This window comes from Desulfogranum japonicum DSM 18378, assembly GCF_000429945.1.
GTDB lineage: Bacteria > Desulfobacterota > Desulfobulbia > Desulfobulbales > Desulfobulbaceae > Desulfogranum > Desulfogranum japonicum.
This window is the reverse complement of record NZ_KE386995.1, coordinates 1,238-58,908: the sequence shown is the minus strand read 5'-3', so window position 1 is coordinate 58,908 and position 57,671 is coordinate 1,238. Positions and strand designations below refer to the sequence as shown.

General features: G+C 45.9%; 45 protein-coding genes (1 of these 45 cut by a window edge). 15 read left to right on the top strand and 30 right to left on the bottom strand.

Going from position 1 to position 57,671, the window contains the following annotated elements:
* The 7 genes from G493_RS0124925 to G493_RS0124895 all read right to left on the bottom strand — a co-directional run.
* Positions 1-15 carry the beginning of an AAA family ATPase gene (locus tag G493_RS0124925; protein ID WP_028582527.1) on the bottom strand. Its footprint begins 972 nt before the window's first position, so 15 of the gene's 987 nt are visible here — the first part of the coding sequence; its start codon is at positions 13-15; its stop codon lies beyond the left edge, outside the window.
* Positions 12-1,301, bottom strand: coding sequence for a DUF4350 domain-containing protein (locus tag G493_RS0124920; RefSeq protein WP_028582526.1), 1,290 nt, complete (start codon positions 1,299-1,301; stop codon positions 12-14). The genes G493_RS0124925 and G493_RS0124920 overlap by 4 nt, the downstream gene beginning before the upstream one ends.
* Positions 1,298-2,065, bottom strand: coding sequence for a hypothetical protein (locus tag G493_RS0124915; protein WP_028582525.1), 768 nt, complete (start codon positions 2,063-2,065; stop codon positions 1,298-1,300). Before G493_RS0124915 ends, G493_RS0124920 begins: the two co-directional genes overlap by 4 nt.
* Positions 2,062-2,814: a hypothetical protein gene (locus G493_RS0124910; protein WP_028582524.1), complete on the bottom strand. Its 753-nt coding sequence runs from the start codon at positions 2,812-2,814 to the stop codon at positions 2,062-2,064. Before G493_RS0124910 ends, G493_RS0124915 begins: the two co-directional genes overlap by 4 nt.
* The gene (locus G493_RS0124905) at positions 2,811-3,785 is read right to left on the bottom strand and encodes a stage II sporulation protein M (RefSeq protein WP_028582523.1); all 975 of its coding nucleotides are present in this window, start codon (positions 3,783-3,785) and stop codon (positions 2,811-2,813) included. The genes G493_RS0124910 and G493_RS0124905 overlap by 4 nt, the downstream gene beginning before the upstream one ends.
* A complete protein-coding gene (locus G493_RS31235) occupies positions 3,782-4,480 on the bottom strand; it encodes an RDD family protein (RefSeq protein ID WP_035275912.1) in 699 nt (232 codons plus the stop codon). The genes G493_RS0124905 and G493_RS31235 overlap by 4 nt, the downstream gene beginning before the upstream one ends.
* A 211-nt stretch (positions 4,481-4,691) precedes the next feature.
* Complete coding sequence (locus G493_RS0124895; protein WP_028582522.1) at positions 4,692-5,933, bottom strand: BPSS1780 family membrane protein; 1,242 nt, start codon at positions 5,931-5,933, stop codon at positions 4,692-4,694.
* A gap of 778 nt (positions 5,934-6,711) precedes the next feature.
* On the opposite strand from G493_RS0124895, the gene G493_RS31230 reads away from it, so the two are divergent.
* Positions 6,712-7,500, top strand: a complete 789-nt coding sequence (locus tag G493_RS31230; RefSeq protein ID WP_084813767.1) for an alpha/beta fold hydrolase — start codon at positions 6,712-6,714, stop codon at positions 7,498-7,500.
* 50 nt (positions 7,501-7,550) lie between these two features.
* Positions 7,551-11,417, top strand: a complete 3,867-nt coding sequence (locus tag G493_RS31225) for an MFS transporter (RefSeq protein WP_051309918.1) — start codon at positions 7,551-7,553, stop codon at positions 11,415-11,417.
* An 82-nt stretch (positions 11,418-11,499) separates the two neighbouring features.
* Here G493_RS31225 and G493_RS0124875 read toward each other — a convergent pair whose 3' ends face one another.
* Both G493_RS0124875 and G493_RS0124865 read right to left on the bottom strand, forming a co-directional pair.
* The gene (locus G493_RS0124875; RefSeq protein ID WP_028582520.1) at positions 11,500-12,483 is read right to left on the bottom strand and encodes a class II fructose-bisphosphate aldolase; all 984 of its coding nucleotides are present in this window, start codon (positions 12,481-12,483) and stop codon (positions 11,500-11,502) included.
* 282 nt (positions 12,484-12,765) lie between these two features.
* Positions 12,766-13,500 carry a dienelactone hydrolase family protein gene (locus G493_RS0124865; RefSeq protein ID WP_028582519.1) on the bottom strand — a complete coding sequence of 245 codons (735 nt, stop codon included), beginning with the start codon at positions 13,498-13,500 and terminating at the stop codon, positions 12,766-12,768.
* Positions 13,501-13,977: 477 nt separating this feature from the next.
* Here G493_RS0124865 and G493_RS0124860 point away from each other — a divergent pair, with 477 nt between their 5' ends.
* Entirely contained in the window at positions 13,978-15,234 is a 1,257-nt protein-coding gene (locus G493_RS0124860; protein WP_028582518.1) for a serine hydroxymethyltransferase, read from the top strand.
* Positions 15,235-16,003: 769 nt separating this feature from the next.
* Here the strand turns inward: G493_RS0124860 and G493_RS0124850 are convergent.
* From G493_RS0124850 to G493_RS0124790, 13 genes are all read right to left on the bottom strand, one after another.
* Entirely contained in the window at positions 16,004-17,425 is a 1,422-nt protein-coding gene (locus tag G493_RS0124850; RefSeq protein ID WP_232363835.1) for an NADH-quinone oxidoreductase subunit N, read from the bottom strand.
* A gap of 78 nt (positions 17,426-17,503) precedes the next feature.
* Complete coding sequence (locus G493_RS31220; protein ID WP_035275910.1) at positions 17,504-19,024, bottom strand: NADH-quinone oxidoreductase subunit M; 1,521 nt, start codon at positions 19,022-19,024, stop codon at positions 17,504-17,506.
* A 13-nt stretch (positions 19,025-19,037) separates the two neighbouring features.
* Entirely contained in the window at positions 19,038-20,828 is a 1,791-nt protein-coding gene (locus tag G493_RS0124840; RefSeq protein ID WP_028582515.1) for a Na(+)/H(+) antiporter subunit D, read from the bottom strand.
* A complete protein-coding gene (locus tag G493_RS0124835; protein ID WP_028582514.1) occupies positions 20,825-21,103 on the bottom strand; it encodes a hypothetical protein in 279 nt (92 codons plus the stop codon). Before G493_RS0124835 ends, G493_RS0124840 begins: the two co-directional genes overlap by 4 nt.
* Entirely contained in the window at positions 21,100-22,593 is a 1,494-nt protein-coding gene (locus G493_RS0124830) for a monovalent cation/H+ antiporter subunit D family protein (RefSeq protein WP_028582513.1), read from the bottom strand. Before G493_RS0124830 ends, G493_RS0124835 begins: the two co-directional genes overlap by 4 nt.
* Positions 22,594-22,608: 15 nt before the next feature.
* Positions 22,609-22,941, bottom strand: coding sequence for an NADH-quinone oxidoreductase subunit NuoK (nuoK, locus tag G493_RS0124825; RefSeq protein ID WP_051309936.1), 333 nt, complete (start codon positions 22,939-22,941; stop codon positions 22,609-22,611).
* 9 nt (positions 22,942-22,950) lie between these two features.
* Positions 22,951-23,511: an NADH-quinone oxidoreductase subunit J family protein gene (locus G493_RS0124820; protein ID WP_028582511.1), complete on the bottom strand. Its 561-nt coding sequence runs from the start codon at positions 23,509-23,511 to the stop codon at positions 22,951-22,953.
* Positions 23,511-23,951 carry a 4Fe-4S dicluster domain-containing protein gene (locus tag G493_RS0124815; RefSeq protein ID WP_028582510.1) on the bottom strand — a complete coding sequence of 147 codons (441 nt, stop codon included), beginning with the start codon at positions 23,949-23,951 and terminating at the stop codon, positions 23,511-23,513. Before G493_RS0124815 ends, G493_RS0124820 begins: the two co-directional genes overlap by 1 nt.
* 2 nt (positions 23,952-23,953) lie before the next feature.
* The gene (gene nuoH / locus G493_RS0124810; RefSeq protein ID WP_028582509.1) at positions 23,954-24,946 is read right to left on the bottom strand and encodes an NADH-quinone oxidoreductase subunit NuoH; all 993 of its coding nucleotides are present in this window, start codon (positions 24,944-24,946) and stop codon (positions 23,954-23,956) included.
* A 20-nt stretch (positions 24,947-24,966) separates the two neighbouring features.
* Positions 24,967-26,088: an NADH-quinone oxidoreductase subunit D gene (locus tag G493_RS0124805; protein WP_028582508.1), complete on the bottom strand. Its 1,122-nt coding sequence runs from the start codon at positions 26,086-26,088 to the stop codon at positions 24,967-24,969.
* Positions 26,085-26,606: an NADH-quinone oxidoreductase subunit C gene (locus tag G493_RS0124800; RefSeq protein ID WP_035275909.1), complete on the bottom strand. Its 522-nt coding sequence runs from the start codon at positions 26,604-26,606 to the stop codon at positions 26,085-26,087. Before G493_RS0124800 ends, G493_RS0124805 begins: the two co-directional genes overlap by 4 nt.
* 21 nt (positions 26,607-26,627) lie before the next feature.
* Positions 26,628-27,116, bottom strand: coding sequence for an NADH-quinone oxidoreductase subunit B (locus tag G493_RS0124795; protein ID WP_028582506.1), 489 nt, complete (start codon positions 27,114-27,116; stop codon positions 26,628-26,630).
* Positions 27,086-27,493: an NADH-quinone oxidoreductase subunit A gene (locus G493_RS0124790; RefSeq protein ID WP_028582505.1), complete on the bottom strand. Its 408-nt coding sequence runs from the start codon at positions 27,491-27,493 to the stop codon at positions 27,086-27,088. Before G493_RS0124790 ends, G493_RS0124795 begins: the two co-directional genes overlap by 31 nt.
* A gap of 257 nt (positions 27,494-27,750) precedes the next feature.
* Here G493_RS0124790 and G493_RS0124785 point away from each other — a divergent pair, with 257 nt between their 5' ends.
* Complete coding sequence (locus G493_RS0124785) at positions 27,751-28,725, top strand: LysR family transcriptional regulator (protein ID WP_028582504.1); 975 nt, start codon at positions 27,751-27,753, stop codon at positions 28,723-28,725.
* Positions 28,726-29,495: 770 nt separating this feature from the next.
* Here the strand turns inward: G493_RS0124785 and G493_RS0124780 are convergent.
* The 6 genes from G493_RS0124780 to lon form a co-directional block, all read right to left on the bottom strand.
* On the bottom strand, positions 29,496-30,704 hold the full coding sequence (locus G493_RS0124780; RefSeq protein WP_035275908.1) for a pyridoxal phosphate-dependent aminotransferase: 1,209 nt from the start codon (positions 30,702-30,704) through the stop codon (positions 29,496-29,498).
* A 98-nt stretch (positions 30,705-30,802) separates the two neighbouring features.
* Entirely contained in the window at positions 30,803-32,581 is a 1,779-nt protein-coding gene (locus G493_RS0124775) for a hypothetical protein (RefSeq protein ID WP_028582502.1), read from the bottom strand.
* Positions 32,582-32,792: 211 nt separating this feature from the next.
* Entirely contained in the window at positions 32,793-34,421 is a 1,629-nt protein-coding gene (locus G493_RS0124770; protein WP_028582501.1) for an NAD+ synthase, read from the bottom strand.
* A 182-nt stretch (positions 34,422-34,603) separates the two neighbouring features.
* The gene (locus G493_RS0124765) at positions 34,604-34,804 is read right to left on the bottom strand and encodes a cold-shock protein (RefSeq protein WP_028582500.1); all 201 of its coding nucleotides are present in this window, start codon (positions 34,802-34,804) and stop codon (positions 34,604-34,606) included.
* 174 nt (positions 34,805-34,978) lie between these two features.
* Positions 34,979-35,989: an endolytic transglycosylase MltG gene (gene mltG / locus G493_RS0124760; RefSeq protein ID WP_028582499.1), complete on the bottom strand. Its 1,011-nt coding sequence runs from the start codon at positions 35,987-35,989 to the stop codon at positions 34,979-34,981.
* A 269-nt stretch (positions 35,990-36,258) separates the two neighbouring features.
* Positions 36,259-38,688 (bottom strand): endopeptidase La, encoded by a 2,430-nt coding sequence (lon, locus tag G493_RS0124755; RefSeq protein WP_028582498.1) that lies wholly within the window; start codon positions 38,686-38,688, stop codon positions 36,259-36,261.
* 509 nt (positions 38,689-39,197) lie between these two features.
* Between lon and G493_RS0124750 the strand changes: the two genes are divergently transcribed.
* Together G493_RS0124750 and G493_RS0124740 are read left to right on the top strand one after the other, a co-directional pair.
* Entirely contained in the window at positions 39,198-40,001 is an 804-nt protein-coding gene (locus G493_RS0124750) for an LbetaH domain-containing protein (RefSeq protein WP_028582497.1), read from the top strand.
* A 221-nt stretch (positions 40,002-40,222) separates the two neighbouring features.
* A complete protein-coding gene (locus tag G493_RS0124740) occupies positions 40,223-41,362 on the top strand; it encodes a hypothetical protein (protein WP_153306670.1) in 1,140 nt (379 codons plus the stop codon).
* Positions 41,363-41,949: 587 nt separating this feature from the next.
* Here the strand turns inward: G493_RS0124740 and G493_RS0124730 are convergent.
* Entirely contained in the window at positions 41,950-42,435 is a 486-nt protein-coding gene (locus G493_RS0124730) for a universal stress protein (RefSeq protein WP_035275907.1), read from the bottom strand.
* Positions 42,436-43,027: 592 nt separating this feature from the next.
* On the opposite strand from G493_RS0124730, the gene G493_RS0124725 reads away from it, so the two are divergent.
* The 5 genes from G493_RS0124725 (at position 43,028) to G493_RS0124705 (ending at position 48,519) form a co-directional block, all read left to right on the top strand.
* Positions 43,028-44,092 carry a radical SAM/SPASM domain-containing protein gene (locus G493_RS0124725; protein ID WP_028582493.1) on the top strand — a complete coding sequence of 355 codons (1,065 nt, stop codon included), beginning with the start codon at positions 43,028-43,030 and terminating at the stop codon, positions 44,090-44,092.
* Positions 44,093-44,339: 247 nt separating this feature from the next.
* Positions 44,340-45,365, top strand: a complete 1,026-nt coding sequence (gene hemE, locus G493_RS0124720) for a uroporphyrinogen decarboxylase (RefSeq protein WP_028582492.1) — start codon at positions 44,340-44,342, stop codon at positions 45,363-45,365.
* A 20-nt stretch (positions 45,366-45,385) separates the two neighbouring features.
* Positions 45,386-45,970 (top strand): HDIG domain-containing metalloprotein, encoded by a 585-nt coding sequence (locus G493_RS0124715; protein ID WP_028582491.1) that lies wholly within the window; start codon positions 45,386-45,388, stop codon positions 45,968-45,970.
* Between the two features lie 69 nt (positions 45,971-46,039).
* Positions 46,040-47,119, top strand: coding sequence for an OmpA family protein (locus G493_RS0124710; protein ID WP_028582490.1), 1,080 nt, complete (start codon positions 46,040-46,042; stop codon positions 47,117-47,119).
* A gap of 11 nt (positions 47,120-47,130) precedes the next feature.
* Positions 47,131-48,519, top strand: a complete 1,389-nt coding sequence (locus G493_RS0124705; protein WP_028582489.1) for an MBL fold metallo-hydrolase — start codon at positions 47,131-47,133, stop codon at positions 48,517-48,519.
* A 426-nt stretch (positions 48,520-48,945) separates the two neighbouring features.
* On the opposite strand, the gene G493_RS32765 is transcribed toward G493_RS0124705, so the two are convergent.
* Complete coding sequence (locus G493_RS32765; protein ID WP_051309915.1) at positions 48,946-49,506, bottom strand: prolipoprotein diacylglyceryl transferase; 561 nt, start codon at positions 49,504-49,506, stop codon at positions 48,946-48,948.
* 389 nt (positions 49,507-49,895) lie between these two features.
* Here G493_RS32765 and G493_RS0124695 point away from each other — a divergent pair, with 389 nt between their 5' ends.
* The 4 genes from G493_RS0124695 to G493_RS0124675 all read left to right on the top strand — a co-directional run bounded on the left by G493_RS0124695 (position 49,896) and on the right by G493_RS0124675 (position 57,556).
* The gene (locus G493_RS0124695) at positions 49,896-51,224 is read left to right on the top strand and encodes a TolC family protein (protein ID WP_028582488.1); all 1,329 of its coding nucleotides are present in this window, start codon (positions 49,896-49,898) and stop codon (positions 51,222-51,224) included.
* Between the two features lie 15 nt (positions 51,225-51,239).
* The gene (locus G493_RS0124690) at positions 51,240-52,259 is read left to right on the top strand and encodes an efflux RND transporter periplasmic adaptor subunit (RefSeq protein WP_028582487.1); all 1,020 of its coding nucleotides are present in this window, start codon (positions 51,240-51,242) and stop codon (positions 52,257-52,259) included.
* On the top strand, positions 52,256-55,477 hold the full coding sequence (locus G493_RS0124685; RefSeq protein ID WP_028582486.1) for an efflux RND transporter permease subunit: 3,222 nt from the start codon (positions 52,256-52,258) through the stop codon (positions 55,475-55,477). The genes G493_RS0124690 and G493_RS0124685 overlap by 4 nt, the downstream gene beginning before the upstream one ends.
* Positions 55,478-56,431: 954 nt before the next feature.
* Entirely contained in the window at positions 56,432-57,556 is a 1,125-nt protein-coding gene (locus tag G493_RS0124675; protein WP_028582485.1) for a hypothetical protein, read from the top strand.
* The last annotated feature ends 115 nt before the right edge of the window (positions 57,557-57,671 follow it).

Here is a 57,671-nt window from a genome sequence, read left to right as displayed (position 1 = left end):
CTGACTCTGTGTCATACTTTTCGTTCTCCCTGCAACAAAATAACAAGCTTCTGCTGGGCCTGTGACGCTGCAACAAGCTCCTGTTCGCTTTGAATATCAGTATAAAGAGCCAACTCGATTTCCGCCTGGCCCATTGTTGTCTTCTGCATAATCCAACTGTATAATTTTTCCCGCTGATGTTTGCTGTCACCGTTAAGACCTGCTCTCCTGGTAATGCCAGCCAGCAGTTCCGCTCTATTTTCCTGTAACATTTCTGCTGCGTGGTCTGCCTTCCACAGAAATTGCCCTACTGCTTCAATATGTTGTAAAACACTTCGCTGCTCATTCGTTACAAGTTCTCTGGGCAGACCAACACGCTGTTGTACACTCCACAAAACAACCAACAGAAGAAGAGCTGCACAGATAATGGTACGTGGAATTTTTCTCCATACAATGACCATGAAATTATCGCTGCTGTTTGCATATAACAGCCAGATTTTTCCTTGTTTTTCGGTTAGTACTGAAAGAAGAAAAGCATTATCAAAGGCATCAAGGGAGGAATTTGTAAACAAAGCTGTCTCGGCCATCACCGTGATTTTACCTGCCCCGACCGAATATTGAAGCAGCCAGGATCCGTCACGATTCTTTGTGGTAACAACAGTCTCTTCATCTCCATGTGCAACCAGACGCCGTTCGTAAGAAGATCCTATTTTGAAACTGGCATTTCCCGCAATGTCTTGCAAACGCCTGGTACTCCGCAATGAAAGTTCTATTGGATATTCTTTCAGACTGGTTACCAAGACGTTTTCCACATCATGATCATAGGTAATCTCCGGGGTATCCTCTTCATCTTCATCTTCATCTTCATCTTCTGAACAATCACAATCATTTTCATCTTCAATGATATCAACGCCCACCATTTGTAATAACGTATTTACCTGTCCTTCTGCACTACTGGAAAAATCGGGTACAAAAATCAAATGCCCACCGGCCTCGACCCAGTGATAAATCTGATCGGCAATGGTTCCACTGATTCCCCGTGGCAATGTACGAACAAGAATAACATCACCGGCCGGAGGAAGTTTGGTCAATAAATCGCGTCCTGCATAACTTTCCACATCACAGCCTGAGGCCCCCAAATATCTTTCTGCGGCAAGAAAGGGATTAATACGGGCAGCCATCGAAAGGCCAGTCTCTTCTTTGAATTTCTTCTTTTCAAAGTTATGAAAAAACCAATACAATGCTCCACAGCAAAATAATGATACCAGCACACCGGTCCATAGGGCTGGATGCGAGAGAAAACGAGCACGCGAAGACTTCATATTTTCAGGTCTCCGTAGTATTGCTTCCAGCCAGTCAGCAAAGTATGGTAGATCTCGGGTTCAAACACCTGATGACCATAGGCTGTACGGATCCAATGTTCTGTAAGGGTTTGAAAATATGCTGCTTCAGCATCAGGACGCCCCAAAGACACCATGGCTTCACATTCTTTTTCAGTCATAGAGCCTTCGAGTACCATATTCTGCCTGTGTACCATCCAGGAAAGACTGCTGCGGTAGAGCAACCCGATAGCTTGCCGAAACTCTTTTTTTTCCAACATCTTTCTGCAAACGGCTACAATATCATCCGGTAAGCTTTCAGGTCGAACATCCAGTCCAAAAAGCATCTCCGGAGTTGAAACCACTCTCCTTTGGCTTCCATGCCATCTATCCAGCGGTATGAGATGACGATATCGATACCCCAGATAGCCTAGTCCAAGGCCGAAAAGTATGCAGACCAATAGTTTAAACAACCGAGCCAATGAAAAATGATATTCACTGATTCCAGTAAATAGCTTGCGTACTTTTTCACCAAGCCACTCGAAGAACCTGTCCCAGCTCGAATCTTTCTCCAGCTTCTTTTCCTTTTCTATGGGAACCCAGCGTGTGACTTCTTTGGTCGTTCCAAAATCATCATCGGCAAAGACATCCTCTACAAGGACAGCAGCCTCTTGAGGAGTATGGACATTTGCTGCACAGAATCCTGAAAGAGTAGCAATAAATACAAAAGAACAGACAAAGGTAAGGAGATATGGACACAGCTTCATACCGCCTCCTTGTGGAGTCGATCATTGAGAGCCTTGAATCCGATTTCTATATCCCAGGCTTCAAGCTCTACTCTTCTGGAAATATACAGCATAAATCCCATGCAGACATAAAAAGGAGCAACAAGAAGAGTCGCAACAACAAAAAGAACAACAAGAAACCAACTTACCAGCACATACGCGGCTTCCCCCGTGGTGAACCATCTTATCTCCTCAGGAATAAGAGTCACACCGAGTATAAACAACGAACAGGCTATTAAAAGCTCCAGTGCAAAACAGCATAGGGTGAGCACCAGACTTCCGTCCTGATTCTGACAGAGTTGCTGTAAGCGCTGTTTACGAGGCTTTCCTCTCAACTGCTCCAATTGCAGTACTGCATAATTAAAAGATCGCATGGGATTAAAACGACCGAAAAGAATGGCTGCTATCTGAAGAATGGAAACACCCTGACGCCATCGTTTGAGCGTGGTAAAAAAAGAAGGGGGAGTCCCGAACAGTGCAGGGCCGATCCAGCTAATCATCACTGGTTCGCTGATGGGGTGGAGAATCCAAAAACATACAAAAGCATTGGTTAAAATTTTTCCAGGCAGAAGCCAACCCAAGATAAAAGAGAGGATCAGTAAAGGGAGTGCAGCAGCAAGCCATAAGCCTACAAGCTGGAGAAACCATCTTTTAGCCATAAGAACCCCCAGGTCCATGGCCTGATAGGGGGTACGAGGGCGAATCTGAATCACAATCTCATGGAGTTTCATTTCACTCTCCGCCCTGCCAAAGCTAGATAACACGATACAACGATCCAGTTACAGGCGGAAACCCAATATTTCACCACAACAGGCATACCACTGGATGACCAGAATGCTTCTACAATTGCTGCAACAATCAACAAAATCATTGCCCCCATGACAAGGGTTAAACTTCTGGGAGCAATTCGCTTTAAGGAATCGAGACGCCGATACTCACCGGGAAAAAGCAGACCAGCCCCCACCATCAGGCCGGCTGCACCACTTATAATAATGGCAGTCAACTCAAAAGCACCATGGCCACTTACAAAGGGCCAGAACAGAGATGCGAACGGTGCATGGGATAGATGGCCAGCTGTTCCCCCTATCATTATCCCATTAAACACCAAAAAGAATACAGTCCCTACACCATATATTATGCCCCCGGCAAACGTACGAAACCCTATGGAAACATTGTTAAAAATATAATAGCCGAACATGGTGAAATCATCTTCAGCGTCACGTTGCTTTCCGTGCGGTCCCTGATGATTTGCCGGGTCATACATTTCTTCTATGGATGCCACCTGAGACTCGCCCATAATGCTGTAGGTAGCCTCAGGATAGATGTAGCACATTGTTCCGGCCATTGCCCCGGGAACAAGAAACAACAATAACGCAATCCAAAAATAACCTACGGAATTGCGAAACGTTGAAGGAAAAGAGATCCAGAAAAAATGCACCAGACGACCAACGCCAGCACCTCTTTTTTTATACAGCTGCCGGTGTCCACGTAAAACCAGGAGATGCAGGCGATCAACCAGTGCCGGACTGTAATGCCTTGCAGCTGCAAGACCATACTGGCTGCACATCTGACGATACAATGCCGGAAAGCTATTTTTTTCCGCAGCAGTAATCTCCGATTTTGGTGACTCAAGCTTCGTCAACAATTCGGCAAATTCAGTCCAATTCTGTTTGTACAATAGTTCAAAATACGATTGATTCACCGGCCAGCCCTCCCGCGGGTAAACCAGTTGCCATAGCTATATAGCTCATCAACCGGCTTAGACGTTTGGAGAAGTTCGGGAAGAAGACGTGCCAACTCCACGGTTCGGGCTCTTGAAAGCTGCCCACTCCGTTCACAAAAATTAAGAATAAGACGTTGCTCATCTACACGCAAAGGCAGTGGTGTGGGTTTGGAAGAACGTTCAGGGATGACAAAAGATGCCTGTTCTTTCTGCCGGTACATCACCAAGGTGCCGGCGGCAAGATCACCAAGACGCTGAAAACGGGAACTGGCAACAATACAAATAACACCGAAAAAATTACATAAAGGCAAAAAATCAACGCAACGCATCAAATTGCGGATAAGCGCTCCAGTCCAACCCACCGGGGTCCCGTTCTCCATAACAACCTGTAACCCCATAACCTTCTTACCTGGTGTTGCCCCTTGCACAGCTTCAAAAATCACAGGGTAAAACCATTCAATCAAAAATATACCAATAAACCACATTCCCCGGCCAACGCCTCCGAAAAAGCCAAGAACTACTCCGGCAAGAATATATGCTCCCACCCGAATCAACAGGTCAATTCCCCAGGCGCAGGCACGTACAACAGGGCCTGCGAGTACAAGCTCCAGTTCGACACCTTCAGGTGTCTGATAGAAATATAAGGTATCAGTGGAATGTGTAGGCGAAACCATAGTGTATTCAGCTCAAGTGCAGTTACCGGCCCCTGTCGGATGCTCATGCTCTTTGGAAGAGTTTTCCAAAAGACTTACTTGAAAATTGCTCTGTATGTTCAGGTTTGATCATATTCAGAAAGTTCAACACAGCATATAGATGATATTGCGAGCATTGATTTCCTGAAAACAACAATAAGTATGGGAAAAAAGAGCTTTCTCCGACAGACTCCTAGTCACGATAAAAAATATCTTTATATGATGTATAAACAGATAGAATCACGATCGCCGTACATGGTAAGCCGAATAGAACCCATAATAGCATCATGATACCGATAAGCACAATATTGGGCCCCATGGCCGATGACTGCAGACCCGTCGCAATGAGTCCAATGACTAAAGATATCACAAATCCACCGAGAAAAACCGCTATGATCCCGCATATCCCGTAAACCAGAAATGGAAGCCAGTTTTTCATTGTTGCCCGAAAACTTGCTGCCAGACTACTTCCGGCTGAACAACCAGCCAGCCCAACCAGGCAGGTACTAAACCAGTAAGCTGCAAAAAAGAAGCACATTGCAATAAAAAATATAACCATGCAAATGATGAAGCCCGTAATACTCACATCTGTCATTTGTGGCTCAACACCTGCCAGGATATTTCGCAGAAATCCACCACCTACTATAAAGAAAGAAACAACACCCAATGAGACAAAAAACAAGATTTGGTAGAGGCCCAGCATCAGGAGCTGATTTCTCTGTTGGCGAAATCCGGCGAAAACGGTCCAGGTTCCCGGAGACTCACCCTGATCCTGTTTATCAGCTGCTATCATCAATCCTGCGCCAAGAACAGGTGAGATGAGATAAAGAACCAGTTGGCCAAGAACAGGAATAAAGGCAAGAGGTATGTTGATAATACCAATCACCAATATCATACGAACCCAAAGCCAAAATTCCTGATGAAACATGCTTATAGCTTCCAGTATCCATGACCATCCCCTGGAAGCGGAAACCTTCCCTGGGATTGTGTTCCAAGAACCGCTGTTATCTTTTTCCCGGGCCAGTTCAGCCTTAGGTGTAGCATAGGGATTTGCTGGATCTTTTACCTTCTGAGAAAGGGGAGCCCGATGTGTTTGTCTCGTTTGCTTCTGGGGAGAAACCTGTGCTGGTGGCTGCTCACGTTCGACGGTTTGTTTTGACCGAACCGATTGCTCTATCGCTTGAGTCTCTTTAGTTGGTACCTCTCCTGCAGGACGCATTTTGGCATCAATCCCCAACTTCGCCAGAGCCTGGCAATATTTTTCTGCAATCTCCGGGGTTATGTTCCTCTTCACAACAGTTGACTTGCCAGAAGTCAACAAGCCTTGCACCTTACTTTCGTCCAGCCCGGTCATAGCTTTCATTTTTTCGACGGCTATCGCCATATCAGCCTGATCCAACAGTCTACCAGTCAGAACAACTTCTACATGCTCCAAAGCAACTCTCCTTTTTTAAACACCCTCACATTGACCTATCTGTATTTTCTCTGATCCTGACAGGAGTTCTCACCTGCCAGGTGCGCACCGGTCCACCAATACCAATCAGAAAGAAGTCTCCTCGTCGCTGATTGGTCAGATCGCATATCGGGTGTGCAAACACCGTTCATATTCACGCAGAAAAGCAATACAGATACGCATGTGAAAAAAATTCTGATAAATACACCCTGAACGCCATTGATGCAACCTGTCAGGGGCTTTCCGGTTGGCCTGCCCCATTGCCAGGAAAACAATACACCTTAGAAAACAAAAATATATCAATACGATTACACCAAGTACAGTGTTGCATAAGAAGCTCTTTGCAAAGACTGCAAGTGGCATTGAGACAATATTACATTTTTTAACTTTACGGAAATTAACACAAGCCTGCAAGGAGATAATGATGCACAAGAGCGACATGACTGATAACCCCTGTGTCACAAGGATTTTTTTTTACAATCATTGATCAGTGCCTCATGTACCTTCCCGCCACTGCTCGTCTCTGCCTGCAAGTGCCAACACAGTCAGGTCATATTTCCTATCCATACAGACACAGGCATTCTCTATACACATAAAAAGTACACACCATGGACGCAATTTGTACAAAGTCAACAATCATCACCTCCTCTTAAAAAGGGGCAAACATAAAATAAACGATGCTTTTTCAAGCATATAAACCAGAAAATAGCAACAGGCATGCATTGTGCTTTATTCCTGCAAACACAAAAGGAGACAATACATGCACACACATGAAAAAATACAGTTCAGCAGGCAATGCAGGATCGCATTGTTTGTCAGTACGATCGCCTTCCTTGCTGGATGCAATCATATGACGCCGAACAACCTTACCACAAAAAGCACAGACAACCAGCCAAATCAGGTAAGCGTCATTGTGCTACATGGCTTAGGCAGAAGTCATCGCTCCATGAACACCATATCCAAAGCCCTATCAAGGGAAGGCTATGCGGTCTACAACCTCTCTTACCCTTCAAGGAAACTACCAGTAGAGCAGTTGGTCGATTTACACCTTGCCCCGCGTATTGCTCAACTGCATACGCAGAATACAAAAGTCTACCTGGTAACCCATTCCATGGGGGGGATCCTTGCACGGGCCTACCTGGAAAAATATCCAAATGATCCGGTGGACCGTATTGTCATGCTCGCGCCACCAAATCAGGGCAGTGAGATAATTGACGCACTGGGCCAGTATTCATTCTTTCGCACCCTGTTTGGCCCTGCTGCATTGCAGCTTTCCACCTCTACAAATGCGCTGGTGCGAAAACTGTCTGTACCGTCAGTTCCCACAGGGATAATCGCTGGAACAAAATCATATAATCCAATCACCTCTCTCATGATTCCGGGTGAGGATGACGGCAAAGTATCTGTTAAAAGCACATTGTGTAACGGCGTTGTACCTCAAAAGGACACATTCATCAAAGTACCCTGTGCGCACACATTCATCATGAATGATGCGTATGTCATAGAGCAAACCCTGGCATTTCTTCGCCAGGGATCATTCAGCCTGTAACAAAATCTTTACCTCAATATGTACAATCCCCGCACAGGAAGGAAAGTGTTATGAACCAAATAATCGCAAGACAAACAGCAACACATGTTACCAGAAAAACCTTTTTCGCCATGGCGGCAACATACTGCCTTGGTGTATTTAACGATAACTACTTCAAGCAGGCGGCTATGCTATTGGCCGTTACCGCAGGCCTCAGCCACCTTCAAGGCTGGGCAACCATGCTTTTTGCAGCGCCTTTTATTCTCTTTGCCTCCCTGGGCGGCTGGTGCGCTGATCGTTTCAGTAAAAAAAGGGTTGTCATTGCAGCAAAAGCGGTGGAGGTGGTAGCCATGCTGGTTGGTGCCTTCGGTATGATCACAGGACAGTGGCAATGCATTATGGCCATGGTGTTTATGATGGGAGCTCAGTCAACGCTCTTTTCACCATCTCTTAATGGAACCATCCCTGAACTGTTTCCTGCAGAGCAGGTTCCCAAGGCAAATGCAGCCCTGAAACTGGGATCAACATTGGCAATTCTGCTGGGGGTTGCCCTGGCCGGATGCACCCTGGATTTCCACGCCATGGCATCACGTGGAATTACCGCCCAGCATCTGGTTTCAGGGATTGTTCTCTGTTGCTCTCTGATCGGATTTGCAGCCAGTCTGGCCGTTAAAAGTGGTCCGGCTGCAGTTGCATCCCGATCTTTTCCATGGCTGGGACCATTGAATTCTGTTCAGGATCTGATCAGCACGACTAAAGACCGACAACTATTTGTGGCAATTCTTGCTAACACTTATTTTTATTTCACAGCCTCCTTTACAATTCTATTGATCAACACCATGGCCATAGAAGAATTTCAATTTTCCCAGACCCGTACCAGCATGCTATCCATGGTGTTGATGCTTGGCGTATGTTGCGGTTCATTTCTGGCTGCCAAATCCTCACCAAGCAAAAAGTGGACCCACTGGCTCGCTCCGGGAGCTTTAGGAATGGGTGCCGGCCTTTACGCTGCTACTCTCACCAAATTTGCACAAGCCCCCATGCAGTGGTATACAATGGCAGCTTCCCTGCTTCTTTCTGGGATCGCCGGAGGATTGTTTCTCATACCTGTCACGAGTTTTTTGCAGATTCGTCCCCCCAGAGAAGAAAAAGGACGAACATTAGCTACCGCGAGTTTTTGCTCTTTTGTGGCTATTCTCCTGTCCGGTCTCCTGTTTAATATGTTACAGCAACAATTTACTCCCAGCACAACCATGCTGTTGCTGGCAATATTGAATGGCTGTAGTGCGATACTGTTTCTATGCATACCTGGAGTAAAAAAAATGATTACCTCTTTGATACTATTTCTACTCAGACTCATACTGAAAACAAGATACAGCATAACTGTCAAGGGATTGGAGGAACTCAAGGTAGACAACAGGAAGCCTGTGCTTTTTCTTCCAAACCACCCTGCCCTGATTGATCCGGTAATCGTTCTTACTACTCTTTACAGAAGGTTCCGCCCAAGTCCGCTGGCCGCAGCAGAACAGGTTGAAAGGCCAATTATCAGACACATTGCTCACATGCTGAACACTATTGCTCTCCGCAGGCCAGGCTACGGTGGCCAGGCTGATATGAACCACGTGCATGCAACTCTGCAGGAAGTTGTTGATACGATGAAAAAAGGTGGAAACATTCTTCTCTATCCCGGCGGAAAACTTATGCGCAGTTCGCAGGAATCTCTGGGAGGTAATTCTGCTGTGGAGTACATCCTTAAGCAAGTACCTGAAACGCAAGTGGTTCTACTCAGAACCAGTGGCTTATGGGGAAGCAGTTTCAGTCGGGCATCTGGCGTCGCTCCCGAACCGGAAAAACATATAGGAATGTATCTAAAAAGTCTTTTGAGCAGCGGTCTATTCTTTATGCCTCGCAGGGCTGTCACCATTGAATGCTATGCAGATCTCGAGGTTACAAAATTGCATGGTCGTCAGGAAATCAACAGATATCTCGAAGCCTTTTATAATGCCACCCCCCAATCAAATACCTTTGTTCCCTATTATTGGTGGCAAGGGAGACTGCCGCAGAATCTCCCGGAACCTGAATTGGCTGAAAAGCATACGATGGAAACGCATATAAATGACTCCGTCACCACTTTGGTGATAGAAAAGATCCAGCAGGTAACAGGTACAATGGTAACCAGGCATCAGTCTCTTACCCGGGATCTGGCCTTAGACAGTCTCTCCATTATGGAATTGGTCTCCTGGATGGAACTGGAATTTGCCATTTCCATTCCTGACCCAGCTCAACTTGAAACAGTAACCGACTGTATACGGGTAGCAGCAGGAATACCAATGGCTGAAAGCAGCATACCTGCAGTTTCAGCTCCTGCAAAATGGAAACATACAGATCAAGGGGAACTGCATGTTCCTGCCGGTGAAACTCTCACAAAACTGTTACTGCATCAGGCTGAAAAGCAACCAGACTCCATGATCATGGCAGATCAGATGTCCGGCCCCCTGACGTATCGTCAACTCATTACTGGGATATTTGCCCTTTTGCCCCGTATACAACACATGCAAGGAGATTGTGTAGGTATCATGCTGCCTCCGTCTGTCGCCTGTGTGCTGGCATATTACACGGTTGTATTCAGTGGTAAGACTCCAGTTATGCTCAACTGGACTACAGGATATGCCAATGTTTCCCATGCTGTGAAAACAACGGGCATCCAACATGTGATCTCTGCGAAGCCCATGCTGGAAAAAATAGGTTCACAACAAAACACAGACTACGAAAAATTACCTGTTAGATGGTTGTTTATGGAGCAGTTTCAACGCTCACTCAGCAAAATGGAAAAAATACGCGCGTATTGCAGTGCACGTTTCTTTCCTCAAAAACTTGCAGAAATAACACCTGCCAAAACAGCAGCAATCCTCTTTACCAGTGGTTCTGAATCACGACCCAAAGCAGTTCCGTTAAGCCATGGCAATTTTTTGAGTAACCTGCGGGATATGGCTGCACTTATCCGTTTTCAACGCAAGGACTGCCTGCTGGGCATGCTTCCTCCTTTTCATTCACTCGGCCTGGCTGGAACAGTTATCATGCCCCTGTCCCTGGGATTGCGGACAGTGTATTCTCCAAATCCAACCGAACCATCATTGCTGTCCCAGACCATTAAGGAATTCAACGTATCCACCTTGATCACAACCCCAACCTTTTTGCAGGGAATTCTAGGCGCTTGCAAAGATAACCAATTACATTCTGTACAGCGCATATTTACAGGAGCAGAAAAATGTCCGGAACAGGTACTTGAACAGCTCAGAATGCATAATCCCGATGCCATACTTTGCGAGGGTTACGGAATTACAGAATGTTCACCACTTGTAAGCCTTAACACTCCGGCTGCTCATCAATGGGGCACCATTGGCCAGGTATTACCTTCTGTGGAATATGTTCTGGTAAACGATGCGCTTACAGCTTGCGTTCCTCAGGAGAGTAAAGGCATCCTCCTGGTGCGAGGTCCGTCCATATTTTCAGGCTATCTCAACAGCGAAGCAAAGAGTCCTTTTTGTCACTTTGCAGGAAAAAACTGGTACAATACGGGAGATTATGTACAGGAAAATGAGCAGGGATACCTGCGGTTCTGTGGTCGAAAAAAGCGGTTCGTAAAAATAGGCGGGGAAATGATTTCCCTGCCTGCCATCGAGGAAACACTCCTGGCAGTACAACGGGGAAGTTCAGACACCCCCAGCCTGGCTGTGGAGACTGCGGAAGAAGATGGGCGCCCGGAACTGGTTCTGTTTACCACAACGCCTCTTTCAAGGGAAATGGCCAACAAGAGATTGCGGGAAGCTGGCTTATCGGGTCTGCACAACATTCGCAGGGTGGTGCAGCTGGAACAGATTCCTCTTCTTGGCACAGGAAAAACGGATTACCAGCAGTTACGCAAGCTCGCTGCATAGATTAAAACACTGAAACAACTAATTCCGGGGCACTGCTTATATACAGTGTGCCCCGGACATATGCTGAACGGTATTGAAGTCGTTATTTTGCCCTTCCAGCACTCCCCAATACCAGTTCGTTTTTTTCTTTAACCATTCTAATCAACTCATCCCGAGCTGGACCCAAATATTTTCTGGGATCGAATTCACTGGGCTTTTGAGTCAGAATCTCACGAATGATGGCTGTCATTGCGAGACGCCCATCGCTATCTATATTGATTTTACAGACAGCAGAGGCAGCTGCTCTACGTAATTGCTCCTCAGAGTTACCCACCGCATCCTCCATTTTACCACCGAATTTGTTGATCATTTCAACATATTTGGGAATAACAGCAGATGCCCCATGTAGTACTATAGGGTACCCGGGAAGAAGTTGCTCGATTTCCTCAAGGATATCAAATCGCAACGGCGGCACCTCTTCACCTGGCTTGACCTTGAATTTATAGGCACCGTGGGATGTACCAATACTTATCGCAAGACTATCCACACCTGTACGACTGACAAATTCCTCCACTTCCTCAGGGCGGGTATAATGAGACGTCTCATGGGAAACCTCATCTTCCACTCCGGCTAAAACTCCAAGCTCCCCTTCAACTGTCACATCACGTTCATGGGCATATTCCACAACCTGCCTGGTCAGCTCGACATTCTTATCAAAAGAGTGATGGGAACCATCAAGCATGATTGAAGAAAAGCCGTTATCGATGCAGGATTGAGCCAATTCAAAACTATCACCATGATCAAGGTGCAGGGCAATGGGAATAGTACTCCCTTCAGCCCTGGCCATTTCAACAGCACCAGCCACCATATGTCTGAGCATAATCGGATTGGCATATTTTCTTGCACTTCCAGAAACCTGCAAAATCACGGGTGATTTCGACTGAACACACCCAAGGACAATAGCCTGTAACTGCTCCATATTGTTGAAATTATATGCTGGCACAGCGTATTTTCCCGCCATGGCACTGGCAAACATTTCTTTAGTATTCACAAGACCTAGTTCACTATATTTCACAGGTGTAGTCATAACACTCCTTCTTAAGGTATACTGAATTATTGGAGTCCCGAGCAGCGATTAGCCTGCAGTTTCCTCTGCACAAAACTGCCCAGAAACATATACATTTATGTCATAATGCATGGTAAAGGCGGATCCTGCATTCTGACAGGAAACATAAAACTGCATTAGAGTTTTGATTATTTTTAGCTATACCGCGTTCCCCATAACTCTTTGTACTGTATATTTAACAACGCAACAATGTATTGAGCCCATCGAGAAATGCGGCTTTTACATATACAGGATGTTCCCTAATCATTTAAGGGTTGCCTGTAAATAGGCAGTAAACCTCTGCCAGGATTTTTGATCAGCATCCTTCCTGTACCGATCAGACCCAAAAACAGTAAATGCATGGGGAGCACCACTGTAAGTAGTCATTTCGTGACGAATTCCTTGAGCCTCGAGATGCTCGGCCAAATCAGCAAATTCCTCCATGGCCACTGCTTTGTCAGCAGTGCCGTGGAAAACCAGAATCTCACCCTGTACATCCGAATAATCCTGATTATCAGGAGTTGAAAGACCACCATGAAAAGACACAAAACCTTTCAATGGGACTCCCGAACGTGCCAGTTCCAGGACAGCAGCACCACCAAAACAGTAGCCTGCAATCACGGCATTATCTACGTTTCCACCCTCCTGCCTGGCTGCTGTCAGGACACCAGTGAGCCGCTGCCGCATTAATGCCCTGTCGGCATACAGGGATTGGGTCAACGCTCTTTTCTCTGTCGTCTCCGTGGGACGAACACCTTTACCAAACAGATCACCTACAAAGACAGCATAACCGAGGGCATCCAACATATTTGCTCTTTGAATTTCATAATCTGTCAGGCCGTCCCAATCATGAATCAGGATAACCAACGGACGCCCCTCCAACAGAGCAGTGCGATACCCCTCAAATTCCTTATCACCCACCAAGTAGGTTACCGATGTCCCCTGTGCAAAACAGTAACTGGAAAACAACAGGAAAAAAAGTGTGATACAAGTACGCATAACAAGCCTCCTTGAGTAACGAAGTGTCTGACACCGTTCTTGTTGATACGAACCACTATGAGTTGCGGAAATACAGAGAAGAGACGTTAAAAAAATAGTGCAGCTTTATAAGAAATCAATGCCTGCTGTTCATTATAACCACCTCAGATGTAAGGTCAAACATTTCACATTGACAACAAATAACCGTAAAAGTAGCTCTTGGAGGGATAAGGCAATTTTATTCTGTGCATTTGACAGCAGTTTGGTTAATATATAGGATTGTTCCTGAGTCAGGGATATGCTACTGTTCGGGCGAATCACCTCTCATTCTATTTCACGTAAGCCATCACAACTAATGTGACCATGCGGTCTTATCATTTTTAATCTTTTAGCCTGCATGACAATATACGGCCAGTGCAATCAGTTATAACTTGCGTCAATTCACCGAATACCTCTCAATACTCCCTGTTGAGACAGAGATAATCAAGGAGAAAGTATATGGAATTTTTAAAAAATCAGGATCCGGAAATCTTTGCCCTGATCCAAAACGAGGAAAAACGCCAGGCAGAAAAAATCCGTCTGATCGCATCTGAAAATTATGTCTCAGCTGCAGTCATGGAAGCTACAGGTTCGGTGTTGACCAACAAATACTCTGAAGGATACGCTGGAAAAAGATATTACGAAGGACAACAGTACATCGACCAGATTGAAAATCTGGCCATTGAACGGGCAAAAGCATTATTTGGCGCAGAACATGCCAATGTTCAGCCATACTCCGGTTCTCCGGCGAACCTTGCAGTATATCTTGCCTTTCTTAAACCTGGCGACACTATCTTGGGCATGGCGCTGCCCCACGGTGGCCACTTAACCCACGGCGCCAAAGTTTCCATATCGGGAAAATATTTCAACGCAGTATCCTACAGCCTTAATCCTGAAACAGGCATCCTGGATTATGATGCTATCCGGGCACAGGCCAAGGAATGCTCTCCAAAGGTCATCATCGCCGGACACTCTGCTTATCCACGTATTCTTGACTTTGCAAAATTCAGAGAAATTGCCGATGAAGTGGGAGCGATCCTGCTGGTAGATATGGCACACTTCAGCGGCCTGGTTGCCGGCGGTGCGCACCCAAGTCCATTTCCATATGCAGATGTGGTAACCACCACCACTCACAAGTCTCTGCGAGGCCCCCGTGGTGCCATGATTCTCTGCAAACAGGAACACGCACAAGCCATTGACAAGGCAGTTTTTCCAGGCTTGCAGGGCGGACCACACAACAGTACCACCGCCGCCATTGCTGTAGCTTTAAAAGAGGCATCGACCGAAGAATTCAAAGCCTATGCAGCGCAAATTGTAGCCAATTCCAAAACCCTGGCTGAAACGCTGAATGGACACGGATTCGATCTGGTTACCGGAGGCACAGACAACCACTTGATGCTCGTAGACCTGACCAATAAAGATGTAACCGGTAAAATTGCAGCCAAAGCTCTTGATGCGGCCGGAATCGTTCTTAACTACAACGCCGTGCCAAACGATAAACGCAAACCATTTGATCCAAGTGGGATTCGTCTGGGCTCCTGTGCAGTAACATCTCGTGGTTTCAAGGAGCGGGAGATGCGACAGATAGGCGACTGGATGAATGCTGTTATTGCTGATCCGGAAAATACTGCTCTTCAAACTGATATAGCTACTCAGGTACGTGATCTGTGCGCTAAGTTTCCTGCGCCTGGCCTGGAAGATATAAGCAATACGTAACATGGAGTAATGGTGAGTACTGGTCCGGCCTGTACTCACCATTGCAGGTAAACGCAGGTTTGGGCCAGGAAGTCCAATGTCCGGCAATACTATTTCGGATTGCCAGGATGCGTTCTGTGTAACTAAATGGTTGCCTTCTCATGTTCCGGACGTCCAAGGCTTTCCTTTTTTCCATATTAAGGACTGCCAAGTGACCATTGCATATAATCACCTGAAATTCCAAAGTATTTTTCATCGCCTGCTTGACCAATTCTTCCCCCGATACATCCGGCATTATCTGATCAGTTACAACCATATCAAGCGAGCAGGGCTCACCCGATAAAGATCAAAGGCTTCTGTTTCCAAAGAAACAGCATGCAGTGCTTTGAAACACTCTTCAGATTCTTTCAGCAGGATTTGGCGATGGGCTTATTACTGATTCTGCTTTTGTAAAGTGGCTTTTCTTTGGGGATTGGCAAGTACCTGGCCATAAATAGCCTGTTTGCTCAATTTTTGCGTTATGCTCAAAATCTTACCCTCAAAGGTAAACGCAGACTCCGATATCAGCTATACGTCTGTGATAAAATTTATCGCACGCCTCAAACTTGAACAAAAATCTCCATTATGGACAGACTCCTAGCGAAGATATCTCATGATATCGTTTGAACAAACAAGTAACTCTTTGCAGTAATAACATTTGCCCAAGGCTAGAAAAACAGAGTGTTTTTCTGGGAAATAAAAAAAGGCTTCCCGTTGGGAAGCCTTTTTAAATACATCTATGCGATTCACATCACATGATACTTTGGACCAACGAACCAGCAAAGTTGACGAATTTTGAAGGTAATGTACCCATCAAAATAATCATAACAACCAGAACAAGACCGGTTATGCGGGTCATAGGTGGTACCAGTATTGCGGGCTGTTCGTCATTGGAATCAGTTGTATATGCGGCTTTAACCACTGATAGATAATAATAAATAGCAATCGCGGTATTAATGGCGGCTAGAATGACTATTATCAAGTGATCTTGTTGCAATGTGGAAGTAAGCAGGAAAAATTTCCCCATAAAACCTACAAATGGTGGAATGCCTGCAAGTGCAAACAGACTGACGCTCAAAATAAAAGCCAGTACCGGCTGCCTTTTATACAATCCATTAAAATCATCAATCTGAAGATTTTCACCTCGTTGGGATAAAGCGCTGATAACCAGGAAGCAGGCAAGATTCATAATCACATAACCTGCAATGTAATAAATAGCTAATCCGTATCCTTCAGCTCGAAGGCTTAAAAGCCCTAACACGACAAAACCGGCATGGGAAATACCTGAATACCCAAGCATACGCTTAATGTCTTTTTGAACCAAAGCGCAAAGGTTGCCGTAGAACATGGAACACACAGCGACTCCACCAAGAAATTGTACTAAAAATTCAGGTTGTCCGCTGGGAAGCGTCATCAAACGAATTAACAAAGCGACAGCACCAAGCTTAGGCACAGTTGCAATAAAGCCTGTGGTCTCGTTACTTGCTCCTTCATATACATCAGGTACCCAAAAATGCATGGGAAACACAGCGAGTTTATAAAAGAAGCCAGCAAGGATCATGATAACCGAAACAACGACAGCAGGCTGTCCACCTAGCCCCTGGAGGGCAGGAATAATGTCCTGCAAATAGGTTGAACCTGTCAAACCGAAAAGATAACTCATGCCAAAAAGCATGAATCCGGTGGCCATAACGCCAAAAAGAACATACTTGATGCCGGCCTCCATCTGCGTTCTTGTCCCGGTACTATCATCTCTCATGGGTACCATAACATAAAGGGCAAACGAAGAGAGTTCGAGACTGATAAAAATTGCTATCAGTTCAACGGAACTGACAAGCATCATGAGGCCGAGCACGCTTAGATAAAGGAACATACTGTACTCAGCACGCACGCTGTTTTCGATTCCTCTGAGCTCAACGCCGAAAATCATAACCACAGCCAGGGCAAAACCTATCAGCACCTTGAACATCTGCGTGTAGTTATCAACAACGTAAGCGTTATGAAAAAGTGTGCTCTCCTGACCATATGTGAGGCAGGCAGAGGCGAAAACCAGCAGTCCAATGAAAATGCTGCTGCCACGCAGCAACCTGACACCAGGCGAAGGTAGCAGACTGACGATAAAATAGAAGGTTGCTCCACACAGCAACACCAGTTCAGGAAGTATAGCCATCATAGATATGCCCTACTCGATATTCTTCAATATTGCAGAAATTATATTTGTGTACAGAAAACATTATTCACTGTACAACTTTCATGGCAAAAGCAGCGTAGCAACATGCTGATGCTGCTGCCACTGCCCAAGCTGATCAACGAGTTGCTGCACAGAGGCATCCATTAAATTCATGAATGGCTCCGGCCCCAGTCCAATCCAAAATACAAACAGGAGAAATGGAGCAAGCGTAACTATTTCTCGTATATTCAGATCAGTAAGATAACTTTGATCTGGATTGTCGGTTCCACCCCAAACGATTTTCTGCAGCATACGCAACATGTAGGCAGCAGCTAATACGGCGCCTGGAATTGCAGCTAAAGCCAGGATTTCATTCTCACGAAAAGTACCGGCGAGAACCAAAAATTCACCGATAAAAGAATTGGTTCCCGGGAAACCGAACGAGGACAGACAAAAAAAGACGAGGAAAGTTACATACCAAGGCATGAATTTTCCCACACCTGTAGCCAACCGTAATTCACGGCTATGTGTTCTCTCATAAATCATGCCCACGCAAAGGAACAGCGCACCAGTGGTTACACCATGGTTGATCATTTGCATGATAGCTCCCTGTATACCCTGAGCATTAAAAACAAAAATACCCAAAGTCACAAACCCCATATGGCCAACAGAGGAATATGCTATCAATTTTTTCATATCATGCTGGGCCAGAGCGGTAAAACCACCATAAATTATACCGGCAATGGAAAGCCAGAGAATGTATGGTGCGAGCAACAGAGAAGCATCTGGAGTGATTGGCAGGCAAAAACGCAGCATGCCATATGTACCCATTTTTAACAAAATAGAAGCCAGAATCACAGAGCCTGCAGTGGGTGCTTCAACATGTGCGGCAGGTAACCATGTATGGACAGGAAACATGGGCACCTTGATGGCAAAAGCAAGAAAGAATGCCAGGAACACAAGAACCTGAAAAACCATTGAATACTCATTCCACATCATGTCCGGAATAAAAAAGCTTCCGTTTTTCATGTACAGGGCAATAATTGCCACTAACAGCAGTACAGATCCGGCTAAAGTGTAGAGAAAGAACTTTATGGAAGCATACACCTTGCGCGGGCCACCCCAAATTGCAATCAGCAAATACATTGGGATAAGCATGAACTCCCACAGGACATAAAACAAGATGAAATCCAGGGCAACAAACACACCAACCATGGATGTCTCCATAATCAGCAGACAGAACATAAAGGCTGTCACCCTCTTGGAAATATACTTCCACGAAGCAAGTACGCAAAACGGCATGATAAAAGTGGTTAGAATAACCAGAAGTATGGATATGCCATCAACACCTACAACATAGTTGATATTGAATTGCGGTATCCATGTATGCAACTCTGCAAACTGATATTTGGTTGATGTGCGATCAAAACCAAACAGAAGTCCCAAAGACATGAGGGCCGTAATAATGGTTACAGCCAGGGTCCAATATTTTGCAAATGTTTCCTTGGGGTAGACAAAAAGCACCAGGCTTCCTGCAAGTGGGAAAAATATAAGGAAACTGAGCAGGGGAAATCCCCCATTAAGATTCGCTAAGACGTCCATTTCCTCCTTCCCCTTATGAAATATGGTAAACAATCAAAGTAATCAAAACAATCGCAGCAAGGCTTGAAGCATAAAACATCACATATTGAACCTGTCCGCTCTGCACAACACGCAGCTTACCGCCGATGGCACGGACAGTACGTGCTATACCATCAACGATAAGATCAATAACATTCCAATCAAACCAACTCCAGAATCGACTGGCTGACATAAGAGAATGTAGCCCAACGACACGGTAAGCCTCACCCCAGACGGTATCGAACCACTGAATCGGGTATCGAACCAGCCACATAAAAATCCCGCCAATATTTCGATACAACCAATCTATATCGACTGTAACCCGATCCTTCGGTTCCATGAAGCGCTTCAACAAAAAGAAAGCAAGTGCGGCAAACCCCATAAGTTGCAGCGTTTCCATCAAATGATACACTGTGAACGGGCTATAATGCTTCACTGGATATGGCAACATGGAGTACAAAAACTCTGGGGCTGAGCCAACTATTACACAGAGCGCGGATCCAAAGATCATGGCAAGCATCATATTCCATGTCGGATCTCCGGCCTTTTCCCAGGTAGCGTCACTACAGTTGTTTTTGCCAAAAAAGAGGAAATACGGAAGTTTTAATCCATTATAGAGAAACGTTCCGGTTGCACCGAACATCAATAACCACGCCGGCCAGTAAAGATGCTCCTCAAAACCGGCAGTAATAATCATGGATTTAGACGCATAGGCAGCAAAAAATGGAGCAGCACTGATCGACAGACAACCAACCACTGTAAAGATGAAAGTGGCAGGCATTTTTTTATACAAACCGCCAAGTTCGGTAAACTTGCTTTTTCCGGTCATGTAGAGGACAGAACCTGTTCCCATGAACAGCAGACTCTTATAGAGAATATGTGCCACAGCGTGAGCAGCAGCACCGTTCACGGCCATATCACTGCCGATACCAACACCGGCAACCATGTATCCGACCTGAGAGACAATGGACCATGCAAGAAGTTTTCTGATGTCGTTTTCTAAAATGGCATAGATCACACCATAAAGCGCCATAATTACCCCAAGCACGATGAGTATATCCATGCCAGCGCAGGCCCTTGCTAAAGTGTAGACAGCGGTTTTGGTTGTACAGGCACAAAGAAAGATAGCACCATTGAATGAAGCCTCCGAGTAGGCTTCAGGCAGCCAAGAGTGTAAAGGCACAACCGCCGCATTCAAGGCAAAACCGATCATGATCAGATAAGTGTATGGCTCAGGATGAGCAATATCCATCAGGTCAAAATCGATATTCCCCACCGCCTGATAGCGGAGCATAATTCCAGCAAGAAGAATTATACCGCCAATGGCATGTATAAGGAGGTAACGATATCCGACGGCGAGACTCTGCTTTCTTCTCCGAAACCATATCAGGAAAACCGAGGCAAACGCCATCATCTCCCAGAAGAAAAAGAGGCTGATATAGTCACCGCAGTAAATGGTTCCAAGGGAACCGGCAACATAAAACCATGCAGCCATATGTTCACCGGCCCTGTCCACATGCAGGCCATACAATGTTCCTATTACTGCAATCACCGCCATAATAACGGCAAAAACAGAGGAAAGTTTGTCTACCCGACCAAAGACAAGCTGCCAATCCAAAAACTGGAAAACGGCAAAATTGTCGGCCAGTGTACAATTCATGGCTACAGCTATCAGTGCCAGCATGGGAACGGCAATGAGATATGCCTTTCTTAGCGGGCCCCTGACAACAGGTAAAATAAGAGCTCCGATGATCAGGAGCAGTGAGGGGTGAATAAAACTATTCATTGCTCTTCCTCTTCGCCTTTTATGACTGATCGCTCATAAAAATCTTCAGAAACCTGAAGCCCGGCTTTTGCCGCTAAATGAGAGACAAAAATTATAATCGCTGCAGCAATGAAACCAAACAACGACCAGTATGCCGGAATATGCTGTTCAACCCAGGAATGGGCATGACTTGTATCAATACTCACAGAAAACAGCGCTATACCCAGTAACGTACCGAGGCAACACCAAATAACAACTTTGAGGTGAGCCTGGAGAAATTCGATTATATTGGTCATCCTGTCACCATTTGAACAAATTGCATCATAAAGCCGGGAAAAATACCTATTATGACGGAAATGGTTACTGCAATCAGTATTGGTATCAGCATACTCAATGGTGCTTCCTTAATTCCAGTCTCTGGTTCGCCCTCGGGCCGTTTACCAAAAAAGGCCTTATAGGTTACCGGAGCGAAATAGCCGACATTCAGCACCGTTGAGGCAATGAGAATAAGCAAGATACCAACCTGATGAGCTTCCATTGATCCTACCAGCAGATTCCATTTTGTTACAAATCCTGCCACGGGTGGGGCACCGATCATAGAAAGAGAAGCAATGGCAAAAGCTCCAAAGGTGAATGGCATGGTCCGACCGAGCCCACTCATTTCAGAAATATACTTTTTATGTGCTGCGATATAGATAGCGCCTGCACAGAAGAACAACGTTATTTTGGAAAACGCATGATTGACGATATGAATAAGTCCGCCGTCAATGGCGTGCGGAGTGAGTAGAGCAACACCCATGATAATGTAGGACAATTGACTGACAGTCGAATAGGCAAGCCGCGCCTTCAAATTATCTTTGGATAAGGCGATAATAGATGCGGCAATGATTGTAAAACCTACAAAATACGCCGTTGGAATACCCAGATTTAAAGCATTCATAGTGTCCAGCCCAAAGACGTAGAGCATGGTTCTTGTGGTACAGAAGACACCTACCTTAACCACAGCAACAGCGTGTAATAACGCGGACACAGGAGTTGGCGCGACCATTGCCCCAGGCAACCAATGGTGAAAAGGCATGACACCATTTTTAGCAAAACCGAAAATACAGAACACATACAGCAAAATCACGACCCAAGACTTGGCATCAGATGGAATTATACCAGTAAGAATGTTATGTGGAAAATCCAGGGTCCCTGTAAGTACATAGATGAGCACTATTGCAGGCAGCAGGAAAAATTTGGCGGTGCTCGTCAGATAAATGATATATTTCCTTGCTCCGGAATAGGACTCTTCATCCTGATGATGTGCCACCAATGGATATGTGCAAACAGATACAATCTCATAAAACAGATACATGGTAAAAAGATTGTCTGATAAAGCGACACCAATTGCCCCGAAGATGGCGAGGGCAAAACACGCATTGAAGCGGGTCTGGCAAGGTTCGTCATGTGCCCGCATGTAGCCCATGGAGTAGAATACGGCTATGGTCCACAGGGATGACGCAACCAAGGCAAAAATCATTGAAAACCCATCTGCCCTCAAGGTGACAGACAAGCCGGGTAGAAGACTGAAAACTTCATACTGCAGGATTTTGCCTTCTTTGAGACTGGGAATAAAAGAAAGGACAATGATAAAAAGTAGAATAGACGAACATGAAGAGACAAACTCTCGTAAATTCGGATTATTCTTCAGGTTCATGACCACCAGACTGCCGAACAGGGGAATAAGCACAGCCAGCAGCAGGTTGACGTTCTCGACAATGTTAGGATTGGAAACGGCTTCCATGGTGTGTATCTCCGATTAACCGTGTAGATCGCCGAGATCTTCGACATCAATGGATTTATAATTTCGATAAACAGCGACCACAATACTGACTGCAATGGCGGCTTCGGCTGCTGCTATGGCCATGATAAACAATGTAAAAATCTGGCCCATTGCAGGTTCAGGGGCAAGAAATCGACTAAAAGCCATAAAGTTTACCGAAGCGGCAGCAAGGACAAACTCTGCACAAATCAGCATACCAATCACTGTTCGATGTACCATCAAGCCATAGATCCCGAACCCAAACAGCATGGCTCCAATGATGAGGTAGGTGGACATACAATTATACAGATTCAATATTTCAAGGACCATCTGCATGGTTTAATTCCTCCCTCTTCTTGCCAAAACAAGTGCACCGATTATGGCGAGCAGAAGCACGATTGAGATAAGCTCAAATACCATTGAGTGCGTGGTAAGCAGCGTCATGCCGACGGCCTTGATTGACCCGTCGGCAGCGGCGTGTTCCGGAAACACCTGCCAGTCGGTCTTCACTGCAAGCAAGGAAAAGCCAGCAAAAAATAATGCTCCGACAGAGCCGGCAAGCGGTCCGATCAGTTTAGAGAGATATTTGTTGTCCGGGGTAATCTTATCTTCAGGAGTAGCCATCATAATACCAAAGGCAATGAGAATGGATACCGCACCGACGTAGATGAGCATCTGCATCATGGCCACAAAAGGGCTGAGCAGAAAATAATATACCCCGGCAAGGCCGGTAAAGCAGACTGCAAGGCCAGCTACGGCGCGAACAAGCCTTTTGGAGACTACAGCAATGACAGCACCGCTGATTACCAGAAACACAGTCAACAGGAAAATAATACCGGCAAATCCCTCCGCAGAAAACAGAGATGGTAGGGTTCCCGACGGGCAGACTAGCGGCTGCATCAGTTTTGATCCTCCAGACGTTTGACCAAATCAATAATAAAGTCGTCTTTGTTAAAGCTGCATAAGTTATACTCTTTAGAAAACTGCAGAGCATTAAAATTGCATGCTTCCACACATGAACCACAGAGACTGCACTTAGTGAAATCAAGCTGGTATTGGGTCAGTGATTTTTTCTTTTCACCCTCCTTTTTCTCACCAGCAAGAGTTATACAGTCCGATGGGCACGCTCTTTGACAGGCCATACAAACAATACAGTTAGGAGCGCCTGTTTCCTCATTGGCAATGAGTTCCACATGTCCTCTGAAGAGCGGGGTCATTTCCGGCACATCATAAGGATATTGCTCCGTTACCACAGGCTTGAAAAATTCGCGTGCAGTGATCATCAGCCCGGTCACCAGACTTTTACTGCCAACCAGGATATCGTTCCAGTAACCACTCATAATCAAAATACCTTGATGAAGAAGGCTGTTAACAGCACATTGACAAGTGAAAAGGGGATGAGAATTTTCCAGGAGAGGTTCAGCAATTTGTAAATCTGCGTTCTAGGGTAGGTCCAGCGTATCCAGATAAATGTAAAAATCAGGATATAAATTTTAATAATGAACCACCACACGCCGGGAAACATACCAAACGGACAGTCCCAACCGCCGAGAAACAGTGTCGTTGTAAGGCAAGCCCCAACTACAATGTTAAGATATTCCCCCATCATGAACAGGCCAAAACCCATGGAACTGTACTCGGTCATGAAACCGGCAACCAGTTCACTCTCAGCTTCAGCCATATCAAAGGGAGCGCGGTTGGTTTCTGCAATGGAACATATGAAAAAGATAATGAACGCTACCCACATGTACAGGAAGTGGAAATTGTCCAATCGAAATATATTCCAGTGCCAAAATCCACCCTGCTGATCCATGGCTATATCACGAAGATTCATGGAACCTGAGATCATGACGATACAGATCACAGTTAGAAGCATGGGAATTTCATACGCCAGATTCTGTGACACCGCACGTGCAGCTGAAATGACGGAATATTTATTTCCAGAGGCCCAGCCGCCAAGCAGTACTGCCATCATGGCGATGGAGGCAATGGCAAAGAGCAACAAAACCGAGAGTTCCATGGCTCTTGCCTGGATATTTTCAGAAAACGGTATAACAACCAGTGAGGTAATCGCTGGAATCATAGCTAAAACAGGAGCAACCCGAAATAGAATTCCATCGGCACCGCTGGGAACCAGGAGTTGCTTTGTGAGCAGTTTAATACCGTCTGCAAGGGGCTGGAGCAGCCCTTCGTAACCGGCCTCCATGGGGCCTGTTCTACGTTGAATTCTGCCGGCTCCTTTACGTTCACACCAACCTAAATAGGCTGCGTTCAGGCCTGCAAAAACCATTATGCCGATGAGATATAAAATCGGGCGCCAAATACTTGTGTCCATAGGTAGCTCTTCTCGCTTACTTATCGATCAATCTCAGGGATAACCAGATCCAGACTACCCATAAAAGCCAAGGCATCTGCCAGTAACATTCCCTCTGCAACTTCACCATACAAACTCAGGTTACTGAATGTCGGCGAGCGCAATTTGAGTTTATATGGATTTTTATCACCGTTACAGACCAGCATGTGCCCAAGGGAACCTCTGGCTGTTTCAACAGCAGAATAGTGGTATCCTAGTCCAGGCTTGAGTATTTTTGGTACTTTTTTAGCCATTACAGGGCCATCTGGCAATTTATCGAGAGCCTGTTCAATAATACGAAGAGACTGTTCGATTTCATCCATACGTACCATATACCTGGCCATGGAATCACATTCCGAATATACTGGCACATCGAAATCAAATTCCTGGTAGACAGAGTACGGTTCATTCTTACGCACGTCGTAATTAATTCCGGAACCACGTGCCACCGGCCCGGTAGCGCCGTATCGTCTACATTGCTCCTCACTGATAAACCCGATATCCTTAATTCTTTTGATCAAGATTATATTATGGGTTACAAGGTCATGGTACATCCGAGGCATACGACTACGCAGACGTGTAATGAAATCACGGGTACCGGTGATAAATTCATCATCGATATCATTGTACACTCCACCAAAACGCATGTAACAGTAGGTAAGCCTTGATCCTGTTACACGCTCGAGCAGGTCTATTATCTGTTCGCGGTCATCAAAGGCGTAGAGCAATGGAGTAAAACCGCCGAGATCGAGAAGAAAGGCGGCCCACCAGAGAAGATGACTGGCAATACGATTCAACTCAACAGTGATGACCCTGATATATTCAGCTCGTTCAGGAACTTCGATACCTGCAGCTTTCTCAACTGCAAGAGCATACCCGTGATTGAAGGCCAGCGCATGAAGGTAATCCATCCGCGCCGTGTTTGGCATAAACTGCGGATAGGTACCTGCTTCAGCAAGTTTTTCATGCATTCGGTGTATATAGCCAAGTACAGGTTCGGCCTTGACTATATACTCTCCATCCATGGTCAATTTAACTCGAAGCACACCATGAGTCGCGGGATGCTGAGGGCCAAGATTGAGAACAAACGTCTCATCGTGGCGTAAATGAACTGGAAGTGTCATGGCATATAATCCTTACGCAGAGGGTAAAAATCTGCATCTTCAGGAAGAAGAATACGAATGAGGTTTGGATGATCAGTGAACTCGACGCCATAAAAGTCATACGTTTCACGTTCGTGCCAATCAGCCCCGGAAAAGACTTTGGATATGGTTGGCACCTTAGGTTCGGATCTTGGTACACGGAGTCGAACCATCACCCTGACATCAGAATCTTGAAAGTGACTGAACGTGTATACCACTTCAATCTGATCTTCTTTCGGCCAGTCCACCCCGGCAATGGATTCTATAAATAACTGCTCACCATCAAGAGCATGGGCAACATCAAGGATTTGCTCAGCAGTACAAAGTACATCCAGACTGCACCCTGTCTTAGCGAAATCAACTTCCTTCGCGCCAGCGCTGTGTACAACCTGATCAGGTTGCTGCTCTTCACCCTCCCCTGCTGGATCAGCGGGGATTACCGTCTCTGAAAACGGCACAACTTTCTCGATAGCGGCTTTCACGCTTTCAATCACACTCATGAAAAACACCTGATTGGACGTTTAAACTCTAGGCCAACGACGTGTCCCGGTAATCTTTTCTTCCAACGTCATTATGCCTTCCAGAAGGGCTTCAGGCCTGGGAGGACATCCCGGTATATAGACATCCACGGGAAAAAGCTTATCTGCGCCTTCAACCACATTATAATTTTCCTTGACCTTAAAAGGCCCGCCAGAGATGGCGCAGTTTCCCATGGCAATTACCCATTTGGGTTCGGGCATCTGATCATATAAAGTCTTCACAGCCAACTCAAGCTTCTTATTGATGGTACCCGCGACGATCATCACATCGCTCTGTCGGGGAGAAGGTCGAAACACCTCTGCCCCAAACCGGGAAATATCATACCTTGAACCGCCTGTGCACATCATCTCAATGGCACAGCAGGCAAGCCCGAATGTCATGGGCCATAAAGAATTTGCACGGCCAAGACTAAGGAGTTTATCCAACTGCGCAAATTGAACTATTGATGACGGTACGTTTTCCGATTCCACTTAAATACCCCCTTGACCCAAGCATATACTACGGCCAGTGATAAAATACCTACGAAAAGAACAACCTCACCCAGACCCCATAACCCTACTTCAGGGCTATTATAGACAGCTGCCACAGGAAAAAGAAACAAGACGTCTACGTCAAAGGCGAGAAAGATAAGAGCATAAAGGTAATAAATAATACCGAACCTGATCCATGCGCTACCGATGGGCTCCATACCGCATTCGATAAACTGATCGGTCTTGCCGGCTACCTGTCGAGTGTGGGAAGACGGGCTCAACAGCTTTACAATAATTATTGGCCCAAAGCCGAAGGCAAGCGCTCCTATCAAAAAAATAGTTACATAAACAATATTTGTTAGTACAATCTGATCCATTTGCCCCTCCCCGAGGCTCTATTTTGCATCAGCTAAACTGATATTTTCCATCAGCACATCTTAAGATGTATACTGCTATTTTCAGCCTCTGTCAACTCAAATTCGCGTAACTTATTGACTTGGTACTCCTTTGTGGTGCTCAAATATCGCCACATTCTGCTAAAAATCATTGACCAATTCCATTAAAGTGGTAGGGTAGAACCTGAGTTCAATTACAATCATACTTGCGTTCAATCGCATTGATACCGGGTTATACAATGGCGATCACTTTTAGACAATTAGAAATTTTTATCGCTGTCGCCGAAACGCAGCAGGTAACAAGAGCAAGCAAAAAGCTGTTTCTCACCCAGTCAGCTGTCAGTATGGCATTAGGTGAATTAGAGAACCAGCTTGGAGGCCCATTATTTGATCGTCATGGTCGCAGCCTGTTGCTGAATGACCGGGGACGGTATCTTCTCCCCCTGGCTAAAAATATCCTTAATCAGGTTGCCAACGTGGAATCCATGCTCACAGAGCAAAGTGACTCTGTAGCCGGAGTACTGGAAATAGTGGCCAGTTCGACTATTGGAAATTATGTGCTTCCATATCTTATCGGTGCATTCATGCGTCTTCATCCTGAAGCCCATATAAATATGTTGGTGGTCAATACCATGGCAGCTGAGCATCTTGTTGCCAAAGGAGAAGCTGATCTGGGATTTGTGGAAGGTGAAATCAACGTGGACTCTCTCGTGGCCACCAATTGGTTCGAAGATGAACTGGGGATAATTGTTAACCCTCATCATAAACTTGCAAACAGGGAAACTTTTAAAATTCCCGACGATTTAAAAGAAACAAGTTGGGTCATGCGGGAAGAAGGATCCGGAACAGCTGAGATTTTCACCAAAAAACTTGGCAGGCACGCATCATTATTGAAAGTAATGACAAAAACAGGCCATACCGAAGCCATCAAAAAAGCTGTTGAATCGGGAACCGGAGCCGCGTGCCTCTCAATGCTCACGGTATGTAAGGAGATCGAGCACGGCTGGCTGAACATACTGCCCATTGAAGGCATTGACATGCGACGTCAGCTGCGAATCATACAACACAAAGACAAAATCATGACCAAACTCATGGCTGAATTTCTCAGTTTTTGTGAAGTCGTTGCGCAAAGCTTCAATGGCAAGGAGTGCCTTACATTTCCCTCAAAATTACAATCTCTTCTAACCACCTATAAAAGCGAGAAAAAAAACTGATATCCTAAAGCATATTTCCCAGAATGTTCTTGAAAAAGCGGAAGATTGCTACCCTTATCGGCCAAATGCAGAAAAATTCAGCTAGCCTGGCTGCTCCAGATAAATCGAGTATGCCAGGTATAATGGTTCCCGCATAAGGGCTGAACATTAAAGGCCCCAGCATTTTCAAAACCTTACCAGAGACATATGCAGCTTTCTACGTTCCGGCTATCTCTTCTAAAAGGTCATGGAAAGAAACTTGAAGAGGACAGCGCTAATCGGGTTTGCTAACGAGTACCTGGCCACACATGGCCCTTGTTGCCTGACAGCCCTGTTATCTTTAAAAGTTTATCCTCAAAATATCAACTATATGCCTATTGTAACAATTTGAACATGCCTTACCATCGAGCGTAACATCTCCTTTATGGACAGATACTGCCCAATACTTGAGCTGCTTCCTCTATTCTGTACTTTCCCAAAAGACATGTTCTTATCCCAGACAGTTCGCCTGCTCTATTACAGAATCTCGACAGTTACTGTAGAAATACGGAAAAGCTTTATCAAAAAATACCAGACAACGCACAGTCTGCTAAGCAATAGTACTGCAAGAAACAGAGAGACTAGATGACACACCCACACTTACCCTTAGGGGCTATATAGCCGAATCAGTATAGAAAAACAAGGGAATAGAGGAAAAAAGAAATTTTACACAGGTACGTATGAGGAAGCCGGGAAGGTACCCCTCCCGGCTTCGGTAATCGCAGGTTGACGTCACATTCAACCAATGAAGATCACTTTAATTCTTCAAGGGCTTTTGTAACTCTCTCCATGCCTTCATGGATAATTTCCATGGAAGTGGCAAAAGAAAATCGGATAAACTCATCAGATCCAAATGCTGCACCAGGGACTGTTGCTACCAGAGCCTCATCAAGAAGATAGTCGGCCAGAGAAACTGAACCGGTTATTTCACCGTTTTTACTCTTTTTACCATAGTAGCTGGAAAAGTTAGGAAAAACATAAAAAGCGCCGGCAGGCTCGACACAACTGACTCCTTTCATTGCCTGGAAACTATCGACAATAAACCGTCTTCTTGGCCTGAATGATTTCATCATCATTTTTGTAAAATCCTGGGGTCCGGTCAAAGCAGCCAATGCTGCATATTGAGAGGGTGCCGCCGGATTTGAAGTAGACTGACTCTGAATCTTATTCATCGCTTTGATAAGATGGAGAGGGCCGGCAGAATAGCCAATACGCCAGCCAGTCATGGAAAATGATTTGGAAACTCCGTTCAGAATCAAGGTTTGTTCTTTTAAGTCGGGAGCAATATCAAGGATATGAGGCAACTTACCTTCCATAAAAATAAGAGTCTCATACATATCATCTGAAATCACAAGCAATTTGTGTTTGCGAATGATTTCAGCAACTGCTGCCAAGGCTTCCGCTGAGAAAACCGCACCCGTCGGATTAGAAGGACTATTCAAGACAATGGCGCGCGTCTTATCAGTTACATAACTTGCCAGCGTATCAGGGTTAAGATCAAAGTCTCTTTTCTCATCCAAGGGCACAATCACAGGAGTTCCTCCTGCAAGTTGTACCATGGGAGGGTACGATACCCAGTATGGTGCAGGAATCAACACTTCATCGCCAGGGTTGAGCAGAGCCTGAAAGGAAGTGTATAACCCGTGTTTTCCCCCACAACATACCTGAATCTGATCCGGCTCATAATCCCAGCCGTGATCTGCCTTGAAGCGAGCACAAATTGCCTCACGCAACTCAAGAACGCCTGGAACAGGGGTGTATCGTGTATGACCATCATCTATGGCCTGTTTTCCTGCATCACAAACATGATCAGGGGTTTGAAAATCAGGCTCACCTACACTGAAATTTAAGACATCAGCACCTGCAGCTTTCAGAGCTTTGGCCTTTGCATTGACCGCAAGCGTTGGGGAAGGTGCGACCTGCAGAACTCTATCTGCAAGCTGTATAATTTCTGAAGACATGCTGTTTCTCCTTCTGGGAATATTATGGAGTAAAAGATGTTGTGCTCATGTAATTTTGTACTGACGACACAACCATTCAATCAATTACTCCTGACAAATTAAGGTTCCTCGTATACAGGACATGGTTTTTTCCAATCATAATTTCTGTATGCCGGGTCCTCATACGAAGCGTGGCATTCCAGGCATAAACCAACCCGCAAAATGCGATGCAGCTCTTCCTGATTAAACGGACGAAGATTTTCTCGTGATCCGTATTGCAGAGGTTTTCCCTCAATGGTCACAAAATTATCAAATCCCACAGTTCGTCCTTTCAGGGTATCGGCTCCGCGATCAACTGGATGAAATTCCCACTTCCCATTCCGTTTAGTAACGGTGCCCTCACCAAGTCCTACGGTCTTGGAGGAAGCATGGCACTCCTTGCACCCTCTTCCGGCAGCCTGGGTAGTGTGCGGATTAATTGCAGCCATGGTAAACCTGTTCATCCCTCCTTCCACTTTTCCTTTGTCATCAATGAGTGTCACAATATCCTGGCACCCAGGAGTAACGATGACAACCTCATCCCCCCATACAGCAAGCATAGGTTTTTCATAACGGATGTAGCTTCTACCTTCCTCCCACCAACCGGTGGTTTCCTCTAAACTCAGCTTATCCAGATGCTTTTCTCGAGCATCTCTTTTGGCATGGCAACCGTAGCATTGCGGCACCCAGGTTGAATGACAGGCTTCACAGGTTACCCTGTCATGTCCCGGGTAAAGACAGACCTCTTTTTTAGGCTGTTTTAATGGACGTTCTCGTCCATCAATTTTTCCATAAAGAAAGGAAGCTTTCCCTTTCTCTAAAACATTAACAAGGGACTTTCCTTTTCGGGTTGTCCCCGGCGTTGGACTGTGACATGATTGACAACTGATTTCCAGCTGCTGTTCATAGTGCGCATACCGAGTACCGTCACCCATAATTTCATCCCTTGTGTGGCAATCGATACACACCATACCACGAACATGATGAATGTCAGCAGCAAGTTCGAGGTAAAAACGGTCACCCGGCAGCTTATTGCCGGAGGCTTGTCCCTTTTCATAGGGTGTACCATATCCTTCTGCCTCAAAAACACCGATATACGACAAACCGATACGACCTGAGCGATTATGGCAGCGGATACAATTTTCCTCAGGCACCTTGGCTATTATCTGCGGGTGCGGCTTTTTCTGCTTTTCACCTTCTGTACCAGCTCCAGCTCCAGATTCAAAGTCTGTCACCGTGGATCGTTGTTCCCCCTTTCCAGGAATGTAATGGCAAGCTGAACACCCTCCACCTTTTTCATTAAAAAATGCAGGCGCTCCGGGAAGATCATTTTTCTGTTTCCACAAATGACAGGTTGCACAAAGTTTTCTGAAATAATCCAGTGCCGGTGAAGTCTTATCACTCTCCATTAATTGCTCTATGGAAAGATCGAGATCCTGGGTATCTGTTTCTCCCCAGTAATACAATAAAGTCGCTAAAATCCCTCGATTGGTAGCCATGAGAGAATTTTTTACCTTATGTACATCTGCAGAATGACAGCCTTCAACACTGCAGGTTTGTGTAACTACCCGCAAATCACCGGGATTAATTACCATACCTGTGTGTGCTTTTTCCTTATCCACGGCCAAGGCATTTCCCAGATGACAGGGCGAACACCCGACAACTGTCCTGTCATGGGCAGTATCAAGCTTCTCATCTTTATGACAGCTAAGACACATTTCCACATGTCCTGCTGTGGTGACAGTCAACTGCTCAGGACGCTCAATATTCCGCTCTCTATACACAAGATAACCAGTGAGCAAAAATACGACCGGTAAAAACACTAGCAGTGAAAGTATCTGGCGAGATGGACGATTCATGGTATGGCTGTATTCAACGTATTTTTCTCTGAATAAAAATGGTAAAAAATACGTTTACCACATGCGATGCTCCACAGGAAGTTTAGTGCCTGTCTACAAGAAAATTGAGTATCAGTAAAAATCCCGGCACCTGGACCTCATTACTGCGCCTTACCCAACTCAACACTCCATTTATAAACAAGCACTACCTGTTTGCTTATTACTGCAGATATTATTCTCGAAAACCCTGCACAACAGGATATCGGCGCCCAGGCCCGAAAGCCTTGCTGGTCACTTTAATCCCAAGAGGAGCCTGTTTTCGTTTATACTCATTCAACTGTATCCGGCGTACAATGTCACGCACTACCTTAACATCAAACCCCTGCTTCACAATTTCTTCAACACTTTTTTGTTCTTCCAGGTATGCACACAGGATAGGATCAAGTACTTCATAAGCTGGAAGATCATCCTGATCGCACTGATCGGGTTTGAGTTCGGCAGTCGGTGGCCGGGTGATTATCCGCTCTGGAATCATCTCCCGCTCCCTGTTGAAAAAATGCGCCAGCCTGTATACCATAACTTTGGGCACATCGGCAAGTACTGCAAGGCCTCCGCTCATATCTCCGTAAAGTGTACAGTATCCCACAGCCATTTCTGATTTATTTCCCGTGGACAACAATAATGATCCACGTTTATTGGAAATGGCCATGAGCAGGTTACCACGTATTCTCGCCTGGATATTTTGTTCAGTGACATCTTCATCGGTACCTGCGAAAAGCCCCTCAAGGGTTTTGGAATAGGTTTCCATAATGCCTTCAATGGCAAGCAGCTCAAAATCGCACCCAAAATTTTCTGTCAATTGTCTTGCATCATCTATGGACGCCTGAGAGGTATATGGAGACGGCATGGCCACACAAAGAACATTTTCTGGTCCGAGAGCCGTGCAGGCAATAGCCGCTGTAATCGCAGAATCTATCCCTCCGGAAAGGCCAATCACAGCCTTATGAAACCCAGTCTTGTGCAGATAATCGCGCACGCCGAGGCAAAGGGCATCGGCAACGTGCTCCAGGCAGTCATCTACAACGACTGAAGCAGTATCCTCTGACCAGCACGTGCTGTCAACAATCAGCATTTCTTCGGTAAAACCTTTACCAGCTGAAACGATTTCTCCTTTTGCATTCATCACCAGGGAGTGACCATCAAAAATCAATCCGTCCTGACCACCAGTCTGATTGACATATACAAGGGGAAGTTTGTGCCGAAGGCACAATTCACTGAAAATCTGGTTACGTTCACGCAACTTGCCATGATAATAAGGAGAAGCAGAGATATTAATAAGGCAATCAGGCATAACAGGCCCGAGGTGAAAATTTTCAATGGGGTTTGAGGCATAGTGCTGCTGATGCCACCAGATATCTTCGCATACCGTCAATCCCAAAGTCAGTCCCTGAAAAGGAATAACCGTTGACTCTTTTCCCGCTTCAAAATATCGGGTTTCATCGAACACATCATAGGTGGGAAGCAACTGCTTTCTTGCCCGGTATTGTACTTTTCGCTCGGACAGGACAAAGGCTGAGTTGTACAGGCTTTTCCCTGGGGCTGTTCTGCGCTCCAGGACGCCTACTATACAGGTAATTCCCTCCGTTGCATCAATCAGCTTTTCGAGAGCACGGTCGTGGGCAACAAGGAAAGACTCCCTTTCCAAATAATCTTGTGGGGGATATCCGCACAGGGTAAGCTCTGGAAAGATGACGAGGTCACATCCGGCCTGTTTGGCTTTTTCCATCCAGGAAAGGACTGCCTGCAAATTGTTATCAAATGCGCCAATAATAGGATTGGTCTGAACAAGGGCTATTTTCACGGCTTCATGTACTGTAATAAAATTGATACTACACAGGCAATCTCATATACCTGCCTGCAAACTCATGTCCCGCATACCACAAAAAAAAGAAGGCAGCTACTGAATATATCAGCAGCTGCCTTGCTTCTGTCTGTCGTCCGGTTGCCCCCCCCAGACACCCCTCCGGACGACTTGCACATGTACTATTGTTTCAGCACATTTGCTGCGGCAGGACCTTTCGGTCCATCAACTATTTCAAATTCGACCTTGTCTCCTTCGTTCAATGTCCTGAAACCGCTTCCAGTAATAGCCGAATAATGGACAAATACATCTCTACCCTCTTCCTGCTCAATAAACCCAAACCCCTTAGACTCGTTAAACCACTTCACAGTTCCTTTCAACATTGCCCTTTCTTTCTCCTTAATTAAGGCTACATGTTTTATCCCACGACCACTCAAACCACAGTACCCTTTAGAAAATGTATCCACCTCCAATCTATACTGACCTGCAGTGGCTCATGGTCTACTGAATGGCCCGACATTAACATCATTAAAATCAAAAACAAAGCGATTATTAGGTTATTTAGGTCTTTTTCTATTTTTTTGATACTTCAATACAGCCCTGTTATGAGCTTTTAGGGTGGTTGAAAATTCGTGGGTTCCGTCATTCCTGGAGACAAAATACAACGCCTCGGATTCGGCTGGATGAAGTATTGCCGACAACGCCTCTTTACCGGGATTACAGATAGGTCCGGCGGGTAAGCCACTCACTACATAGGTGTTGTAAGGAGTGGATTCTCGCAGGTCTGCACGGGTCAAATCACCGGTAAAATTTTCCATGCCATAAATGACTGTGGGGTCGGATTGCAGCCTCATTCCCTTTTCAAGTCTATTGATGAAAACTCTGGCAATACGAGGCCTCTCCAGCGCAGAACCAGTCTCTTTTTCCACAATCGAGGCAAGAATCACAACCTCGTGTCGGCCAAATGCGAATCCGGACGGTACACTCAAGCTGTTCCAAACCTTATGAAACCGGTGAACCATCATTGTCAGGATTTCACGTTCGTCCATCTCACCACGAACAAGATGATAGGTATCAGGAAAAAGATACCCTTCAAGGGAGCCCTGTTCTATTCCCAGTGAACGGCAAAACACTTCTGAGTTGGCAAAGGAAACAAATTTCTCGCCACTTCCCCATCCCTGGCTGGCAAAAAGAGCGACAATATCTTCAAGGTTCGTCCCTTCGGGGATGGTCAGAGAATGATAATACATTTTCCCCTGCTCGAGATGGTGTAAAACCTGCAATGGGGTCCAGCCATAATGAAGCTCAAATTCTCCAGCCCGCAAATGGGAGGCACTGCCGGTCAGGCGAACAAGCATGAGGTAACGAATATCGTTTTTTAAAATATGCTTTTCCTCCAGCAATTCTCCAATACGGCGAACACCAGCCCCTTGAGGAATCTCAACCACGACAGTACCACTGCCTGGAGAGGGTTTGCTGGCATAGGCGTACAGCCAAATCCCTGCACCCGCAGCACATATAACCATTGAACTTATGAGAAGTAGAACACAAAAGACAAGACGTCGCATATACTGGTACCAGATTATATATATGGGAATTCATACCCCATGACATCAAATCAGGGGCAGTTTAACGTACTTTTACAAGAAAACGCTGTAATCTACAAGAGTTGCACACTTGCAAATTGGATGCTCACAGCAAGACAAATTCATTTTATCCATTTGCTTGTCAGGGACCCTCAAACATCGCCTGTCTATTCACGCTCGGCAGGTAAGAATAAAAAAAGCCTGACAGGGATACTCCTGCCAGGCTTTAACGGCTTTAAAAAAACAGTAGATTATTTATTCTTAGTGGAACTGACCTTCTTCTTTTTACCTGCTGTCACAGTCTCAGAGCCGAGGGTGAGGCGAATAACTTCATCCATATGCTTTACGGGATAAAAAGTTATCTTTTTCCTCAGTTCCTCGGGAATTTCTACAAGATCTTTCTTATTCTCATCTGGAATAATTATTTTGGACAACCCGGCACGTAAGGCAGCAAGAGCTTTGTCTTTCAAGCCACCGATGGGCAAAACCCTTCCCCGCAATGTGACTTCCCCGGTCATGGTAAAATTCTTGCTGACCGATTTGCCCAGAATCGCAGAGAATAACGCAGTGGTCATGGTAATACCGGCGGAAGGCCCATCTTTGGGAATCGCACCGGCAGGCACATGGATATGAATATCAATCTCATCAAAATATTTGGGTTCCACACGCAAATCTGTATTACGACTCCGACAATAGCTGAGTGCAGCCTGTGCGGACTCCTTCATTACATCACCAAGCTGTCCGGTAAGAATTAATTTTCCCTTACCAGGTAAAATGGAGGTTTCAATATGAAGCAGTTCGCCTCCTACTTCGGTCCATGCCAAGCCAATGGCAACACCCGGTTGTCCAACAGCATCAACTTCATTTTCAGGCAGATATTTCGGAGGTCCAAGGTATCGTATAAGCGTATTGGCAGAAACGGCATATGGCCCCTTTCCACCTTCAGCCACCTTTCGTGCTATCTTTCGACAAACCTTGCCCAGGGCACGTTCGAGATTACGAACCCCAGCCTCCCGGGTATAACTCCGGATAATATCTTCCAAAATAGCATCATTCAGGCGTATATGACTGTTCCTGATACCATTTTCAGCTATCTGCCGCGGCAATAGATACCTTTTGGCAATTGCCATTTTCTCTTCCAGAGTATAACCACTGAGCTGAATAACTTCCATCCTGTCCAGTAGCGGGCCGGGGATGGTATCTGTCCGGTTGGCAGTTGTAATGAACATAACCTTTGAAAGATCAAAGGGCAGGTTCATGTAATGATCTGAAAAACTACTGTTTTGTTCCGGATCGAGAACTTCCAGCAAGGCCGATGACGGATCTCCTCTGTAATCGTCACCAATTTTATCTATCTCATCCATCATAAAGACGGGGTTATTCGCCTTTACGTTTTTGAGTCCCTGCAGGATCCGACCGGGCATGGAACCGATATATGTCCGGCGATGCCCCCGAATCTCAGCTTCATCGCGCATTCCTCCCAGGGAAAGACGATAAAATTTACGATTCATGGCTTTTGCAATCGCCTGACCAAGGGAAGTTTTACCAACACCAGGGGGACCGGCAAAACAAATAATTGGTCCTTTGGTCTTGTCATTCAGTTTACGAACAGCAAGATACTCAAGAATTCTTTCCTTAATTTTGTCCAGCCCGTAGTGATCCTTGTCCAGGACTTCTGCCGCGACCTTGAGGTCAAGGCAATCTTTCGTGGAGTCTTTCCAGGGCAGATCCAGAAACCAGTCAATGTAGGTGCGGACAATTGTGGCTTCAGATGCATCAGGATGCATCATCTCCAGACGCTTAAGCTGTTTTTTAGCCTCCTTTTTGGCATATTTGGGCATCTTTTTCTTTTTCAGGCTTGCCCGCAGATCTTCTATCTCCTGAGAGTAACTGTCCTCATCACCCAATTCACGCTTCAGGGCCTGCATCTGTTCCCGCAGAAAATACTCTCGTTGGGTTTTGGACATTTCCTCCTTGGCATCAGATTGGATTTTCGCCTGTACAGTGGAAACCTCCAACTCCTTATTGAGCAGGTCAGCCACCAGCCTGAGCCGCGCAATAGGATCAATGGTCTCAAGAATCTTCTGGGACTCGCTGATTTTCAAGCGTAGATTAGAGCCCACCAAGTCGGCTAACCGACCCGGTTCTTCGATATTGTTGATGATCATCATGAGATCGGAAGAAAGAATTCCGCGCAACGACATTATCTTTTCTGTCTGTTCACGGACTGTCCGCATCAGGGCTTCTATTTCAACGCTGATCTCCTCTACTTCAGGTTCTTCTACAAGATCAATTTCTACCTGATAGTATGGTTCTTTTTGGAGAACTTTTTTTATCTCCGCCTTTGACAGAGCCTGAACAAGCACCTTTAATCGGCCATCTGGCAGCTTCAGGGTTCGCATGATCATGGACACCATGCCCACCTTGTAAAGATCATCCGGTTCAGGTACATCTTTAGTCGCATCTTTTTGCGTCACTAGCATTAACAGTTTATTACCGTTAATGGCTTCATTTACGGCTTCAACTGACCCAGGACGACCTACAAAAAGCGGAATAATCATGTAGTTGAATACAACTACATCTCGTACCGCCATCATAGGAACCGATTCTGGTATCTCCAGATCTTTTGGATTTTCACCGAAATCGTCCATGCTATTTGACAAAGTATCGTCAAATTCCACTCTTTTTCTCCTCCTTGGCGTCTATTCAGAAACGAGGTATAGCAAAATCTCTCAGTCGGCCAGCTCAACAGTCAGGCTAGGGTAAAACACAGAATTCCGGATAGAACCAGGCCCGAAATGCATCACCATGACCTGCCTGAGAAATGTTTTCTTACTCAGTTGTGGTGTAAAAACACTACATCACCACTATGTAACACCCAACTTAACCATTTAAAATACAGTAAAAATTCAATATTTCCCCGTCACAATGTTGAGTCTAAGCTGGCCACGCATGCTATGCGTCAGACTCTAAAATACCGTTTCTGGATGAGCACTGCTTAGGCACCAGAGGATTATTTTCTGGTGCGGATAATTTTTCCAAACCACAGTAAACATGACAACAAATGAAGTCAAGCAGTGGCCGAGTGCATAATCTGCATAGAATTAACTTGAACATTTGGCCGGTGACCAATTATACAGGACTCACTGTATATATAGTCTATCACTCATTCTGCAAACAGGATACAGATATGCTTAACCCGGAATCTTTTTTTGACCTCAGCGAATTCAGCCAGCGAGAAATTTTCAACGACTGTACCTATGTATGGGATGTCCTGAAAAAACTCAAAAGTTATACACAAGAAAAAGCAAGCCCTTTTCTCATACATAGGTGCCTTTCCGATGGGGTCCCCCTGACAAGTCCTTTCATCGTACACAACGGCAGATTGCGTAATGCCAGGGAATGCACCATCACCTATGGCGATGCCACCAAAGGCACCCTTCATGTCTGCGAAAACGGACAGATCCTTGAGGGTGCATCAATCATCATGGCAGGAGCCACCCTGATTGGTCAAAATATCAACATTGGCCGAGGCGTACTCATTGAATCAGGTGCCTACATCAAGGGCCCGACTATAATTGATGATCAGGCTGAAATACGCCAGGGTGCATATATACGTGGCCACTGCATTATCGGCAAACGTTGCGTCGTAGGGCATGCCACAGAAGTTAAGCATTCCATATTCCTCAACGACGCCAAAGCCGGTCATTTTGCTTACCTTGGTGATACCATTCTTGGCAACCAGGTAAATCTCGGCGCCGGAACAAAATGTGCCAATTTCCGTTTTATTCCAGGAAATGTGGAGATCAAAACCAGCAATGGCACGATAAAGACCGATCTGCGGAAATTCGGTGCCATCATGGGTGATGAATGTCAGACCGGGTGCAACTCAGTAACCAGCCCCGGTGCCGTATTCGGTCCGTCCTGTATCCTGATGCCGACAACTACTGCGGCTTCCGGCCACTATCAGGCAAGAACCGTGATACGTCCGTAGTATCATCCTTGGCTTCCAGAGGACCTTTTCCAGGAGCAGCATACTCATAGAGTGCGAAGAAAAAAGCAAACAGAATCCCCAAGGTAAAAAATATACGTAGAATTCTATCCCAGGGGATTCTTTTCTTACCTGAAAATTTTCGAAAAACAATAACCAGGATATACGTAAAACCAACAGCGTATGGAGCTGTCAACAACATCTGGTATAATGTATGATATAGTGTGGAAGCAAGGTCCGCTCCCAAACGAAGATGGAAGAGCAGGTATGCACCTGCTGTAAGTATAAACGTAATTTTTTCCCGTAAGGTCGTCATGACAGTTGAATCAGCCTGTATTTTTCCTCAAACAGTTGTAAATGAAAATTTCCTGGGCCACCTTCTACAGGTTTTCCCCGCTCTTGTCTACCTCAAGCCGACAGAAAACGTTAACTCCCCCTGTGAAAAATCCACACCGTTCGTTTCAGAACTCCTTTCCGGAAAACGTTTGCAGTTTATTGTTCCAGCTCCCCTTGGTCCTTTAGGGGAACGCTTCAATGCCCTGCTGCGCGACATTGAAAACAACCGAGAAAATTTTGTCAATCAGCTTGCTCACATGGGCGGAGACCAACTCACTGCCGGAAAGACAGAATCGCTGAGCAGTATTAAAACAAATCTATCACGCACCCGGACCCTTGACCGACACGAAGAAAAACTCACCGAAATGCTTTGGCAGGCAAGACTCATACTAAAAATTGCAGAAATACAAGAGCGTGAAGAGGCAGAAATTAGAAACGAATTACAGACAATTTACGAAAAACAGCACGATCTTTTCCATGAGCTGCGCGAAGAAACAGAAAACACGTTTATCACAGCGTCCATGCAACATGCCAATTTACGAGCTGACACTCCTGGATTCAAGCATCGTCTCAAGGCATGGACCCGCCTCATGTGCCTTGGAGAAAATCCCCCCTCAAAATGCAGAATTTTCGTAACACAATCCGTTGACGCAGCTGACATGCTTGTAGAAAAAGCCCGGCAAGAAGGACACCTCGACATCAATGCATCCTGCAGAATCCCCCTTCCCTTGCCCGTCAACCGGGAAAAAACAACCCTCGAAGTTATACCAGAACTGCATTCTCTCTGGCTAAACGCTATCAACAAAAAGGCGCACGCGGAAGCAGGATCAACGCCTCTTCCTCTGCCAGGAGGATTGACCGCAGAACAGGACAATACCACTTCACAGGCTCAACTCTTCGTGTATCCCGTACAAGGGGTCTCCCCGGCCACCCTTTTTACACGAGCATTTACCCCGGATACTCCCCCGTCAGATCAAACTAATGAGGTTGAACATCGCTGGCTCGTAGCCTTGTTTTTACCTGCATGATTTTTTCAACAAACACAGTACAACCTTCATCCATACGTCTAGGCTGTACTGTGTTTTCCCCAAGCACCTTCTTCAAACCGAGTCTATAGCAAGTAATACCTATCCAAAATTGCTCAGGATTTCGGCTTAGGGTCGCGAAAAATAATAAATATCCAAAAATTGTGTAGGATATCTGTTTGGCAACGTCGTCGCGTCAATGGTTCCATACTGGCCGTATTGAGCTATTGACGCGACGACATTACCGAGTTGAGAGACAAGCAAGATTGTTCCGTGACCCTTATACGCCTGTGGTTATTACATCCTGAAAATGCCTTGGAGACTCCCCCTTGCCTGCTCTCCAATGAACGTCTGCATGTACGGCCGGGCACTTACCAAGAGGCTGTCCAAGAATGTTATTTCCGCCCATATCTTCGTTAAACCTGAAAAATATCCTCGGAATATCATATATATACCTGTGGTATTTTTTTAGGTTTGCCTCGAGCTGAACGAAAATTCCTATTCTCGGACAACCTCCTAGGGCATCACGGTTTCTTAACTCTGGATCCTTGCCTCAAAAATACTTTTTCAGGGATTCAGAAAATTATCAATTATTTTTGTTTTTCTTCACATTCCGTCCTGTACGGATTGATGGTCATAACCGGACAACATGCTGTTTTCACGACTTTGTCTGCCACACTACCAAACATAATACGCTCAAGTCCCTTGTAACCATGTGTCCCCATGACAATGAGATGGATATCATTTTTTTTCGCATAGTCAAGGATTTCTTCAGCCACGTCGCCAGAGAGGACTTCACTGGTAACTCCCTGGACTTCATAATTTTCAAAAGTACTCTTGTTCTCTTCGGTAAAAGTTACCATGCGCTGCTTGGCAGACTCAAACAGTTCAGCTTCCAGATTGGGAAGGTTAACGGGAGGAACAAAGAAGCCGCTGTAATCCTCAAAATTCTGCGCCACAAAAATCAAATGTAATTCGGCTTTGAAGGTTCCAGCTATATATGCCGCAGCACTGGCTATTTTTTCAGCGTTATCTGAAAAATCAATAGGGGTGAGCACTTTTTTAATTTCCTGCATACAGTATCTCCTTGGTTGATGTCTTAAAATCCAATGATACAATCACTACTTCTGCCAATCACTGTGTAAAACTGAGAAGAATCTTCCCTCAAAGGCAGCAAAGGGTCAAAAGCACACATGCATCAGAGACATTTCATTTTGTACACATACTTTCCACATACCGACTTTTAAATAAAAGTAATTATTCAAACCACTTTTAACAAGTAGCTGCAAAAAACAAGTACACATCACAGCATCCCTCACAGCTTTTCCGCCATCGCAACTTGCCATCATGAAAATCAGGAGTACAACTCATTCTATCGACTCTATAATATTTTGGCATATCATACGCTTCTCGACAAGCCCAGGGGTAATAATTCAGCGCCAGGAATGAAAAAATCTCTACCGGTTGACATAATATTGATGAGTTGCGCGTGAATTAGGACTGCAAATCGAAAATGTCTCTGGTCACGGAAGTGATTATCTCTGGTAAGAAAACAAGCTCATCCGCTGTTGAGCAGCTTCACATGCTTCACAAAAGAAGTTGACCGTCAAGAGCCCAGTCTATATAGTCCTAGCTCGACTTCTTTACTTTGAATTTATGGAGAAACCTATGGATTTTGTCCCAAAATGGATTGCCTGGGAAATAACCAGACGTTGTAACCTCAGCTGTGTCCACTGCCGCTCATCCTCAGAAATTGATGTTATTAATCATCCGGATTTTAGCCTGGATGAAGCCAAAGCAATCATGGAAGACATACATGGATACGCTGATCCGGTAATGGTACTATCCGGTGGTGAGCCGCTTCTCCGTGAAGATGTTTTCGACATTGCCCAATATGGCACAGACCTGGGCATGCGGATGTGCCTGGCAACTAACGGGACACTGGTAAATGCGCAGACATGCTCCTCAATCAAAGAATCCGGCATCAAAATGGTTTCATTGAGTCTGGACGGAGCCACAGCAGATGTTCATGACAATTTCCGCAATCAGCCAGGTGCTTTTGAAGGCACGATGAACGCCATTCGTCTATTCCGTGAACACAATATTGATTTTCTGGTAAATTCCAGTTTCACCAAACGCAACAAAAGCGAAGTGCCTCGAATTTATGAGCTGGTAAAAAAACTGGGAGCCAAGGCGTGGTATCTCTTCATGATCGTTCCCACTGGTCGGGGAGAGGAAATCATGGAAGAACTCATCCCTGCAACGGAGTATGAAGACATCCTTGAATGGCATTATGCCATGGAAAAAGAGGAAACAGACCTGCTTGTACGTCCGACCTGTGCTCCCCAGTACTACCGAATCGTCTTACAGAAAGCCAAAGAAGAAGGCAGTAAATTCAAACGGCGTTCACTGCAATTTTCCACCGGTGGATCCAAAGGGTGTCTGGCCGGTCAGCTGATCTGCCTTATTGATGTGGATAAAAATATTTTGCCATGCAGCTATTTCCCCCTGCCAGCAGGAAATCTTGCCCAGCAGTCATTTAAAGAAATTTGGGAGACCTCACCTCTTTTACTGGATATGCGTGACTTTGAAAAATACAAAGGTACCTGTGGACGCTGTGAATATATTCAGGTGTGTGGAGGCTGTCGGGCTCGAGCCTATGCGGTTAGCGGGGACTATTTGGCTCAAGAACCTTTTTGTGCCTATCAGCCGGGAATAAAACCAGCAAAATGATGCAGACGACAAAGAAAATCAATCCCTGAAATGTACTTTCCTGAAACACAAAGTACAATCAGTAATAACAAGCCCGTCACAACATTACAAACAACATAACAGAACAGTACGACGTATCATACTCTTTGAAGATACCTGAATTATACTCTTGTATGGCTGTTCATTAGCCCCAAAAAGGAATAAGCGACCTTGGAATTTTCTACAAATCTCCTGCAATCGCTTACCATAACACCTACTAAGGAATTCTATGAACGATACCTTTCTCAAGGCGTGCAAAGGCGAACAAACGGAATACACACCAGTTTGGTTTATGAGACAGGCAGGACGATATCTCCCTGAATACCAGAAAGTTCGGGGTAAAGTATCGTTTCTGGAACTCTGCAAATCCCCTGAATTGTGCACAGAAGTTACGCTACAGCCAATTGATATCTTTGGATTTGATGCCGCGATTCTGTTTTCGGATATTCTTATCCCCATGGAAGCCATGAACCTCAAACTTGAGTTTCACGAGGGCGCTGGACCCGTTTTTCCCAACCCTATCAGGAACAAGGACGACGTAAACAAACTCCACGTTCCTGACCCGGAGGAATCCATGCCCTTTGTCCTGGAAACAATACGCCTTCTTCGCAAAGAACTCAATGTCCCTCTTATTGGTTTTTCCGGTGCACCTTTTACCCTTGCGACCTATCTGATTGAAGGCGGATCTTCCAAAGTTTTTCTAAAAACCAAAAGGATGATGTTCCAGGATCCAACGCTCTACAGCTCCCTACTGGATAAAATAACAGACTGCACCAGTAAATATCTCCGGGCGCAGGCAAAGGCAGGAGCACAGGCTTTGCAAATTTTCGACTCCTGGGCAGGTATTCTCGCACCTGTCGATTATCTCAGATTTGCTCTTCCTTATGTACAGCGCATTATTGCGGATTTGCGAGAAGTCACAGACGTTCCGATCATTTACTTTGCAAACAACGGTGCTACCTTACTCCCCCATACGACAACGGCCGGAGCTGATGTACTCGGGCTGGACTGGCGCATAAACATCAAGGATGCCATTGCCGGCGTAGGCAATCATGCCGTGCAGGGTAACCTTGACCCCATCGCTCTTTTTCTCCCTCAAAAGGAATTGGAAAAACGAATAGCCACATTGCTTGATGATGCAAAAGACGCTAAAGGCCATATTTTCAACCTCGGACACGGTATCCAGCCCCAGACCCCACCTGATCAGGCAAGAATTGCCGTTGATGCGGTCCACCGCCTGAGTGGTAAACCATGAATTAAGAGAGGAGAAGAAAGGTGCGCATTCCTGATCAAGCAGAGTGCTATAAGCTGATGGAACAACATGGCATGCTGGACAATATCCGGGCACACTCTTTAACCGTTGCCCGCCTGTCTGAAGAAATTCTCACTGAATTACAGGCAAACCCTGCCATACCGCGGCCGTTGCCAGACCAAAGGCTTGTTATTGCCGGTGCCCTGCTCCATGATATTGCCAAAACCCTATGTCTGGACGAATCCTGCAACCATGCTCTGTTGGGTGCTGAAATGTGCAGAGACAGCGGCTACCCGGAAGTAGCAGACATTGTCGAAGAACACGTACTTCTCCCTTCATATGATTCCAAACGATATTCCCAGGGATACTTCACAGCTAGAGAAATCGTTTATTATGCAGACAAACGCGTTCGCCACGATGAGGTGGTAACTCTGGATAAACGGCTGGAATACATCCTGACACGCTACGGAAAAAACGACCCGAAACGGCATGCTCTTATCTGTTCAAATTTCAATAAATGTCTGCAGCTGGAGGAACATCTTTTTTCCTGGCTTTCCATTACCCCTGAAAAGCTGGGCTGCTGTGATGTAGAACAATTGCACGGATAATATTTCTAAATTGCTCCTTGTCCTCAGGGACATACACTACCTACCCATCAACGCCAAGGAGGCCCGACCATGTCTCAAACACGCACAATGGCTCCCATGTTCTGGAGAACTTTGCTGATTGTTACCGCCATCTGTTTCCTGTTCTCGCAGCAGACTCTAGCGGCTGAGGATCTGCAAGCATTTAAGCCGCAGAATACTGACGTACTTCGCATGGCGGACAATTTTTTCATTTTATACGACCCTTCAACAACCATGGATGTTCCATACAGGGACACCGGGCTTACCAGGCTTCAGGCGCAGAAACAAATTATCCGTACAAGCAACGGCACGCTTCCCGATCTCGGATGGCAAACAGGACTCTACCCCTACTGGAAGGGAGGCCTCTGGCTCCATGGATCTCCAGGCGGTTTCGTCCCCTACTACAGACTGAGCAGGTACGAAAAACAATCCTTTGCAGAGGCTATTGAGCAACTCCCTGAAATCCCACAAGGTCCGCCCATGTTACAGATCGGGCTGATGAAACTGGAACACTTACTGGGGATTCCCGGCCGAACCGAAGTCTTTCTCTTCAGCGATGGCAAGGATTCCACTTTTACAGAGCTTGAACCTCAGCCAATGGAACAGGCTCGCAAACTGGCAGAGCAATTTGACGTCTGTTTCACCATCATCAGCAGTGCCACAGATGAAGATGCCAAAGCACTGCTGAATCAAATAGGATCTGTCAACAGCTGTTCCCAGGTTATTGATTTTGATACTGTCTACAACCACCCGGAACACCTGTTGGGCAAACTGTTCATGGATACCGGAAGTTCCAATTTCAACACGGTTCTTTTTAATTTTGACCGCTCCAATATTCGACCAGAATACCTCAAACCGCTCAATACCCTGGGCAGGACACTGCAAAAACAACCAGAAAGCTACCTGGTTCTTTCTGGATTTACGGATAATATCGGAACCAAAGAATACAACATTGAACTGTCAAAAAGACGCGCGGAACGGATTCAGAACTACCTGCAAACCAATTTTCAGATAGATAAAAGCAGGCTGCTGACATATTGGTACGGCTTTGCCGATCCTGTTGCTTCCAATGACACTGAGGCCGGCCGGAAACTTAACCGCCGGGTGACAATAACCATACGTAATAAATAGGTATTTCAACAATGCAACTTGAATTTCACGGGGCAGCCAGAAACGTAACCGGGTCCTGCCATTATCTTGAACATAACGGAACCCGGATACTCATCGATTGCGGCATGTATCAGGGAAAAAGAGAACTGGAAGAAGAAAACAGGAATGATTTCGGATTTGATCCCGTCTCCATTGATTTCCTGCTGCTGACCCATGCCCACCTTGATCATTGTGGCCGTATTCCTTTACTGGTCAAGCATGGGTTCAAAGGAAAAATAATTACCACGGCAGCCACCAGGGAACTGGCTCGACTCGTTATGCTGGACTCCGCACGCATACAGGAGGAGGAAGCTAAATACAGAGCATATAAAAAGAACAAGCGCAATAAAACCGACCTCTCCTTTCAACCTCTCTACACCACCGTGGATGCCCTCAGAAGCCTGGACTTTTTCGTAGACATTGCCGATTTTGAAGTGGCGGTTCCTCTGGCACCAGGTATAACCGCAACTTTTTACGATGCCGGCCATATTCTCGGCTCTGCTTCGATTCTGGTTGAACACACTCATAATGGATCCACCAAAAGAATTCTGTTCTCCGGCGACCTGGGTTACAATGAGCGTGCTATCATCCCGGACCCGGCAACACCACCTGATTGCGACATAGTGGTAATGGAATCCACCTATGGCGACCGTCTCCATAAGAGCCTCGAGCCTTCCATTGATGAACTCTATCAGGCTATCAATTCAACCATTGCCAGAAACGGAAATGTCCTGATCCCCAGTTTTGCGTTAGAGCGCAGCCAGGAAATTCTCTATTATCTGCGGGAGGGAGTAGAACAAAGGTTGCTCCCTGGAGATCTTGAAGTATTTCTGGATTCCCCCATGGCGATTTCAGCCACGGAAATTTTTCGCAGGCATCCGGAATGTTTTGACGAGGAAACGTGGGAAGTCCTGGATAAGGGAAACGATCCCTTTGAAATTCCCGGTTTGAATTTCTCCAGGGAAACCGCCGACTCCATGGCCCTGAAGCAGATGCGAGGTGTTGTGATCATTGCAGGGTCCGGCATGTGCACAGCGGGTAGAATTCGCCACCACCTGAGACATAATCTCTGGCGCAAAGAAGCAGCGGTGGTCTTTGTCGGTTATGCTGGAACAGGCACGCTTGCACGTACTATCATTGATGGTGCTGAAACTGTAAACATTTTTCGAGAAGAAATAGATGTCAATGCAAGCCTGTATACCATCGGTGGTTTTTCTGCTCATGCTGATCAGCGTGAACTGGTGACCTGGCATAAAAAAACGGGAAAACCTGGACGAACCTTTCTGGTTCATGGCGAAGAGAAATCCCAGGAAACACTTGGCAGTCTGCTCGAGGATACAGAGGTTGAGATCCCTACCCTCCACCAAAGTTACTCGGTCTAACCGACATTTCTCATGACTTACATGCTAATTGGGTTAGAACGATGAAGTTTATCGAGTAATCCTGAAAAACATTGTTTTTTTTAAATTCGAAAAAATCCCCCTGCAGAACGAGCAGATTTTACAAATTCTGCCTGGTTAGTGTCTGTTCATAACTGAGGAGTTTTGTTCAAGTTCAGGTAAAATTGCAAACTCCGAAAAGACCATTTATGGACAGGCACTTAGTACCGGACAGTTGCCGTAGATCACTACGAGTCCCTGCCCGGTAACTGTCATACAGTAACGTCTCTTCTCTTTTTATACATGGATGTTTTCAAACAAAGCATCACGTTGCTTATTTTACGCCAAGAGCAATGGGAGTTGAGGTTACTTACGAGTGCCTGCTTTACATACGGCCGGAAGACAGGCCATGCGAAACTGCGTGCCAAGTTAGTTGTTATTCTGTTCAGCGGCCTCGCCGGCATCCTCTCCAGGAACGGTTGGCGCCTCGGGAGACTCAGGCATACTTACCTCCGGCTCTTCAGGAGGAGTTACTCCACTTGCAGCTTCAGGTGAGTCTGAAAATTTCTCTTTCCCTTTATCCCACAGCTCTTTACTCTTTTCCTTGGTCTTTGACCAGGCTTCCTGAGAAGCTTCGCCGGCTTCCTCGGCAAATTCACCTGTTTCCTCCTTAACTTTTCCCCAGGCCTCTCCACTTACGTCCTTGGTCTTTTGCCATGATTCACCGCTGACCTCTTTAGTTTTTTCCCAGGACTTGGAACTTACTTCCTTGGTTTTTTCCCAGGTTTTTCCAGCGCTGTCTTTGGTTGCATCAGATACAGCTCCTGCGGCCTCTTTGATTTCCTGGCCTGCCTTCTCCCATTTGCCCTGCTCGGGCACAGGTGCAGCTACAGGTTCTTCCTGGGCCCAGACTATGCTTCCCAGAGACAATACCGCCAGTACCAGTAAAGCGCTCAATATCCGTTTCAACATTCCCTGCATTTGTGCCATATTTCCTCCTTATTGATTTTCAAAGTGACGAGGAAAAATAATAGTCACTTCAAAAAGTAAGACAAGATCCCTATCTGCTTTTTCTTGGGTACACAGGCGTGGCCAGGCCTTCCCGACCCTTCAATCTGTTGCCGGTATGTTACTTTTATCGACAGCATTTTCTGGCCTCGCAAAGAAGAAGATTCCAGAAAAACGGTAGACTTTGATCACTATTTTTCTTATACTTTTTCACAGTATATGGCTCTGTGGATAGTTTCAGTGTAACGATGCTACATATCTATTTCAGCAGGGACGTGGTATCTCTATATTGCTGCACCAGCTGTCCCTCGGCTCCCTTTCAGACATACACTGCAGTACCCTCCGTTACCCCTTACGTTGCAGGTAAAAATATGGTCAGACTGTACGCATCGTTTCTTTTCATCCTTCTTGCTTGCCTGCCGGCAACTCTGCAGGCCGCCGGTACAGAATCGCAACATAAAGCATGGACGATTCAGGAAGCTGTTGGTTTTGCGCACACGCATAGCCCGGATGCACAAGCTGCTATGCAGAGAATCGCCAACGCCGAAGCTTTTGTTCAAAAATCCCAGGCTGCCTTTTATCCTCAAGTCACCCTTCAGGCAGAGTATGCTCGTACTAATAACCCCATGTACTCTTTTGGCAATATTCTCAACCAGGGAGCTTTTAACAATTCCATCGATTTCAATGATCCCGGTGAAACCGACGATCTCCAACTGAAGACAGCTATACACTATTCCCTTTACAATGGAGGAGAAGATCAAGCTGGACTTGCCATGGCCAAACTCAACACTCAGGCCCGGACATTGGAGCATCAGGCAATTCTTGCAACGTTGGATTTTCATATTATTCAGGCGTTTTATACGATAGTACAGGCCCAGGAAACTGTGCTTGCCAGGGAGTCGTCAGTGGAAGCCCTTGGCGCTTCACTGCAAGTTGCCCAGGCCCGTTACGAGGAGGGAGACCTTCTCAAGCAGGAAGTTCTCAACCTTGAGGTTCAGCAATCTCTTGCCAGGGAAAATCTTATACAGACTCAGCACGGCCTGGAAATATCCAAAAGAAACTTTCTTAACCTGCTAGGCCTCACAGGGGACAACCCATTACTTGATCTGGCAGGAAGCATAGACCAACAACCCCCCTCAGCTGATCAATCATGGAAAAGGCCTGAACTCAAGGCTATGGAAATAACACTCCAATCCCTTGAGGCAGGTATACGCAAGGCCCAATCCGGGTATTATCCCAAAGCCGGAGCCTATGGCTCATATCAGGTCGATCAGGGATTTGAACTTGATGAAAATGGAGACTCCTGGTTTGCCGGTATTCGGCTTGATTATACCCTGTTTAACGGAAAGCGGACTGCTTCTGAAGTCGAATCAGCACGAACCCGCCTGGCCGAGGCTAGAGAACAGTTACGCAAGCTCCAACTTGCCATTAACCTTGAGCAGGAAAAAGCTGCACTCAGTCTGCAACAGGCGGAAAAGAGGCTACAGGTAACCGGAATAATGGTCGAGTCAGCCAGTGAAAGTGCGCGTTTATCCCGTGCGCGATTTAAAGAGGGAGTAATTCTTTCATCCGACATTATTGACACAGAAAACCGGCTCACCGATGCCCAGGTTCGCCGTGCCCTGGCCATGGCCGCAAAAAGAATTGCCATAGCCGACCTACGAAGGGCCTATGGCGCCGATCAATTCAGCAACAAGTAGACGTTGGTACAGACTATGAAATACATCACCTGCATGCTTTGCCTGTTATCGGCAATGTTCATTGCCCTCCCGATCATAGCAGCTGAAAGTCATCTGCCTGAGGGTCAACCGATTACAGTCTCAACCGCTTTTGTTACTGAACAGCACGTCCCTGCCCTTGTGGAAGTGGTTGGAACCCTCGAAGCGGTTGAAAGGGCCACCATAGCTGCCAAAATATCCGGAACGATTTCTGAAATTCCGGTTGTTCTTGGCTCACGAGTGGAAAAGGGAGACCTTCTGGTTCAAATCAGTGCCAGGGAACTCGGAGCCAAACTCAAACAGGCTGAAGCACAACTGAGCCAGGCAAAAAGAAATCTTGAGCGTGAACAGAAACTTCTGACAAAACATGCCACCACTCCAGAAACAGTCAAATCCATGCAGGATCAATATAATCTCGCCCAGGCAACGTATATCGAAGTGGATACCATGCTTGGCTACACCAGCATTACAGCACCATTTACAGGTGTAGTCACAAAAAAACAAGCCTATGTTGGGGATCTGGCCACCCCCGGCCAGGGGCTTCTACGCATCGAAAACAATACCCACTTGCAGGTGCGGACCGCTGTTCCGGAAAGTCTTGTGCTCACCATTGATCCGGGAGACAAACTGCAGGTCACCATCCCGGCTGCGGGGGTCACCACACAGGCAACAGTGGCCGAAGTGGCGCCGGCAGCAGACCCTGCATCCCGAACAGCTCCAGTGACTTTGGATCTGCCTCTTCAGGAAAAACTGCGCAGTGGACAATTTGCCAGGGTATTGCTCCCCGGCGCCGTACAGACAGGTTACTATATACCGGAAAGTGCGATTGATGCTTCAGGCCAGCTTGACAGGGTATTTGTGGTCCAGAACAATCAGGTATATCTTCGCCTGATCCGAAAAGGCATGCAGGTTAAAGGACTGGTTGAGGTTCTCAGTGGCCTTGAACCGGGTGAGGAAGTCGTCATCGACAAGCCCCATCCTCTGATCAATGGGCAAGAGGTTCGCAGAGCACAATGAATACTGAACAGATAGAGCACCCGGGATTTGCAGGCCGCCTTGCTGCTGCTTTTGTTGATTCCAAACTCACAGTAATTGGAATAGCGGCCTCACTGCTTCTAGGCCTGCTTGCCCTGGCTTTACTGCCAAGGGAGGAAGAACCGCAGATAAAAGTTCCCATGATTGATGTTCTGGTTTCCATGCCAGGAGCCACAGCAAAAGAAGTGGAACAGCGTGTTTCTATCCCCATGGAAAAGCTGCTTTACGAATTACCAGGAGTTGAATATATCTACTCCACATCAATGCCGGGGCAATCCATGCTGGTGGTACGCTTCTATGTTGGACGCGACCTGGAGGAATCCATAGTCCGACTCAACCAAAAACTGCAGACCAACTTTGACCGCATTCCCCATGGGGTTTCCCCGCCTCTGATAAAACCCCACACCATAGATGATGTTCCAATCCTGGCACTGACCTTTCACTCCTCAAAATATGACCATTACACCCTCCGTCGCCTGGTCGCTGAAGTGGATGATTCTGTAAAAAATATCTTTGAAGTCGCAGAAACGAAAATTATCGGCGGCACCAGACGACAGGTCCGTATCCAGTTTGACCCACTCCGCCTTGCCGCACGTGATCTGAGCCCGGAACAACTTGTCGACAGCCTTACAGAAGCCAATCGCCAATCGTTTTCCGGTGTTCTCCAGGCTAAGAATCAGGAAATTCTTGTTCAGACAGGTACATTCCTTCAATCTGCCAGGGATATAGGTAGAGTTGTTATCGGTGTCTATGGTGGTAAACCTGTGTACCTTGATGAAGTGGCCACTATCCTGGACGGCCCTGAGGAACCACAAACATACGTCTTCCACGGCAGCGCCGGTACTCCTGAGATGGAACCAGCTATAACCCTGTCCGTAGCGAAACGACCGGGTGCCAATGCTGTACATGTGGTAGAAACGGTGCTCCATAAAGTCGATACTCTTAAGGGTACCCTTATTCCCGACGAAGTCACTGTAACAGTTACCAGAGACTATGGAGAAACAGCTGCTGAAAAATCCAATGAACTACTGTTCCATATGGGAATTGCAGTATTCGGGGTGGCGGTTCTGATCCTCTTTTTCCTGGGCTGGCGTGAATCGATGATCGTCCTCCTTGCCATCCCCTCCACCCTGTCACTGACCCTGCTGCTCTTTTACCTGTACGGATATACCTTAAATCGTATTACCCTGTTTGCACTTATCTTTTCCATCGGCATCCTGGTTGATGATGCTATTGTGGTGGTGGAAAACATTGTCCGGCACATGCGACTGCCATCCAACCAGCGTAAATCCTTAAAAACAATAGCAGTAGAAGCTGTCATAGAAGTTGGCAACCCCACAATTCTGGCAACCTGGGCTGTTATTGCGGCCATTCTGCCCATGGCCTTTGTTGGTGGTCTCATGGGACCGTATATGCGCCCGATTCCTGTGGGCGCCTCCGCTGCCATGATTTTCTCACTGGTTATTGCCTTCACAGTTACCCCCTGGGCCTCCATTCATATCCTTAAAAGAAAAAAAGGCGCAGCAGAGAGCGCTGGAGACGACCATGATCATGCTCCAAATGATTTTTTCACCCGTCTCTACCATAAGGTGATGGACCCACTACTTGCCTCCACCAAATGGCGCCTTACTTTTTTTCTAGTTATTATTTGCCTGCTGCTAGGTTCCGCATCCATGGTCTATTTCGGCCTGGTGCAGGTCAAAATGCTTCCCTTTGACAATAAATCAGAATTTCAGATCATCCTCGACATGCCCGAAGGAGGAACACTGGAGCAAACTACCAGGGTTGCCAAAGAAATGGTCGAACAGCTTGCCAACGTGGAAGAGGTGGTTCACTATCAGATTTATGCAGGTACAGCTTCGCCGTACAATTTCAATGGTCTGGTCAGGCACTATTTCATGCGTTCCGGCCCATCAGTGGCAGATATACAGGTAAATCTCAAACCCAAAGGCGACCGGGACAGGCAAAGCCATGACATTGCAAAAACTGTTCGACCTGCAATTGCTGCAATCGCTGCAAAATACCATGCTGCCGTTGCTGTAGCCGAAGTACCTCCAGGCCCTCCTGTTCTTCAGACCCTGGTAGCAGAAATATACGGCCCCACTGACACGGACAGGGAACGGCTTGCAAACAAGGTAAAGGATATTTTTGCCCATACAGATGGTGTCGTGGATATTGACTGGTATAGAGAAAACCCGAGGATGAAAACCGTCATTACGGTGGATAAGGAAAAGGCGGCCCTCAACGGAATCAGTGAAGGGACCGTTACCAGGGCTGTACAAACAGGTCTCTCAGGCCTCTCCATCGACCTGTACCACCAACCTCGCGACAAAGAAGAAATCAACATTATCCTTCAACTTCCCCGTGAACAGCGTGCACGTGTGGACAGTTTATTAGGCATAGGCCTGAGGTCTGCAAGCAGCCCTCAGGCTCCCCTGGTTCCCCTCCGGGAACTGGTTCGAGTCACTGAGCAGCCGGTTGATCAACCTATCTACCGGAAAAACCTTCGCCCTGTAATCTACGTAACAGGTGATGTTGCCGGTGCTGCGGAAAGCCCGGCTTATCCTATTCTGAAAATGAACAAACAACTCAAACAGCTCTCAGGATCAGAATATGGCGGACAGGACCAGCCCATCCGCATCTATAATCTTTCACAACCTTTTATCGAATCAGAACCTTCCATGAAATGGGATGGCGAGTGGCACATTACTCTGGAAGTTTTCAGAGATCTGGGGATGGCATTCTGCGTAGTTATGGTGCTTATCTATATGCTGATGGTAGGCTGGTTTAAAGATTACATCACTCCTTTGGTGGTCATGGCTGCCATACCGTTCTCCCTCATTGGTATTCTGCCGGCTCACTGGGGATTACATGCCTTTTTCACAGCCACCTCCATGATCGGTTTTATGGCCGGTGCAGGAATTGTGGTGCGAAATTCCATAATCCTGGTGGATTTCATTGAACTTCGCATCAGCCACGGTTTATCCCTGAAAGATGCTGTGGTTGAAGCAGGGGCAATTCGTTTCCGCCCCATGTTGCTAACTGCTCTTGCCGTTGTAGTGGGCGCCTCGGTCATACTGGCAGATCCCATATTTCAGGGACTGGCCATTTCTCTTATGTTTGGTGAGATAGCATCGCTACTCATCAGCCGCATGGCTGTGCCTGTGCTGTATTACATGGTGAAAGCGAAAACCTTATGACAAATATTTTCTCCCCATTCATCAGAATGGTTGTTCAAAGATAGGAGGTTTTTATCAGAGCACAACACAGAGAAAAACAAGCACTGCCATATACGTATCTTGCATGCATAATTTTTCGACGATGCTACCGAACTATCACATCTATATACCTAGAAAAGCTACAGGTTAAACAACACCAATGATTGACAACACAGGATGGATGCTGGAAAAATGGTTGAACAAGCTGTAAATACCATTGGTTAACAAAAAAAGCCTCTATTATGGACTGAAGCTCCTACCAAGAGTATTCAATTCACAACGGAGGCTTTATGCACCACAAGAATATCAAGCTCGTTATCCGCATACACCAGAAAAATAAATATCCGAACTGGAATCTCCTCACGAAGAAGACCCTAAAAAAAGGAAATCGCACCAAAGGTTCTTATTGAAGTTACGGCTGAATACGATTTCCGTAAGGACCTATTAAGCTTACCTGAAGAACTTCGATGTATTCATAAACTGCTTGATAACACAATAATCTATCATATGTTGTCCTCTGACGGCTATCCCCAGGATATATGTTTAATTTTCCTTAATAATTTATATCCAGCCGAACTGCTCAAAACGATAAGAACATGATTGACCATACTCAGCTCAGTACTTTTCGCCGTTCACTCTCCTTTGACCAGCAAGTACAGGTCTCATGCAGTTAAAAAGCGACTTCATAATATGCAATAGATGCCTGTTATCGAGCACGATAAGTTTATAAATTGACAAAGCTTGAGGCAAGTTGTTTTATAGAGTTAGTTCGTTAACTGGTCGATTACACGCAGAGTTTCAAATTAGTTGTATCGAGGGTAATTCCGAAGCACGTGCTAGCGCTTGCACGTAGGCCGAAATTGCCGGCCTGTGAATAGGTGTGTGTTATCGAGAAACTTCATAATTACTTGTTAAGCATCAAAAAAAGGAACTAACTTGAAAACAATCACCTTGTTTATCTCACTATTTTTGTGCGCCTTTCTTGCCAATACCTGTTTTGCCAATACTGGCGTGTTCTATGGTTCTGGCAATCAAGTAATCCCAATAAAAAACAATCAAATTCGATTGGTTAGAGAAAGAGTAGATATCAAATTATCAGTAGATGAAAACAGCGGGCGGTTTGGTGTCCCATTCATTCCCTGGGCAAATGTAACAGCAAAATTTTATTTAAAGAACACAACCAAAGACATTGTATCTCTCCAGATGGGCTTTCCCTTCCTTGATCTTCAGGGATTTGGAGACGAAAAATATGTTTTGGATAACCTCCATTTCAAAGTTGTGAGTGGCGGAACCGAAATTAAGACAGAACTAAAAGAAGGTCTTATTGAAAAAGAATTTGATCCTAAAGGATTATTCAAAAAGGTATTTGCATGGCAAAACAAGTTTGATCCTGACGAGTCAAAAGAGGTTGTTGTCACCTACAGAATGTTAATGGGCGTAGGTTCGGCGAATTCAGTGTTCAGAGATTTTGATGAACAGGGAAGAAAATTCAGAGCCATAGATAAACTGTTTCCAGCTTTAAGCTACAACTTCGGGTACATCACTAAAACAGCATATACTTGGGCCGGTTCTGTTGACGAAGCAGTATTTCAGCTAGACGCATCGGCTTTTTACAAGGAGCTAGAGAAAAATAATTTTCTCGAGGGAGCGGATGACAAATTCCCCAAATTCACGAGGCCAACATTTTGGGAAGCAATATATCCCGAGTCAGCGACAAAGGATGATGGGAAGCACAAATGGACATTCAAGGGGACCGTGCCAGAGGACGGTTTGTCAGTAAATTTTATAGTTTTATACATCCCATCCCTTCCTAAAGAAGTGGGAGAATACTTTTCTGAAAGTCTGCCAAAACTTGAGGAGACAAAACCGGCGGAATTCAAAACTGTTCTTAAGTCTTTCTATCAAAATATTGCCTTTGGCAAACAGCCATCTGACTCATTTGCAGAAAGTTACTTCAAGCAGGTTCGTTTGGTAAAAATGCCTAAAACCTTTCTTACCGAGAAAGACAGAAAGAATATTGAAGAAATAGCTCGTAATTTCGATGAATTGATAAAAGAATAGGGCTTAATCGGGTAGCCGGGGGAATCTCTCCCCCAGCCCCCACACCACCTAGCATGCGGGTCCGCACTAGGCGGTTCCCATGAGCTACCGAGCCGTAGCCGGGTAATGGATGTTT

Excerpts from the sequence above, each read along its gene's own strand:
- G493_RS0124920 (WP_028582526.1), bottom strand. The coding sequence starts at position 1,301 with ATGAAGTCTTCGCGTGCTCGTTTTCTCTCGCATCCAGCCCTATGGACC.
- G493_RS0124915 (WP_028582525.1), bottom strand. The coding sequence starts at position 2,065 with ATGAAGCTGTGTCCATATCTCCTTACCTTTGTCTGTTCTTTTGTATTT.
- G493_RS0124910 (WP_028582524.1), bottom strand. The coding sequence starts at position 2,814 with ATGAAACTCCATGAGATTGTGATTCAGATTCGCCCTCGTACCCCCTAT.
- G493_RS31235 (WP_035275912.1), bottom strand. The coding sequence starts at position 4,480 with ATGGTTTCGCCTACACATTCCACTGATACCTTATATTTCTATCAGACA.
- G493_RS31230 (WP_084813767.1), top strand. The coding sequence starts at position 6,712 with ATGCACACACATGAAAAAATACAGTTCAGCAGGCAATGCAGGATCGCA.
- G493_RS31225 (WP_051309918.1), top strand. The coding sequence starts at position 7,551 with ATGAACCAAATAATCGCAAGACAAACAGCAACACATGTTACCAGAAAA.
- G493_RS0124875 (WP_028582520.1), bottom strand. The coding sequence starts at position 12,483 with ATGACTACACCTGTGAAATATAGTGAACTAGGTCTTGTGAATACTAAA.
- G493_RS0124865 (WP_028582519.1), bottom strand. The coding sequence starts at position 13,500 with ATGCGTACTTGTATCACACTTTTTTTCCTGTTGTTTTCCAGTTACTGT.
- G493_RS0124860 (WP_028582518.1), top strand. The coding sequence starts at position 13,978 with ATGGAATTTTTAAAAAATCAGGATCCGGAAATCTTTGCCCTGATCCAA.
- G493_RS0124850 (WP_232363835.1), bottom strand. The coding sequence starts at position 17,425 with ATGATGGCTATACTTCCTGAACTGGTGTTGCTGTGTGGAGCAACCTTC.
- G493_RS31220 (WP_035275910.1), bottom strand. The coding sequence starts at position 19,024 with ATGGACGTCTTAGCGAATCTTAATGGGGGATTTCCCCTGCTCAGTTTC.
- G493_RS0124840 (WP_028582515.1), bottom strand. The coding sequence starts at position 20,828 with ATGAATAGTTTTATTCACCCCTCACTGCTCCTGATCATCGGAGCTCTT.
- G493_RS0124835 (WP_028582514.1), bottom strand. The coding sequence starts at position 21,103 with ATGACCAATATAATCGAATTTCTCCAGGCTCACCTCAAAGTTGTTATT.
- G493_RS0124830 (WP_028582513.1), bottom strand. The coding sequence starts at position 22,593 with ATGGAAGCCGTTTCCAATCCTAACATTGTCGAGAACGTCAACCTGCTG.
- nuoK (WP_051309936.1), bottom strand. The coding sequence starts at position 22,941 with ATGGTCCTTGAAATATTGAATCTGTATAATTGTATGTCCACCTACCTC.
- G493_RS0124820 (WP_028582511.1), bottom strand. The coding sequence starts at position 23,511 with ATGCAGCCGCTAGTCTGCCCGTCGGGAACCCTACCATCTCTGTTTTCT.
- G493_RS0124815 (WP_028582510.1), bottom strand. The coding sequence starts at position 23,951 with ATGAGTGGTTACTGGAACGATATCCTGGTTGGCAGTAAAAGTCTGGTG.
- nuoH (WP_028582509.1), bottom strand. The coding sequence starts at position 24,946 with ATGGACACAAGTATTTGGCGCCCGATTTTATATCTCATCGGCATAATG.
- G493_RS0124805 (WP_028582508.1), bottom strand. The coding sequence starts at position 26,088 with ATGACACTTCCAGTTCATTTACGCCACGATGAGACGTTTGTTCTCAAT.
- G493_RS0124800 (WP_035275909.1), bottom strand. The coding sequence starts at position 26,606 with ATGAGTGTGATTGAAAGCGTGAAAGCCGCTATCGAGAAAGTTGTGCCG.
- G493_RS0124790 (WP_028582505.1), bottom strand. The coding sequence starts at position 27,493 with ATGGATCAGATTGTACTAACAAATATTGTTTATGTAACTATTTTTTTG.
- G493_RS0124785 (WP_028582504.1), top strand. The coding sequence starts at position 27,751 with ATGGCGATCACTTTTAGACAATTAGAAATTTTTATCGCTGTCGCCGAA.
- G493_RS0124780 (WP_035275908.1), bottom strand. The coding sequence starts at position 30,704 with ATGTCTTCAGAAATTATACAGCTTGCAGATAGAGTTCTGCAGGTCGCA.
- G493_RS0124775 (WP_028582502.1), bottom strand. The coding sequence starts at position 32,581 with ATGAATCGTCCATCTCGCCAGATACTTTCACTGCTAGTGTTTTTACCG.
- G493_RS0124765 (WP_028582500.1), bottom strand. The coding sequence starts at position 34,804 with ATGTTGAAAGGAACTGTGAAGTGGTTTAACGAGTCTAAGGGGTTTGGG.
- mltG (WP_028582499.1), bottom strand. The coding sequence starts at position 35,989 with ATGCGACGTCTTGTCTTTTGTGTTCTACTTCTCATAAGTTCAATGGTT.
- G493_RS0124750 (WP_028582497.1), top strand. The coding sequence starts at position 39,198 with ATGCTTAACCCGGAATCTTTTTTTGACCTCAGCGAATTCAGCCAGCGA.
- G493_RS0124730 (WP_035275907.1), bottom strand. The coding sequence starts at position 42,435 with ATGCAGGAAATTAAAAAAGTGCTCACCCCTATTGATTTTTCAGATAAC.
- G493_RS0124725 (WP_028582493.1), top strand. The coding sequence starts at position 43,028 with ATGGATTTTGTCCCAAAATGGATTGCCTGGGAAATAACCAGACGTTGT.
- hemE (WP_028582492.1), top strand. The coding sequence starts at position 44,340 with ATGAACGATACCTTTCTCAAGGCGTGCAAAGGCGAACAAACGGAATAC.
- G493_RS0124710 (WP_028582490.1), top strand. The coding sequence starts at position 46,040 with ATGTCTCAAACACGCACAATGGCTCCCATGTTCTGGAGAACTTTGCTG.
- G493_RS0124705 (WP_028582489.1), top strand. The coding sequence starts at position 47,131 with ATGCAACTTGAATTTCACGGGGCAGCCAGAAACGTAACCGGGTCCTGC.
- G493_RS32765 (WP_051309915.1), bottom strand. The coding sequence starts at position 49,506 with ATGGCACAAATGCAGGGAATGTTGAAACGGATATTGAGCGCTTTACTG.
- G493_RS0124695 (WP_028582488.1), top strand. The coding sequence starts at position 49,896 with ATGGTCAGACTGTACGCATCGTTTCTTTTCATCCTTCTTGCTTGCCTG.
- G493_RS0124690 (WP_028582487.1), top strand. The coding sequence starts at position 51,240 with ATGAAATACATCACCTGCATGCTTTGCCTGTTATCGGCAATGTTCATT.
- G493_RS0124685 (WP_028582486.1), top strand. The coding sequence starts at position 52,256 with ATGAATACTGAACAGATAGAGCACCCGGGATTTGCAGGCCGCCTTGCT.